Origin of the sequence: Janthinobacterium sp. PLB04, assembly GCF_021165895.1 — a bacterium.
Taxonomy (GTDB): Bacteria; Pseudomonadota; Gammaproteobacteria; order Burkholderiales; family Burkholderiaceae_D; genus Janthinobacterium; species Janthinobacterium lividum.
The window spans coordinates 3,864,638-3,922,125 of record NZ_CP088968.1; the positions used below are offsets into that span (position 1 = coordinate 3,864,638).

A 57,488-nucleotide genomic window follows, 5' to 3' on the forward strand; every position below is an offset into this window, starting at 1 on the left:
GCCGGCTCGATGATTTCATCCGTACCGTCAGCCAACGCACGGCGCTGGCCGACTATCCCCACGCCGCTTCGGTCGATGCGAATATCCTCGTCTACGACTGCGACGCCGTGCGTGCGCTGGCCGCCAGTGCGGCGGCGCTGCGCGCGCTGCAGGCAGAATGGGGCAAGGCGCTGATGGATGGTCCCGGCGTCATCGTGCTCCAACGCGCCGTCGACGACACGGCGACTCTGGAACAGGTCAGCGGCGTGTTTCGCGCGCTGATCGCCGAACAGCATGCCAGTGGCCAGGCGGGCGGCGACCACTTCGCCAAACCGGGCGCGAATGACCGCATCTGGAACGCCCAGCAAAAACTGTGTCTGCGCGCGCCCGAGGCGTTCGCGCGCTACTACGCCAATCCCGTTTTCGCCTGGATATCCGATGCCTGGCTGGGGCCCGCCTACCAGATGACGGCGCAAGTGAATGTCGTCAATCCCGGCGGAGCGGCCCAGGCGCCGCACCGCGACTACCACCTGGGCTTCCAGAGCGCGGCCAGCTGCGCCGCCTATCCCGCGCCCGTGCACCAGATGTCGGCCCTCTTGACCTTGCAGGGCGCCGTCGCCCACTGCGACATGCCGCTCGAATCGGGGCCCACCCTGTACCTGCCCTATTCGCAGCGCTACCCGGCCGGCTTTCTCGCCTGGCAGCAGCAGCCTTTCCGCGATTACTTCGCACAGCATTGCGTGCAGTTGCCGCTGTCGCAAGGCGACGCCGTCTTCTTCAACCCCGCCCTGTTCCATGCGGCAGGCCACAACCGCTCGTCCGATATCCGGCGCATGGCCAACCTGCTGCAGGTATCGTCGCCATTCGGGCGCGCCATGGAAGCGCTGGACCGCCGCGCCATGAGCGCAGCGCTATATCCGGCACTGCAGGCGCTGCGCGCGCAGGGTGCCCTGGATGAGCTTGGCGCCAGCCACGCGATCGCCGCCTGCGCCGAGGGCTATGCCTTCCCCAGCAACCTGGACCGCGACCAGCCCATCGGCGGCATGGCGCCGCCCACGCAGCAGCAGCTCATGCACGAAGCGCTGGCACAACACTGGCCCGCTGCCCGCTTCCTCGATGCCCTGGACAGCCATGCCTGGCGCCAGCAAGCCTGATCCCATCCCCCGTCACCTCAGGAGCAAGCTCATATGCAAGACCTCAACATCGGCCTGATCGGCGCCGGCTACATGGGCAAGGCCCACACCATCGCCTATAAAGCCGTGCGCAGCATTTTTCACACGTCACTGAACCCCGTGTGCGCCTGCATCAGCACCAGCAGCGAAGCAGGCGCTGCCCGCAGCGCACAGGAACTGGGCTGGCAGCGTTCCACGGGCGACTGGCGCGCGCTGGTGGCCGATCCCGCCATCGACGCCATCGTCGTCGCCACGCCGCCGGCCACGCACAAGGAGATCGTGCTGGCGGCGCTGGCCCTGGGCAAACCCGTATTTTGCGAAAAGCCGCTGGGCATGACGGCCGCCGAATCCCTGTTACTGGCGCAGGCGGCGGAAGCAGCGGGCGTGGCCAACATGGTCGGCTATAACTACATCCGCACACCGGCCAGCCAGCTGGCGCGGCAGATCATCGAGTCGGGCGAAATCGGCGAGATCATCCATGTCGCCGCCGAACACGTGGAAGACTACCTGCATGATCCGCGCGCCCCCGCCTCGTGGCGCACGCGCGAAGCTACGGCGACCAGGGCCGGCGCGCTGGCCGACGTGGGCTCGCACCTACTCAACCTGGCCCTGCGCCTGGGCGGCCCCGTCGACTCGCTGGTGGCGGACATGAACACCGTGCACGCGCAACGGCAAGGGCCGGATGGCATGGAGGCGGTGGAAAATGACGACCAGGGGAATGTGATGCTGCGCTTTGCCAGCGGCGCGCTGGGCGCCCTGACCTTCAGCCGCGTGGCGGCCGGGCGCAAGATGGGTTACACCTACCGCATCACGGGGACGAAAGGCGCGATCGCCTTCGACCAGGAAAACCAGAATGAACTATGGCTGTACGACGCCAGCCGCCCCGCGCAGCGCCAGGGTTTCCAGCGCCTGCTGATGGGACCGGCCCACCCCGACTACCTGGCGTTCAGCCAGGGCGCCGGGCACGGCACCGGTTACAACGAGCAGATCGTCATTGAAGCGCGCGATTTTCTGCAGGCGATCGCCGGCGGCCAGCCGGTCTGGCCCACCTTCCGCGACGGCTACGAGGTGGACCGGCTGATCGACGCGGCGCTGCGCTCCGTGCAGGAGCGCAGCTGGATCACGCTGCGCTGACAGCAGGAGCGTGATCAGTACGCCAGGCCGTAACCGAACTTGTACAGCGGATGGGCCGTGTCATACGGCACGTCCGATTTCTGCACCTGCACTTCGGCCATCGACGATGGCAGTTCGAACGGCAGCTTGCCTTGCGGCTTAGCCTTGCCCGTCAGGACGTCGAACAGCGCGCCGTCGCTGACGCCAAAGTTGGCGAGGATGGCGCTGGCCTTGTCCTGCACGTTGCCGAGGATGGCCGGGCGGTCCAGATACACGGTGACCACCGTCTTCGGCGCGTACTTCGCCGCGTTCTTGATCGCCTCGTAGTCGGCATCGCCATCGGCGTAGTTCAGGCGCCCCTCGTGCTGCATGCTGCCGAAGATGTAGTTCGGGTGCAGTATCTCGAATGGCGCGGCCACGCGCAGCAGGGCCACGTCCGCTTCCTGGGGCGTGGCGACCACCGTGTAGCCATACTGCTTCGCCACGGCCGCATCGATGCCGTACAGGTAGACCTTCTTGACGCTGGCCGCCAGCGGCAAGACCTTGTCCTTGTTTTCCAGCAGGACCAGCGAGCGGCGCTGGGCATCCAGGCCCGCCTCGATGAAGTCCGCCTTGCCCACGGTGGTGGCCGCCGCAGCCGCATCGACGAACGGATGCTCGAACAGGCCCTGTTTGAATTTCTGCACCAGGATGCGGCGCGCCGAAGCGTTGATGCGCGCTTCCGTCAACTGGCCCCGCTGCACGGCTTGCGTCAGGTACGGCGCTTCCGTCACGCCGCCAAACTGGTCCATCCCCGCCGTCACGGCCTTGACATAGCGCTCGGCCTTGGTGGCGTCCTCCATGCCCCACGGCGTGCCGAAGCCGATGAAGGACGGCGCCACGCCAGGCACCGTGCCGTTGCGGCAATTGGCGTCGCAGTCGGACGTGATGCCCCAGTCGGACAGGATCACGCCTTCAAAACCGTATTTGCCGCGCAGCAGATCCGTCAGCATGGTCTTGCTGAAACCGGCCGCCACCTGTTCCAGGGTGATGCCGTCGATGGTGATGTTCCCATCAGGCAGAGCGTAGGTCGGCATGACGGAGGCCGCCTTGGCCGTGAAGGCGCCCTCGAAAGGTTTCACGTGGTAGGCGAAGTTGTTGCCCGGGTAGGTCATGTAGCGGCCATAGTAATTGTGGCCGTCGAAGCCCTCTTTCGTGGCGCCGTAGCCGACCCAGTGCTTGACGACGGCCACCACGCTGCCATCGTGCAAGCCCGTGTTCCCATCCTGGAAGCCCTCGATATAGTGCTGCACCATGCGCTTGGCCAGGTCCGCGTCTTCGCCAAAGGTGCCGTTGATGCGCGACCAGCGCGGCTCGGTGGCCAGGTCGGCCTGCGGCGACAGCGCCTGCGTGATGCCAACGGCCAGGTATTCCTGGCGCGCGATATCGCCGAAGCGGCGCACCAGCGCATCGTCGCCGATGGCGGCCAGGCCCAGGGTTTCCGGCCACTGCGAGAACCCCTTGGTGCCGGCGCTGGCGCCCACCGTGTACTGGAAATGGTGGCGCGGATCCGTGCTGATGGAGACGGGAATGCCGTGGCGCGACGTTTCGCTCAGGGCCTGCACCTTGTTGTACTGGGTCGCCATGTTGGCCGCGTCGCCCGCCATGCGCGTGATGAAGGTGTTGACGTACTGCTTGACGATCAGGTCTTGCAGGGCCGTCAAGTCGTACGCGCCGCCCTGGCCGATGCCGGTGGGGTCGGCCACGGTGGGCGCGGTGCCGTGCATCATCAGGCCCGCTTTTTCATCAAGGCTCATGCGCGACAGCAGGTCGTCGGCGCGCGCCTCGGCCGACAGGCGCCAGTCTTCGTATGGGTCGATCTTGCCGTTGCGGTTCATGTCCTTGAAGGCATAGCCATCGACCTTGAGCTGGGCATAGGTGGTGGCGCCGAACACGGGCTGCTTGTATTCCTCGCTGACGGTGTCGTTGCCGCAGGCGGCCAGGGCAAGCGTGGCGACGCAGCCGGCGACCATGCGGGCCATCGGTTTCAAAGTGCAATTCATCATTATCTCCAAGACTGTTTTTGTAGGTATCAAGGCGCGGCAGCAAGGCCGGCCGAAAACAATATAGCGTGAGAATGCGTGAGTTTCTTGACCGCGCAGCACGCGTTTTATACCCGCGAGAACAATTTTTGGTTAGACGGCACGACAACCAACAATCTCCTACAAAGTGCTAATATTTGTGAAAAATTACTACAACAAGCAGGAGACACCCTTGCACAAACCCGATACGCGCACGGTTTCGAACCGGATCGCGCAGCAATGCGCGCGCGCCATGCAGGCCGATGGACACGATCCCGCCGACTTTTTTCAGCAAACGGGCATCACGCCGGCGCAGCTTACGGAACCTGGCGGGCGCATCAACGCCGAGCGGCACCGCCGCATGACGGCCTACGCCCAGCAACTGCCGCAGCACCGGGCCCTTCTCGACCTCGACGTGACGCACTGGTTCGCGCATTACTCCGGCATCGCCCACGTCTGCTTCAACCGCCCCACCCTGCGCAGCGCGCTGCACGAGCTGCTGCACTTGCGGGGCCTGATCGGCGAGTTCGACTTCATGCTGATGAGCGAGAATGGCACGCGCATCGAGATCGAATACCTGTCCGAGTTCTGCCCGGCAGGCGGCGCCATGCAGGCGCTGGCCAATTTCCGCATGCTGTCGCTGGTGGCGCGCGCCTACGACGATGGCGCGCCCACCGCCTTCCATGCCGGCTTCCAGGGCAAGGCGCCGTGGTTCGCGCCGGCCATTTCCGAGTGCTTCGGCGCCACCGCCACCTTCGGCCAGGCACGCAACACGTTGACGTTTGACGCGCCGGCGCTGGACCGGCCTTTCGCCCAGTTCAACGCCATGCTGGCGCCGCACGCGCTGCGGCACGCGCAGGGGCAATTGCAGCAGCTGCATGGCGCGCAGCTGTTTTCGGCCCGCGTGGAACAGGCCATCATCGAGTTGCTGGGCCGGCAAGGCGCAGGCGATGCCGACGGCGCCTCGCTGCTGCCGGCCCTGTGCGACGGCCTGGCGATGAACCGCTGGACCTTGCAGCGCCAGCTGCAGCAGGAGCAGACGTCGTTCCGCGCGCTGGAACTGCGCGCCAAGAGCCGCGAATCGCGCCGGCTGCTGCGCGAAACAAGCCTGAGCGTGGTGGAAATCGGCGAGCGCCTGGGCTTTTCCTCGCAAAGCGCGTTTACCCGCTTCTTCAAGAACCAGTTCGAATTGCCGCCGGCGCGCTACCGGCAGGATGCCGCCGGAGCCTAGAGAAAGAGACAAGTGGCAAGCAACAAGAAACAAGAAATAAGAAATAAGAAATAAGAAACAAGAAAACCTGCAAACCACGAAACGGCCCAAGTCAGGGAGACAGGCTCCCCGGGCCAAGCGGGCCTGAAAAATGTCGAGGGCAAGGCGCAGCGACGCAGACAGTACGCATGTACGGCAAGGAAGCTGCAACGCCGCCATCGGCATTTTCTCAGGCCCGCGTCTCCGGCCCGCTGTTTCAAGCTGGCTGCGCCCCCACCTTTACCTGCGGCCGTATCCGGAACCAGATCGCATACATGGCGGGCAGGAACACCAGGGTCAATACCGTGCCGGCAAACGTACCGCCGATCAGGGTGTAGGCCAAGGTGCCCCAGAAAACCGAATGGGTCAGCGGGATAAACGCCAGGATGGCCGCCAGTGCCGTGAGGATCACGGGACGCGCGCGCTGCACGGTCGCTTCAACCACGGCATCGAACGGCGCCAGGCCGGCCGCCTCGTTCTGGTGGATCTGGCCGATCAGGATCAGGGTATTGCGCATCAAAATGCCCGACAGCGCGATCAGGCCGACCAGCGCATTGATGCCGAACGGCTGCTGGAACAGCAGCAAGGTGGGCACCACGCCGATCAGGCCCAGGGGACTGGTGAGGAGCACCATGACCATCGCCGAGATCGAACGCACCTGCAAGATAATCATCAGCAGGGTCAGCGCCAGCATGATGGGAAACAGCGGCAGCATGGCTTGCATTGCCTTGGCCGATTCCTCGATGGAGCCAGCCTGCTCGATGCGGTAGCCAGCTGGCAACTTGTCGATGACGGCTTGCAGCCGGGTCGAAATGGCGCCCGAAACGTCCGGCGGCTGCAGGCCGTCGGCGATGTCGCCGCGCACGGTGATGGTCGGCTGGCGGTCGCGCCGGCGCATCACGGGTTCTTCCGAGCGCACCTCCACTGTCCCCACCTGCGACAGCGCGATGCGTTCGCCATTCGCGCCGGCCAGGGTCAGGTCGGCGATGCGCGCCGGATCCAGCCGCACGTCGCCGGCCGCGCGCGCCACCACCTGCACCGTGCGGATATCTTCGCGCACGGCGGTGACTGGCATGCCGCTGAGCAAGAACTGCAGTTGCTGTGCCACGGCGCCGGACGTCAGGCCCATCGCCTGCAAGCGCTCCTGCTGCAGGCTGAAATACAGGGTCGGCGTGCGCGTGCCCCAGTCGGTATTGACGGTGCGCATCATGGGACTGGCCTGCATCACGCGCTGCACCTCGCCGGCAATGCCGCGCAACACCGCAGGATCGGGGCCGCTGACCCGATAGGCGACGGGAAATGGCGAATACGGGCCGAACACCAGTTGCGTGACGCGTACCCTGGCCTCGGGTGCCAGCCCGGCGGCCACGGCCACGCGCAGGCGCTGCTTCAGGGCGTCGCGCGCGTGCTGGCTGTCTGTGCGCACGACGATCTTGGCAAACGACGGGTCGGGCAATTCCGGGCCCATCGCCAGGTAAAAGCGCGGCGCGCCCTGGCCGACATAGGCCGTGACGATCTTCGCCTCGGGCTGGCCCGCCAGCCACGCTTCGACCCTGGCCGCCGCGCCGCTGGTCTGCCCGATCGCGCTGCCGTACGGCAGTTGTACTTCGATCAGTACTTCAGGACGGTCCGAGATCGGAAAAAACTGCTTCTTGACGATGGCCATGCCCAGCACGGCCAGCACGAACAGCCCGATCACTGTGCCGAACACCAGCCATTTCCGGGCGATCACGCGCCCCAGCAGCCGGCGAAAGCGGTGGTAGCGCGGCGTGTCATACAGGCCTTCGTGGCCGCCGGCGACCTGTTTGAGCTCGGGCAGCAGCTTCACGCCCAGGTAGGGCGTGAACACCACCGCCACCACCCACGAGGCGATCAGGGCGATGCCGACGATCCAGAACATATTGCTGGTGTATTCACCGGCGCTGGAGCGGGCAAAGCCATTGGGCATGAAGCCCACGGCCGTGACCAGGGTGCCCGCCAGCATGGGCGCGGCCGTGTGGCTCCAGGCGTAGGCGGAGGCGGCAATGCGGCTGTAGCCCTCCTCCATTTTCACGACCATCATTTCGATGGCGATGATGGCGTCGTCCACCAGCAGGCCGAGGCCCAGGATCAGGGAACCGAGGGTGATGCGGTCAAAGTTCTTGCCGGTCGCCGCCATCACGATGAATACCACCGCCAGGGTCAGCGGCACGGCGGCGGCCACCACGATGCCGACCCGCCAGCCCATGCTGATAAAGCACACCAGCATCACCACCAGCAGCGCGGCGAGGAACTTGAGCATGAATTCGTCGACCGCCGCGCCGATATTGACGGCCTGGTCGGTGACCTTGGCCAGGCTCATGCCCAGCGGCATGGCGGCGCCGATGGCCGTCACTTCCCCTTCCAGCGCCTTGCCCAGGTCCAGCCCGTTCCAGCCGTCGCGCATGACCACGCCCAGCAGCAGCGCCGGCTCGCCGCCATTGCGCACCATGAAGCTGGCCGGCTCTTCCTGGCCACGGCGCACGGTGGCGATATCGGACAGGGTCAAGGTGCGCCCCTGCGCCACCACGGGCGTATCGCGGATCTTTTGCAGCGCATCGAGCGCGCCCTCGAGGCGGATGAATACCTGCGGCCCGCGCGTTTCCACCGAGCCGGCCGGGCTCAAGGCATTCTGGCCGTTCAGCGCGGCGAACACGTCTTGTGCCCGCACGCCCAGGGTGGCCAGGCGCTCCTGAGAAAACTCCACGTAGATGCGTTCGGCCTGTTCGCCGATGATATTGACCTTTTTGACGCCAGGCACATGCAGCAGCCGCTGGCGCAAGGTTTCCGCCTCGCGCACCAGCAGGCGCTGCGGCTCGCCTTTGGCTTTCAGTGCATACAGGGCAAAGGTGACGTCGGCGTATTCGTCATTGATCATGGGACCGATCACGCCGGCCGGCAAATTGGAAGCCTCGTCGCCGGCCTTCTTGCGCGCCTGGTAAAACTCGGCCTGCACCTGCTCGGGCGGCGTGCCGTCGAGCAGGGTCAGTGTCGTGAAGGCCAGGCCTGGCGTGGTGTAGGTCTCCGCCCGGTCATACCAGCGCAGCTCCTGCAGGCGCTTTTCGATCTTGTCGGCCACCTGGTCCTGCATTTCGCGCGCGCTGGCACCTGGCCAGGCCGTGACGATGGTCATCACCTTGACCGTGAAGGCCGGATCTTCCGCGCGCCCCAGCTTGAAGAACGACAGCAGGCCGGCCAGCGAAATGAGGCAAATCAGGAACAGGGTGACGGAACGCTCGCGCACGGCCAGCGACGACAGGTTGAAGCCGGCCGCGCTCATGGACGCGCTCCGGCGCCAGCGGCCATTGGCGCCTGCTCGACCCTGACCCGTTCGCCCTGATGCAGCAGATGGGCGCCCAGCGCGACGATGCGCTCGCCCGCCTTCAGGCCACTGACGTCGGCGCCGTCATCGTGCAGCCCCTGCACCTTCACGGGCCGCCAGGTGACTTGGGCCGGCACACCGCCGATGACCCACACGCCCTGCCCCTTGCCCCCATCGTACAGGGCCGCCAGCGGCACTTGCACGGTGCCGCCGGCCGTTTGCGCACCGGGCAGGCGCAAGGTGACGGTGGCGCCCAGCGGCGCGCTTGACAGCGCCGCGTCGAGCACATAGCGCGCCTCGAAGGTCCGCGTTTGCCGGTCCGCCGTCTGCGACAGCTGGCGCAAGGTGGCCGGCACGCTGGCGCCCGGCCGGCCGAACAAGGTAGCCTGGCCGGTGGAGCCGAGCGCGGGGCGCACGGTTTCCGGCAGTTGGATCGCCGCTTCGCGCCGGCCGTCATGGGCCAGGCGCACCACCACCTGCCCGGCCGCCACCACCTGGCCCGGTTCGGCCAGGGTATCCATCACGACGCCGTCGGCGTCGGCCAGCAGCACCGCATAATGCAGCGCATTGCGCGCCACCCCGGCCTGGGCTTCGGACGCCTTGAGCTGGGCGCCGGCCGCGTCAGCCGCCGCCCTCACCTGGTCGTAGTTGGATGCCGAAATGGCGCCGGTACCGCGCAAGTCGCGATAGCGCGCTTCTTCGTCCGCCGCCTGGCGCGCGCGGGCGCGGTCGGCCGTCACGGACTCCTGCCGCGCCTGCGCCAGCAGCTGCAAGTCGTCGGCGTCGAGGCGCATCAACGGCTGGCCGCGGCGCACGGACTGGCCGGCGTCGACCAGCCGTTCGCGCACCTTGCCGGAAACGCGAAAACCGAGATCGCTCTGCACGCGCGGCGCGACCACGCCCGTAAAGCTGCGCGCGCCCGGTTCGGCGCCCTGCACCGCGACAGCGCGCACCAGCGGCGTGGCGGTGCGCGGATCGGCCTGCGCCTTGTCGGCACAGGCGCTCAAAGCCAGGGGCAAGGTGGAGATGACTACAGATGAAGCGAGGCGGCGCCAGCGCATAAGAATCCCATGAACGAGTGATGAGGGTTCTCATTCTGGTACCAGTGACCAAATAAGTCAATGGTCACAATATGACTGGAAGGTTATGGCGACAGGCTGCGCAATACCAGACTGGACAGTTGCACCACCGCCGTTTCGCTGCTGTCGACGCTGTGTTGCAACAGCAAGGGATTGACGTAGGGGCGCATCACCAGATAGATCGCGCTGGCCGTCTCGTCGAGCGGCGTCTTGCGCTCGAAGTCGCCGGTCTGGCGCCCTTGCTGCAAGATATCCTGCAGCAAGGCGCCCATCGCCAGCTCGTAGGCCTGCACGGCTGGCCAGCGCTCGGTGGCGGCCGAGGCGGCGATATCGTACAGCTTGCGGTCCTGGAAAAACAGCCGCAAGCTGGCCTCGACGCTGGCCCTGAACATGCGCCGCAGCTGCTCTGGCGGCCGCTCGGCCGCCGCGACCGCGCTTCTTACCTCGGTTTCGATCTGGCGCAGGCAGCTGGCGCAGATATGCTCGCCGATGGCCTGCTTGGATTCGAAAAACTTATAGATATAGGCCTTGGAAAAGCCGATCGCCCTGGCCAGGTCGGAGACAGTCGTCTTTTCATAGCCGTAGCGGCTGAAGTAGTCAGTGGCGGCGGCAACGATCTGGTCGCGCACGTCGTGGCCGGCGGGGCCGCGCGCAGGGCTTGGTGTATCGGGTGTAGTGGAATTCATGGCGACAGCTTAACGCGCCGCGCCAGAATGCACAATAAGTGACCAATTTGTATTATAGTCACACATTATTCTCTTTTGAACTGGAAGACCCCATGTCATTGCCGCGCCTGCGCCTCCCCTCTCTGCTGTTCGCCGCCAGCCTGGCCGCTGGCTGCACCGCCGGTGCCGATTACCGCCGGCCCGAGCTACCGCAAGCGGCGCAGTATCTGAACCGGGCGGCGCTCGGCGCGCGCGCGGGTGCCGACACTGCCAACGCTGCCGAATTGCGGCAGTGGTGGACGGCCTTCGGCGATCCGCGCCTGACCCATCTGGTGACGGTGGCGCTGGCACAAAACCTCGACCTGGCGCAAGCGCAGGCCAGGGTCAGGCAAGCGCGCGCCGCCACCGGTGCGGCCGACGCAGCGCTGCTGCCGTCGGCCAGCCTTGGCGGCCAGGCGGCGCGCGCCTACCAATCGGTGCAGACGCCGCTGGGCCAGGTCCTGGATGCGACGCCAGGCCATGATCGCGCCGGTAGCGCGCGCGAATTGAACCTGCAGGCGTCGTGGGAGCTCGACCTGTTCGGCGGCCTGCGCCGCGAACGCGAAGCGGCGCGCGCCGATTACGAAGCCAGCGAGGCGGGATGGGCTGCCACGCGGCTGGCCGTGGCGGCGCAAACGGCCGACCTGTACCTGTCCATCCAGGGATTGCAGGCGCGGCTCGACCTGGCGCGCCGGCAGGTCGACACGGAGGCGGCGCTGCTGGAGCTCGCCACGCTGCTATATGACAAGGGATTGGTAAACGAGCCGGCGCTGCGGCAAGCCGAAGCGTCGCTGGCGCAAGCGCGCGCCGTCGTGCCCGGCCTGGACACGGCGCGCGAGGTGGCGCTGCATGCGCTCGATGTGATTCTGGGCGCCGCACCCGGCACCTACGGCGATGAAATGGCCGCGGCAGGGGTAACGGCGCGCGCGCCGCGTATCACGGCCGATGGTGTGCCGGGCGAACTGCTGCGGCGCCGGCCCGACCTGATCGCCGCCGAACGGCGACTGGTCGCGGCCAGCGCACGCACCGGCGCGGCCGTCGCCGAGTATTACCCGAAACTGAGCCTGGGTGCCCTGTTTGGCAGCGCCACGTCCGGCGGCGCCCTGTTCGGCAGCGGCTCCGGTCAGGCCGCAGCCATGCTGGGCCTGCGCTGGCGCCTGTTCGATTTCGGCCGCATCGATGCGCAGATCGAGGCTTCCCGTGGCCGGGAAGCCGAGCTGCTGGCGGCCTACCGGCTCGCTGCGCTGCATGCCGCCGAAGACGTGGAAAACGCCTGCTCGGCACTGCTGCGCCACGAAGAACAGGCCGCACTGCTGGCGCAAAGCGTGCAAGCGTTTGAGCGCGCCCGCGCCGCCGCGCTGGCAGCCTACGAAAAAGGCGTGGTCAGCCGGCTCGATGTGTTGCAAGCCGACACGAGGCTGCTGCGCGCAGCGGACGCGCGCGCGCAGGCGCAAACGGCATCGGCGCGCGCTGCTGTCGCCACTTACCGGGCGCTGGGCGGCGGCTGGCAGGCACCGCAGGCCGCAACAGAAGCGATGGCAGCCAGGTAAATCATCGAGCTGGCTTAATCGTCGGCTGGCAACTGCTTCGCTGCCTTGGCATCAAACGCCAGCCGCGCCGCATCGATGGCGTCGCGGTGGCCATGGGCCCAGGCACCCAGTGCGCTGATGGGGATCAGCAGCGAGCGGCCCAGGTCCGTCAAGGCGTAGTCGACGCGCGGCGGCACGGTGGGGAACACGGTGCGCGTCACCAGGCCGTCGCGCTCGAGCCCGCGCAGGGTCAGCGTCAGCATGCGCTGGGAGATGCCGCCGATCAGGCGGCGCATCTCGTTGAAGCGCTTGGTGCCATTGCCGAGCAATATCACCACCATCACGCTCCATTTGTCGCCCACGCGCGTGAGGATGTCCGTGATCGGGCGGCAGGAAGCAGCCACGCCCGCATGGCCGCCTTCGTCGCGCATGCGCCGTTCCAGCTCCGCCCCTTGCGCGGCGGCGTCGCCAATAGTCACATCCGTGTGCCCCAGTGTGGAAAAAGTGCCTTCTTGTGCGTTCATTTGATAGTCACTATATTTAACTCGGTTACAAAAACATACCACCCGATCATACCACCCAAGAAGGCTCACATGAACATCCTGCATATCGATTCGAGCATCCTCGGCGAGCATTCCATCAGCCGCCAATTGTCCGCCGCCATCGTCGCCCGCCTGCAAGCGGCCGCGCCTGGCGCCACCGCCCAGTACCGCGACCTGGCCGCGCAACCGTTGCCGCAATTTACGGCAGCCCCCAGCGCCGCCGACGGCGCAGTGCTGGCCGGCGCGCTGGAGCAAGTGCTGGCCGCCGACGTCATCGTCATCGGCGCGCCCATGTACAACTTTGCCATCCCCAGCCAGCTCAAGTCGTGGCTCGATGCGCTGGCCGTGCCCGGCAAGACGTTCCAATATGGCGCCAACGGCCCCGAAGGTTTGTTGGGCAGCAAGCGCGTGATCATCGCCTCGACGCGCGGCGGCTATTACGGCGCCGACACGCCGATGGCGGCCCTGGAACACCAGGAAAGCCATCTGCGCGCCTTCCTCGGCTTCCTCGGCGTCACGCAGATCGAGATCGTGCGCGCCGAAGGCGTCAAGGTCAGCGACGCGGCCAGGGCGCAGGCATTGACGGGCGCCTTCGAGCAGATCGGCGCACTGCAAGCGGCCTAAGGAGTGCCAGCTGCACCGCAAGCCGTTGCGGCGCAGCTCCATGGTGGCCGGCCGGCAAGGAGGCGCCAGATGCGCTAAGCTGCTGGAACCCCAACCACAAGGACCACCATGACCCTGATCGTCGTCGCCACCATCGATGCCCAAGCCGACCATATCGACGCCGTGCGCGCCGCCCTGGAAGCCGTCGTGCCGCCCAGCCGCGCGGAAAGCGGCTGCCTGCGCTACGAACTGCACCTCGACAACAAGATTCCCACGCGCTTCATCATGCTGGAAGAATGGGCCGACAAGGCGGCCCTGACGGCGCACTATGCGACACCCCACTTCCTGACCCTGGTGGCCGCCACCGAGGGCAAGGCCGTCAAGATCGACGTGGCGGAATTGAGCAAGCTGAAGTAAGGCCGGCGCGCTGCGCTAGCGCGTGGCCAGATTGAAAAGTTGCCATCTATAATATGGCAACTTTTCTTTATGGCCATCATGACACCATTTACCAAGATACGCGGCGCCGCAGCGGCAGCCGCCTTGACGCTCTGCATCAGCGCATCGGCGCAATCTCCCCTCCCCCTGGCCAAGCTGGTGGGCGAATACAATCTTGCCTCGTCGGCGACCGTGCCGGCCAGCACCTGGGGCTATTCCAAAGGACGCATTTCGGTCAAGCAACTCGATGACCGGCATCTGCTGATCGCCCTGTCCTGCGAATGGAAACGCGAGCCGAAGGCCGTCTGCGGCGACTATTTTTATGCCCAGCAGCGCGACGACGGCCTGTACCTGCAAGACATGAATACCTTCGCCATGCGCCTGTACTTCGACCCGGCCTCGCGCAAGCTCACCATCATTTCGCGCGGCGCCGATGCCAAGCAAAGCGTGCGGCATGACGTCTTCGCCGCCACCACGGCGCCCCTCACGGATCCCGCTTTGGTACGGCGCATGAAACGCGAGCTGTCAAATGCCGACAGCAAGGAAAACCGGCGCGTGTTCGGCCCCTACACCAAGTGGGACTACCAGGAAAACCGCATCGAATTCCAGCGCCAGGACTTGACGGCGCCGTGATGTCGCGCCTGATCCAGCCCCTGCGGCGCCAGCTGCTGCGCCTCGCCGGCGCCCTGCTATGTTCGCCCATGCTCGCGCGCGCAGCCGACGGCGGCGGCCTGCCCCGCGCCGTGCGCCAGCGCATCCTGGCCACCCTCGACGCTCCGCTGCCCAAGGTGCTCAATGTGCACCACCTGGCGTTGATACGGCGTTTCAACATCGGCTGGTCGCCCGTGGAAAGCGGCGCGCCCATGCTCAACCCGGCCTACCCACTGGGCAAAGGAGACACCCTGGAACTGGCCATGCAAGCCATCGCCAGCAAGGATGCGGCGCTGGCCGCGCAGCGCCTGATGGAAGCGGCACTGCTGCTGCCCCACTTCGTGCAGATGGCCAGGCTGAAGCCGGGCAGCTATGCCAACGGCAAGGCGCCGTTCACGTTTACCACCCGGCACCTGCAACTGCTGCGCCAGCAGTCGTGGATGTCGCTGGAAATGCTGGGCATGGCGGCGGAAGATTACCTGGGCGAAGGCTACTGGCCCACCCCGTCCGTCGACGGCAAGCGCCCGTACGGAGACTTCACGAATTACCCGGTGGAAATGGCGCAGGCACTGGGCCTGCCCGTGCACCGCCAGGCCGACGGCAGCCTCGCCATTCGGCCCGCGCTGCAAGCGGAACTGGAAGCGCTGCACCGGCAAACCATGCCGGCGCTGCAAGTGTTCGTGCGGGAAGCGGGCTTGAGGCGCAATACCGTCTAAGGGTGTCCCGGACCAACTTGCCCGGCGCTATAGGGAATCGAGCCTGGCCAGCATCGTGGCGGCCTGCTGCCGGAAAGCGGCGACCGTCGCCTCATCCATCTTCTCCAGCTGGCGATACGCCATGCCGATGCGGGGATTGCGTTCCAATGTATCCGCGTTGCGATGGAAAAAATCCCAGTACAGGGCATTGAATGGGCAGGCGCGCTCGCCGATGCGCGCCTTTTTATCGTAATGGCAGCCTTTGCAATAATCACCCATGCGGTCGATATACGCGGCGCTGGAGACATACGGCTTGGTGGCCAGCAACCCGCCATCGGCGAATTGGCTCATGCCGACGGTGTTGGGCAGTTCCACCCACTCGAAGGCATCGATATAAATTCCCAGGTACCAGCCATGCACCCTGGCCGGATCGAGGCCGGCCAACAGCGCGAAATTGCCGATCACCATCAGGCGCTGGATATGATGCGCATGGGCCTGTTCCAGCGACTGGGTAATCGCCTGCGACAGGCAATGCATCTTTGTCTTGCCATCCCAGAACCAGGACGGCAGCGGGCGCGCATGGCCGAAGAAATTCTTCTCGGCATACCCGGGCATATGGGCCCAGTAGACGCCGCGCACATATTCGCGCCAACCCAGTATCTGGCGGATAAAACCCTCGACTGCGGCCAACGGCGCATGGCCCGCCTGATAAGCCGCTTGCGCCCTGGCGACGACTTCGCGCGGATTGAGCATTTTCACGTTCAGCGCGAACGACAGCAGGGAATGAAACAAGCGCCATGCCTTGACGCTCATCGCATCCTGGAAGTCGCCAAAGTGCGGCAAGGCCCGCTCGATGAAGGCATCGAGCTGCTGCAGCGCCTCACCCCGGTTCAGCGCCCACGCCAGCCGGTCGGCATGCGGCGCACCGAAGCTCTTCACGCCTGCGGCGACGATGCTTTGCCATAGCCGTGAATGGTCATGTACGGTGCGCGCATCCTGCGGCTCGGCGGGCGTGCCGCGCCAGGGTTTACGGTTATCGTGGTCGAAGTTCCACTGGCCGCCGACGGGCTTTTTCGCGTCTTCCATCAGCACCTGATGCTTACTGCGCATCTGGCGGTAGAAAAACTCCATCAGCCATTGCTTGCGTCCGGCGAAAATATCGGCAGCCTCATGGCGGGCCGTATAGAAATGGTCGCTGTCGACCATCAGCCATGGAATGCCCGAGCGGCGTCCTGACTGGTACAGCTGCTGGTCGAGGCGCCACTCGTCGGGTGCCTGGTATTCGAAGGCGCAAGCGTCATAGTGACGAATCAGCGCCTCGATATTCTCCGGTATCGACCGCGTGCTTTCCATGTCGTCGATGGCGATGTAATGCACGGTGTGGCCGAGCTGGCGCAGCTGGCGCGCCATGTCACGCATGGCGGCGAAGATCGCCAGGATTTTCTGCGCATGATGCAGCACATAATCGGTTTCTTGCCGCACTTCCATCAAGACATAGATGGTGGCGCCATCGACTTCGGTGAACCAGCGATGCTGCGCATTGAGCTGGTCACCGAGTATCAGGCGCAGTGTGGGCTTCGCTGAGGTCATGGTTATCTTTTAATGGTTGCATTCGCCATGGACTCGGCGACTATCCTTGCGGCGCCGGCACTGGAGCGGGCTGCGGTGCCGGGGCTGGCGCCGGCTCCTGCACCGCCTTGCCATGCGATTCCTGTCCGCCGTCGCCTTCGGCCGGCATGGCCAGCGGCGCCGGCGGTGCGCCCTCTTGCAGCAAATCGCCGGGTTCTTCCACCGGTTCATCCTCGGGCTCCTCGAGCGGCTCCACATGGCGCAGCGGCGGTGGCGGCTTGCCGCCGGGGAAGATGGCGTCGCGCGACAGCTTGCCCGTGTCGAGCGCCGTCTTGAAGAAGTCGCCCACCACCAGCACGGCGTTGTGGCCGCCCTGGCCCCAGTAATTGCTGCGCATGGTGACCCGCGCGTCATTGAAACCGACCCAGGCACCGCCCACCAGTTCCGGGTGCATCAGGATAAACCAGCCATCCGCATTGTTTTGCGTGGTGCCGCTCTTGCCGGCCACGTCGGAGCGGATACCGAAGCGGCTGCGGATGGCCGTGCCCGTGCCACGGTCGATGACGCCGCGCATCATGTCCGTCAGGATAGACGCCGATGCTGCCTGCATGGCGCGCTTGGGCTTGTCTTCGCCGAAGCGGGCGATGACCTTGCCTTCGCGGTCGGTGATGTGCGTGACGACAAACGGCAGGCGGGCTTCGCCCTGGGCCGCGATGCTGGCGTAGGCGTTGACCATTTCCAGCAAGGTGACGGGACTGGTGCCCAGCGCCAGCGACGGCACTTTTTCCAGCTTGCTGTCGCGGATACCGAGCGCGCGCGCCAATTTGATGATGGGCGGCAAGCCAACGTCCTGCATCACCTGCGCCGTGATGGTGTTTTTCGAGTAGACGAGGCCGTCGCGCATGGTCATGTCGCGCCCCGTGGTGCCGCTCATGTCCGTCGGGCGCCATATCGTGCCGTCGGCCGCCTTGATATCCATCACGGCGTCGCGGTAGACGTGCTCGGGACTCAAGCCCTTTTCCAGCGCGGCGCCATACACGATGAGCTTGAAGGTGGAGCCGGGCTGGCGCGCCGCCTGCGACACATGGTCGAACTGTTCGCGCGCAAAGTCGCGGCTGCCCACCCAGGCACGCACGGCGCCCGTGGCCGGATCCATGGCCGTAAAGCCCGCTTCCAGGCGCGTCTTCGACTTGCGCAGGGCCGCCATGAAGGCGCGGTCGCCTTTCAGTTGCGCCAGCGCGTCGTCCGGCGTGCCGCCGGCGGCCGTCAGCTTGCGGTAGTCGCCCGACTCGCGCACGAAGGCGTCCAGCAGGGCCGGATGCGATTTCCAGAAATAATCGAACGGCACGCTGCCGCCCTGCATGCCCGCGTACATGCCTGTCGAGGTGGACGACGGCACGCCCGGGCGGCTCCATTCCACGTCGGCAATCGCCTGCAAGGCATTCGCCTGGCGTTCGACGGCGCGCTCGGCCGCCTGCTGCAAGTCGTAGTCGAGCGTGGTGTGCACCACGAGGGCATCGAGTTCCAGGTTGTAGTCGTTCTCGTCGGCCCACTGGATCAGCCACTTGCGCACATAGGCCGTGAAATGGCTATCCGATTGCGCCCGTTCGCTCTGGCGCTCGAAATGCAGGCGCAGCGGGCGTTTGATCAACTGTTTGTAGCGCGCCTCGTCGATGACGTCATGCTTGCGCATCTGCCCCAGCACCACGTTGCGGCGTTGCAGCGAGCGTTCGGGATTGCCGACCGGATTGTAGTAATTCGTCCCCTTGAGCATGCCGACCAGGGTGGCGCTTTCCAGGATATCAAGGCGCGAGGCGGGCTTGTCGAAGTAGGTGCGGGCCGCCATCTCGATGCCGTAGGTGTTGTACAGGAAGGGTACGGTGTTCAGGTACGCTTCCAGGATTTCCGTCTTGCTGTAGGTGGCCTCGATCTTGAGGGCCGTGATCAGTTCCTTCAGCTTGCGGTTCAGGTTGCGCGAGCGGCCGATTTCCTCGGGGAACATATTGCGCGCCAGCTGCTGCGTGATGGTGGAACCGCCCTGGGGATTGCCTCCCGCTGTATGCAGGATGGCGCCCGCCGTGCGCGTGAAGTCGATGCCGTGGTGGTCGTAGAAACGGTGATCTTCCGTCGAGATCAGCGCGCTGATCACGTTCGGCGAAATCTGTTTCAAGGTGACGCGTTCCTGCAAGCCCTGGTCGAAGCGGGCCAATTCCTGCCCATCCGCGCTGACCATGGTGCTCGGCGCGGCCGCGCGCGCCTGGCGCAAGTCGTGGATGCTCGGTGTCAGGGGAATCAGCAGCAGCATGTATGCAGTCAGCAGCGCCAGCACGGCCAGGAAAGACCATAAGGCCAGCACCAGCGCGCGCCGCACGGGCGGCAAGGTCATCAAATGCGCGCGGCCGCGCCGGTACAGCGCCACCGCCCTTGCCCACCCCGCACGCGCCACGCGCCATGCCTGCGCGCGCGCCCATATGAATGCCTGCCGTGCTTTTTCCTGAAACTGCTCCATGCCTGATGCCATGCCTGTACCTTGTCTGATGCCGGAAAATCCGTTTCAGCAAGTATATAGGGCGGGCAACAAAGCGGGCCGGAATTTACGGCAGGCAAGCATCCAGGCGGGCCAGGGTGATGCCGACATAGGCGCCAATGCAGCGCGCGTCATGCGTCGTAAACGGGTTTTCCAGCTGCAACAGGCCGCAGTCGCAGATGACGGGATCGACCTGGGTCACGACGCCCAACGCCAGGTAGCGCCAGCCATCGAGGCGCTGCAGGCGTTTTTCTTCACCCGGGTTGGCGCGGAAGATGGCGTCCCAGTCATCCATCTCGCCGGGCATGGGCCACAGTTCGAGCTGGACGTGCGCGCCGGCGGCCATCTGCCCGCCACCGAACTCGTCCATCACGTGCAGGCGCTGGCCGCCCACCTCGATGACGGCTTCCAGGTACTCGCCCTCGGTCGCGATGAAGGTGGCGGCGACGATGCTGGCCGTCACTTCTGCGCCTGCTCCAGCAGGGCCGGCAATTCTTTCAGCATGGCTTCGCGCGTGCGCAAGCCCGCAGACTGCTGGCCTTTCTGCTCGTCCTGCACCAGGCGCGCAAAGACGATGCTGCGCTCGCCCTTGCTGGCCCAGCCCACGAACCAGCCGTAGCCATGTGCTTCGTCGAAGCTGCCGTCTACCTTGCGCGGGAAAGCGGCGCCCGTCTTGCCATGCACTTGCCAGCCGTCCACGTCTGCCAGGCGGGTCAGGCGCTGGGTTGCTTCCATCGCCTGCTTCGTCACGGGCAGTTGATAATTGACCAGCTTGCGCAAGAAACCCAGCTGTTCCAGCGGAGAGATTTTCAGCGAAGAGCTGATCCACGAACGTTCCAGGCTGTTGTCCTTGCCCGGGTCGCCCGAGACGTCTGCGTTGCCATAGCGCAAAGCCTTGGCGTATTTCTGGAAGCGTTCGGCGCCCAGCGCCTGCGTGATCTGCTGCGAATACCAGACGACGGAATACTGCATCCAGCGCGACGGGTCCGTATCCTGGCGCCAGGCTTCTCCGCCCCAGTCCACGTAGCCCTGGCGGTACGGCAAGCTGGGCTTGTGCTCGTCCTTGAGGAAGCCGGCGTCATAGCCCATCAGGCTGAGCGCGATCTTGAACGTGGATGCGGGGGTGACGCGGTCGAGGCAATTACCCTCTTGCAGCAGGACGGCGCCCGTCTTGGCGTCGGCCATGGCGGTGCAAATGGTGGCGGCCTGGGCTTGCGAGGCGGCCGGAATGGCGCCTGCCAGGCCGAGGATGAACGGGAACAATGCGCGATATTTCATGAGCCTCCGGGGTTGGGGGAGAAGGACAAAGCGAAATTGTACCGGGCAGCGCGGCGCGATGCCAGCGATGATGACGTCGCCTTGATTCTAGCTCCCTGCCAGCCCGCCCGGCGGGCGCTCCCGCTTCAGATGTTCTTCCTCCAGCTCGTCCATCCCCAGCTTTTCCTCGTCGATCAGCGCATGCTCGCGCCGCTCGCGTTCCAACTCGTGCTCCAGGCTGTCATCGTTGACTTCCCGCTCGATTTTCTCCGGCATGCTGTCCTCCTTCAGGGTGCTTGACTAAAAAAACTCAGGCGATGCTGCCAGCCTGCGCCACGGCATCGTGCGGATGCAGGCTTTCCATATGCCGCACGCTAACGCTGGCCTGAGCATACCTGAGCGCCAGCGCCGCCTGCACGCGGCGGGCCGCGTCTTCCACATACATCAGATTAGCACCATTCAGGCGCGCGAACGCCTGTTCGTCCGCCCGTTTCACGGCTGTCTGCAGCGGCGTCGCCAGCGCCGCTTCCACCAGGTCGATCAGGGGGAACAGGTCCAGCTCCGCCTGCTGCGTCAATGGCACGGTGACTGTTGCCGTGCTGCGCTGGCTGTGCGGCGTGGCCAGGCTGGCGTGCTCCTGCAGCCAGGCGCGGGCGGCCGCGCCGTCGATGCCGCCCGCGCCGAACTGCGCCGCAAAGGCGTCGGCCAGCAATTGCCGCGACAGCGCCGCCGAACACGGACAGGTCGACGAGTAGCCGATCTCCACCGTCAGGGATAGCGCAAAGCCCTGTGGCGAGCAGCTGGCCTGCAGGCGCACGGGATACGATTTCCAGCCTGACAGTCCCGCCGTCAGCAGCGCCGGCTGGCGCCGTAGCAAGGGAAAGGCCAGTGCCATGCGCGCCTGCGTGCTGCCGCAATCGGCGTGACTGTCCACCATGCGCCGCAGCACGGCGGCCAGGCCCCCGGCATCGAGCGGCTGCGCTGCGGCAAACGCATCGAGCAGCAGGTACAGGCGCGACATGTGGATACCCTTCACGCGCGGGTCGGGTAAATCCACGTGCACGTCGGCCCAGGCATGCACTTGCTGCGCCTGCCCGCCCTCCTCCAGCCACAGCGGCAAGGCGATGCCCTGCATGCCGACCCACTCCAGCGGCAAGGGACTGCCCAGATGGAGGCCGGCCGCCACGTCGGGCAGGGGCGAGGAAATCGGATCGCGCTTCATGTTGGTGGCTCCATATGCAAACAAGTTGCATATCATGGAGAAAAACAATCACATTTGCAAGCAACTTGCATTAATAGGGCAAATGGGCAGATCAGCTAGCCTTGCGAAACGTCAAATTGATGCGCTGCGGACCCAGTACCGCGTGTTCGCCCTCCTTCAGGGGCGCCACGCCGTGGAAGCGCAGGCGGTCGGTGCCGCCCCACACCACCACGTCGCCATGCAGCAAGCCGATGCGCGCAGCCTTGTCGGCCCGCTCCGCCCCGCCGAACAGGAAGGTGGCGGGCAAGCCCAGTGAGACGGAGACGATGGGCGCGGTGAAATCGCATTCATCGCGGTCTTGGTGCAGGGCCATGCGCGCACCGGGCGCATAACGGTTGACCAGGCAGGCGTCGGGAGCAAAGCCAGGATAGCCGGCCGCCAGCGCCGCCTGCCGCGCCAGGCGCAGGAACACGGGCGGCATCGGCGGCCAAGGCAGGCCGCTGGCCGGATCGAGCCGCGCATACCGGTAGCCGCGTCCATCCGTGACCCAGCCGAGAGGGCCGCAATTGCTCATGGCAACGGACATGCGCAAGCCGCCCGGCGTGGCCATGTGGCGCGGGGGCGCCGCCAGCACGATGGCGTCCAGCGCCGGCAGCACCTCGTCCAGATACGGCAGCGCAAAACCGCGCAGCAGCACCGAGGCGGAAGAGCCAGGCACCAGCGGCGCCGGCCCGGCCGGGGCCTGGTCTTCATCGGCAAACAGGGACAGGTTCATGCGGCCTATTTTAGCCGCGCCACGGAAAAAGCGCGCGCGGCTGCCCCGTGGTGCGCTACAGTAGCGCTTCCAGCCACTACTACCCGCCTCCACGATGGATCATTACGCCGATTTGCTGCAAACCCTGGCGCAACAGGAAGAATCCCTGCAATTCGAACGCTTCGACAACGACGCCGCGCTGGCCGTGGGCCTGTGGATCGTCGAGGAAGTGCGCAAGCGGGGCAAGGCCGTCACCGTCAACATCATGCGCAACGGTCAAATCCTGTTCCACCACGCCATGACGGGCGCCACGGCGGACCAGGCGGACTGGATACGCCGCAAGAACAATACGGTACAGCGCTTTTGCCGCAGCTCCTACTACATGGGCATCTCGTATAAAAGCCGCGGCAGCACCTTCGAAGACGTGAAATACCTCGATGACATCGAGTACGCGGGCCACGGCGGCGCCTTCCCCCTGCTGATACGCGGCGTGGGTCTGGTGGGCACGGTGACCGTTTCCGGCCTGGCGCAAGCCGACGACCACGCGCTGGTGGTGGCCGCGCTGCAGGCGCAGCTGGAACGCTAGGTTTCCAGCGCCCGGCGCAAGGCGGCGCGCGCCAGCAAGCGCGTGGAATCGAGCGTCGGCAGCGGCGAATTGGCGTCGCTGATGATCAGCGGGATTTCCGTGCAGCCGAGGATGACGGCGTCGCAGCCCTGCTCCCGCAAGCTGGCAATGACGGCCTGGAAGCGCGCCACGCTGTCCCCCTTGACCACGCCCGGCACCAGTTCTTCCATGATGATGCGGTTGATCTCGCTGCGCTCGTCCTCGCCGGGCCGCACGCAGGCGATGCCGCGCGCGGCCAGCCTGTCCGGATACACGGCGCTGTCGACCAGCCAGCGCGTTCCCGTCAGGCCCACCCGCCGGACACCGCGCGCCGCCGCTTCGCTGGCCACGACGTCCGCGATATGCAGCCATGGCAGCGGCGAACGGGGCGCCATCAGCTCGAATGCCTGGTGGATGGTGTTGTCGGGGCAGATCAGGAAATCGGCGCCGGCGGCGGCCAGCTTGCGCGCCGATGCCAGCATCAGTTCAGCCACGCCTGCCAGGTCGCCCCCGTTCAGGCAATCCACGTAACGCGCCAGCGACGGCGTGTGCATCGATACTTCCGGGTGTTCATATGCCCCCAGCGCATGCGCGCCCTCTTCGCAAATCGTGCGGTAGCACAAGGCTGCGCCTTCGGCCGAGCAGCCGACGATGCCGATATGCTGTGTCATGCGATCTTCCTTTTCAATTAAATACGCTGGCCGCCGTCGATGGGAATTTCCGCACCCGTGATGTATGAGGCGCGCTCGCTGCACAGGAACTCCACCAGGTCGGCCACTTCGGCCGTCGTGCCCAGGCGACGCAGGGGAATCTGCGTGTCGACGATGTGCGAGGTGCCGGGCGACAGGATGGCCGTATCGATCTCGCCGGGCGCGATGGCATTGACGCGCACGTTCAGCGGCGCCATGTCGTTGGCCATTTCGCGCGTCAGCGACGCCAGCGCCGCCTTCGAACTGGCATAGGCCGAGCCGGCAAACGGGTGTACGCGGTAGCCGGCGATCGAGCACAGGTTCACGACGGCGCCATGCGCATTCGATAATTCCTGCGCGAAGCCGCGCGTCAGGGCCAGCGGCGCAAAGAAATTCGTGTTGTACATTTCCTGCCACGTCTGCATGTCGGTGGTCAGCGAATTGACGCGCGAGCCGCCCGGCCCCTTCGGCGACACGCCCGCATTGTTGACCAGCGCGTGCAATTTGGCGTCGCCCAGCATGGGGCGCAGCGTCTCGACCATCTGCCCGATTTGGCTCAGATCCGACAAATCCATGCACACATGCGTGTTGTGCTCCTGGCTGCGCGGGCAGCCGCCGGGAATCGGGCTGCGCGAGACGGTGATGACCCTCCACCCCAGGCTGCGGAAGCGCTCCGCGACGGCGTGGCCGATGCCGCGGCTGGCGCCCGTGACGATGGCGGTTTTCTGTTCCATTTTCTGTTCAATCGTGTGCTGGATGTTCGTCATGCTCTTCCTCGTCCTGTTCTTGTCCGGTTGCGCCGGCGTGGATGCGTTCCTGGCGCATGACATAGGCCAGCATCTGCGTCCCGCCGTCGAGAATGTCCTGTTCGATGGCGCGCCGCGCGGCCGCGCTGTCGCGCTGGCGCAGCGCGCTGATGATGGCGTGGTGGTGGCCCACCCGCATGTCGGGCGAAAAACTGGCGTAGCCGGCGGCGATCAGGGGCGCCGTCTGCATCCACAGGTGGTCGACGAAGCGTTTTAAGGTCGGCATGCCGGCCGCCTGCGCCAGGCCCAGGTGAAACGCCTGGTTGCATTGCAGGGCCGCCGCCAGGTCGTGCCGCGCAATGGCCTCTTCATTCGCCTGCAGCAGGCGTTCCAGGTCGGCCAGGGTGGCGTCGTCGATACGCTGCGCCGCCTCGGCCGCGCCCAAGCCTTCCAGTTCCAGGCGCAGCGCGCGGATTTCCAGGTAGCGCGCCACGCTCAGCACGGGCACGCGGAAGTCGCGCGGCGAGCGCAGCACCAGCGCCTCTTCCTGCACCAGCTGCAGCATGGCGTCGCGCACGGGCGTGACGCTGGTGCCCAGCTGCAGCGCCAGCTCCCGGATGCGCAGCCGGTCATTCGGCTGGAAGCGCCCGGCCGCCAGCGCTTCGCGCAGCATGGCGTACACGGACTTGCCCAGGTTGACGTGCACCAGACTGTCCAATGGATGGTTCATGCGTTTTTTGATCTTTGAAAAATTATGATGCATCATACATCAATGTGAAAAACAGTGTTTTTCCATGCGTGCGCCAGAGACAGGAAGCGCCGCCAGACCGTACAATCAGCCGCCACCGTATCGAAAGGAATGCACTTGAACTGGGATTATCCGCACGCCCATACCCTGCCCGTCACGCCCGAACCGGGTGACATCGACGGTTTGCAGCACACGAATAACGCCGTCTACGTGCGCTGGTGCGAGCATATCGCCTGGCACCACTCGGCCACCCTGGGACTGGACCTGGACGATTACCGGCGCCTGGACCGGGCCATGGCGATACGCCGCGGCGAATATGACTACCTGCTGCCGACGCGGGCCGGCGAAGCACTGACGCTGGCTACCTGGCTGTGCGCCAGCGATGGCCGCTCCAGCATGGAACGGCGCTTCCAGCTGATCCGCGACAGCGACGGCGCCACCGTCGTGCGCGGACGCTGGGAATTGATCTGCATCGAATTGAGCAGCGGCCGCGCGCGCCGCCTGCCGCCCGAGTTCCTGGCCACGTACGAACCGGCCATCGTCGCGGCCGGCGCATGAACGCGGACGCCTGGAGCGCCGTTTTGCGCGCCGTTCAGCGAAGATGCGGGGCTTTTCTTGCGCCTCCGCAGTGCAACATGCATTTCGCTCCTGATTTGCCCGTTCATGCTTTAGAATCAGCGACCTCAGCCCCGTAAAAACAGGATAAAACATATGACGGCAGTCGGGATTACCGAACCACAAGAGCTCAAGCGCGGCCTGAAAAGCCGCCACATCCAGCTCATCGCTCTGGGCGGCGCCATCGGCACCGGCCTGTTTCTGGGCATCGCGCAAACCATCAAGATGGCCGGCCCTTCAGTGTTGCTGGGTTATGGCATCGCCGGCGTCATCGCCTTCCTGATCATGCGCCAGCTGGGCGAGATGGTGGTCGACGAACCCGTCGCCGGCTCCTTCAGCTATTTTGCCGACAAATACTGCGGCCACCTGCCCGGCTTTTTGTCGGGCTGGAATTACTGGGTGCTGTATGTGCTCGTCAGCATGGCCGAACTGACGGCCGTCGGCATCTACGTGCAGTACTGGTGGCCGGGCGTGCCCACCTGGGTCTCGGCGCTCGTCTTCTTTTGCGTCATCAACGCCATCAGTCTGTTGAACGTCAAGGCGTTTGGCGAGATGGAATTCTGGTTCGCCCTCGTCAAGGTGGTCGCCATCATCGGCATGATCGTCTTCGGCGCGTACCTGCTCGCCTCCGGCGATGCGGGCCCGCAGGCGTCGGTGGCCAACCTGTGGCAGCACGGCGGCTTCTTCCCGAATGGCTGGCAAGGCCTGGTGATGGCCATGGCCGTCATCATGTTTTCGTTCGGCGGCCTGGAACTGGTGGGCATCACGGCGGCCGAGGCGGACGATCCGAGCACGACGATTCCACGCGCCACCAACCAGGCCATCTACCGCATCCTGATTTTCTACATCGGCGCGCTGGGCATTTTGCTGTCGCTGTACCCGTGGCAAAACGTCGTCACCGGCGGCAGCCCGTTCGTGCTGATCTTCCATGCGCTCGACAGCAACCTGGTGGCCACGGCCCTGAACGTGGTGGTGCTGACGGCCGCCCTGTCCGTGTATAACAGCGGCGTGTACTGCAACACGCGCATGCTGTTCGGCCTGGCCAAGCAAGGCAATGCGCCGCGCGCGCTGCTGCACCTGAACCGCCGCGGCGTGCCGCTCGTCGCGCTGGGCGTATCGGCCCTGGCGACGGGCGCCTGCGTGGTGGTGAATTACTTCATGCCGGGCGAAGCGTTTGAAGTGCTGATGGGACTCGTGGTGTCGGCGCTGATCATCAATTGGGCCATGATCAGCTGGATCCATCTGCGCTTCCGCGCGCAGAAAAAAATCGAAGGCAAGACGACCTTGTTCCAGAGCCTGGGCTACCCGTTCACCAACTACCTGTGCTTGGTCTTCCTGGCCGGCATCCTGGTGATCATGTATCTGACGCCGGGCCTGCGCATCTCCGTCTACCTGATACCCGTGTGGCTCGCCGCGCTGGGCGTCGGTTACTGGATCAAGCAAAGCAAGGCCAAGGCATAGGCTGCTTGCGCCGTATCAAGCTGAAGCAAAAAAGCCCGTCTTCGCAGGAAGACGGGCTTTTTGCTTCAGCTTGGGTTTAAAACTGGCCGCGCAGGGTCAGTTGCCAGTTGCGCGGCGTGCCATAGTAGTTGGCATTCGTCACTGAGCCGACGCGCTCGTAATACACGCGGTCGAACAGATTGTTGACATTCAAGCTCAAGGTCCAGCGCGGATCGATCCGGTATTGCGCCATGAGGCCAACGACGGCATAGCCGCCCTGCGTGAAATCGTAGGCCTTGCCGTCGACCTTGCCCGCCACGTAGGTACTGCTCTGGATGATGGCATTGCCGCCCACCTTCCATTGCGACAGCGCGCCCGGCAAGGCATAGGCGCTAGTGACCTTCAACATATGCCTGGGCGTGATGCTGCTGTAATCGGTGTGCGTGCTCTCGTCCTTCGTCTGGTTGTAGGTGTAGCCAGCCGTGCCTTGCCAGCCCGTGCCGAGCTCGCCGCCCAGCTCCATGTCGACGCCCCGGCTGGTGACTTTGCCTTGCGCCAGGTAGCAGCAGTTGCCCGCGAACGGATACTCGGTGTACGGGTAGCGCATGTCCTGCACCCCGGTGCCCTTGCGCTGCACGTCGAAGACACTGAGGGTCGCGTTCAGCAGGCCATCCATCAATTCGCCCTTGAGGCCAGCCTCGATGCTCTTGCCGCGGATCGGCGGCAGGGAAGTGCCAGGCAGAGGCGCCGCTTTCAGCAAGGCTTGCGGTTTGAAGATGGAGGAATAGCTGAGGTAGGCAGACCACTTGTCGCTCACATCGACAATCGCGCCGCCATACGGCGTGAGCTTGGTCGGTTCGCTGAAGGGCGTGTCCGTATCGAGTTGCAATACCCCTTGTTCATCGGCCAGATACGTCACCTGGCCAAAGCTGTAGCGGCTGGCCCGCGCGCCGGCGATCAGATGCAAGCGGTCAGTGGGATGCAAGCGCAGCATGCCGTACACGGCCTTCTGTTCCTGCGTCCATGGCTCGAACACATAGCTGAGCGGTACGTCCAGGTCAGGATTCCAGGCATTGCGGTGGAACACATCGGCTGGCACGGCCCAGTTATCCACGGGCTTGCCCGTGCCCCAGCGCGCCTTCACCCGCTGCCAGTCGACACCAGCCAGGAATTCATGGGTGCGGCCCAGCACGGCAAATGTGCCACTGAGGCTGATATCGGCCACGTCCTGCCGGTTCTTCACCTCGTAGCGCCCGCCTCCCCACAAGGGGCCCTGACCAGTCTTCGGATCGACGGCGCCGTTGGCAAACGCCGTATCCGAGATAATATCCATATTGCTGTGGGTCAAATTGACCTTGAGTTTCCAGCGGTTGCCGAACTGGTGTTCGAACTGTCCGAACACCTCGCTGGCCGTGCGGTCATTGAAAGCCCACGGCTGGGTCAAGCTGGCACTGCGCGGCAAGCCGATATTGCGGCCGTCGCTATAGCGCGGCAAGCCGCTGCCGTAGCCATTGTCATTTTGCCGTCCATAGCTGGCGCCCACGGTCAGCAGGCTGCTGCGCCCCAGATCCGCTTCCAGTACGCCGTAGAGCTGCGGCTTTTCCACGCTGCGGTCATCGAGGTGATAGTCGCGCTGCTCATATACGGCCACGGCGCGGCCCCGCAATCGCCCCTCGGCGGCCAGCGGACCCGTCATGTCCACGGTGGCGCGGCGGTTATTCCAGCGGCCCAGCGATGCTTCGGTAATGATCTGGCGCTCGGCCAGGGGCTTCTTGCGCGCCAGATTGATGATGCCGCCCGGATCGCCTATGCCGCCCAACAATCCCGATGCGCCGCGCATCACTTCCATGCGGTCATAGAAGGCCATGTCTTGCTGCGCATCGTAGGAAAACGCGCCCAGCGCCAGCGGCGAACCGCCATCGATCTGCATGCTGGTGATCTGGAAGCCGCGCGAATAGAAATTGTAGGCATTGAAGCTGGCGCGGTTGGCAACGATGCCCGGCGTGAGCTTCAGGGTATCGCTGATATCCACCAGGCGCTGGTCATCCATTTGCTGGCGCGTTACCACCGAAACGGACTGGGGAATTTCGCGGAACGACTGGTCGCTCTTCGAGGCGATGCTCGTCACGCGGCTGGTATAGGAGCCGCTACCTTCCGTGGTGCCATCGTGTGCGCGCCGCTCCATGACCTTGACGGCAGGCAAGACCTGCGGTGCCGCGCCAGCTTCGGCACCCGCTTTCCTCAGCAGATAGCCACCGGTGGCGCCGGGAATGGCGTGCAGGCCCGACCCGGCCAGCAAGGCGGCCAGGCCATCCTGGAGCGCATACCTGCCCTGCAAGCCAGGCGATAGGAGGCCTTCCGCCAGGGCCGGCGCGAACGACAGGGTGATGCCGGCCTCGCTGGCGAACTGGTACAGCGCCTGGTTCAGGGGCCCGGCGGCAATGGCGTAGCTGTGCTTGGCGTCGGCCGCCTTGGCCGCTTCGGCCGCCTGTGCGCCAGCCATGCCCACGCCGGCAAGACCTGCCGACAACAGCGCACCGCGCAGGGCGGCGGCCAGCAGATGGAGCCGGAAGCGGTGCGCTGGCTGGCTGGGGGTGCGTGGAGGGTGAAACTCGATTACTGTTTGCTGCATAACAATCCCTTGGATAAAGTCAGTCGAAAAGCTGCTCTCTCTGACTTGCCGGACGGGATGTAAAAAGGGGCCAGTTTTTTTTGAATTCCTGCTACAACAATGGCATCAGCTGGGCGGCGCCGCCACCACGGTGAGCCAGTACGGCGTGCGCGACAGGATAGCGACGGGCAAGGTTTGCTGCAGTACATCGAGTGCCTGGTCGATATTGTCGGTTCGAAAGATGCCCGAAATGCGCAAGCCGGCCACGGCTGGATCGCAGCGCAGGATGCCTCGGCGATAGCGGGCCAGTTCCGGCAAAAAATCATCGAGGCGCATTTTGTCTGCCAGCAGCAGGCCACGCTGCCAGGCCGTTTGCGCCGCCCCCGAGCGTTGTGCCGCCCCGATGGCCTGTGCGCTAAAACTGGCATGAAAGCCGGCCGGCACGACCACGGGCCGCGCCACGGCACTGGCGCGTACTTCCACCGCATGGGCCAGCACGGCGAGTTCCGTGCGTCCCGCGTACTGGCGCACGGCGAAACGCGTTCCCAGCGTACGCAGGCTGCCTTGCGCCGTGCGCACCCGGAACGGCCGCGCGCGGGCATCGCTCGCCGTCTCGATCAGCATCTCGCCTTCACGCAAGATCACCAGCCGCTGCTGCCCGTCAAACACGACATCGGCTGCCGACGCCGTATTGAGCGTCAGCACGCTGCCATCGTCCAGGATAAAACTGGCTTGCTCGCCCGTTGCGGTGCGATAAGCGGCACGCTGGCTGTAGTGCCATGCCAGCGGTGAAACCAGTGCCACGGCGGCCAATGCCTTCAAGGCCGCGCGCCGGTCGCGCTGCCGCCCCAGAGTGGCTTGCCCGATATCGGTCGGCACGGCGCCGAAGGTGCGCGCCAGTTCATTGGCCGCCTGCCACGCGCGCTCGTGCTCCGGACTCTGCGCGCACCATTGTGCCAGCCGGACATGCTCGCGCGCCGTCATCTCGTCGCCATGCAGCTTGACCAGCCAGGCGGCGGCATCGTGCACGATGCGACGATCGACGGGCACCGTACTCACAGCATCAGGCTCAGGCACTGTGCGAAGCCTTGCTGCATATACCGCTTCACCGAGCGCAAGGGAATACCCAACCGCTCGACGATCTGCGGATAGGTCAAGCCTTCCAGCTGCGACAGCAAGAACACGCTGCGCACCTTGGCCGGCATGGCATCGAGCATGGCATCGAGCCGTTGCAAGGCTTCCAGCACCAGCAGGCGCTCTTCGGGGGAAATGGCGACGGCATCGGGCTGACCGGCCAGCGCAGCCAGCCAGGCTTGCTCCAGCGAGCGGCGGCGAAACAGGTCGATCATCAGTCCATTGGCGACCGTGCGCAAGTAAGCACGCGGTTCGCGCATGGGCACTGCCGCGCCCTGCTTGCCGGTGCGGTAGCCGGTGACGATGCGCACAAACGTATCGTGCGCCAGGTCGGCCGCATCGAAGGAACAGCCGAGCTTGCGCTGCAGCCATGTCCTGAGCCAGCCATGGTGTTCGCTATACAGCACCGTGATGGTCGAGCCATGGGGGTCGGCAGAAACAGGCGCGGCAATCATGCGGGCACTTTCAGGAGAGCATCAATAATAAATGAGAATCATTATTAATTGTAGCCATATGCGCGTGCCCGCGCAAGTTTCCCCGAGCAATGATGCCGGTTTGCTCCCTAGACCGCGCCCGCAGTCTTGTCGGCCTCCGCGGGCAGCACATCGGCTTGCCACAGGCTGATGGTACGGCCCGCATACGATTGCAACAGCACGTCATCGCTCAAGGTCAGCAACGCCTGCTTGCGCTGCTCCAGGCGCGCCTCGGGCGTCATCTCCTTCTCGCCCGACCTGTACGGCCCCAGCACGGGCAGCAAGTCGCGCAGCACGGAATAATTACCCGGCGTGGTCTTGTCCGATTCCAGCTTGCCCAGGAAATACTTCATGACGCGCTCGGACTGGCTACCCTCCTGCCGCAAGCTCGCCTTCACCATCTTGCCGTCCTTGTAAGCCACCTGCGCGTCGCTGCTGGCCGTATCCTCGATCTGGTGGTAGGTATAGTTCTGCGATTCCGTGCTGGTCGTCAGCCGCAGCGGCACGCCGGGCACCAGCGACTGATGGAAGCTGGCGCTCAGCTTCGATTGCTGCTGCTGCCTGACAGAGCGTTCGTCCTGGCTGGCGCCGGCCTGCAGCGTCTTTTGCGATACTTCATAGTTGAAGCCATCCTTTTCCATGCTGCGCATGGGATTGCTGAAATTCACGGCTTGCGACACGGAGGCGCTGAAATCCGCCAGCCCCGTCAGGATGGACTTGTCCTCGGCCGCCAGGCGCCACTTGCCCGTTTCGGGCGTGTCCGTGGCCGCTTGCGGCGCGGAGGTATTGCCGTGCAGGGCCGTAAAGCCATCCTTGAGCATGGCCACCAGGCCCGCGTCGCCATGGCCGCGCGACGCCGCCTGGTCGAACTGCTTCATATAACTGTCCACCGCCTTGGCTTGCCGTTCGCGGCTGCCCAGAGTATTGAGCTGACTGGCGTCGACCTTCAGGTCCAGGCTGCCGGCCACGCCGCTGAAGCTGACTTTGCGCTGCGCGCCATCGGCCTGGAAATCCAGGGTCTGCGCACTTTCCGGCTCGCCCCGCACCTTGACTTCCGCATGCAGCTTCACCGATTCGAGCACTTGCTGGTCGAATTGCATCAGGCCTGCCAGCTTGAGTTTCGGCGTGCCCTCTCCCATGCCGTCGATGGCCTCCTGGAAACCTTTCGCCAGTTCGCCCAGCGCGCTCGCTTCAGCGTCGCTGAGCTCGCCGCTCGCCGTCATGTTCACGGCCAAACCGTCGCCCTGGCTGTCGAGCGACAGCTTGACTTCCACGCCGCTTTTGGTGGTGATGCTGAGGGCAACCCGGTCTTCGCCATTGCCATGCAGGTCGCCCGGCGCGATGGCCGATGCCCCATAGACATTGGGCGTCGTACTCGGCGGCGGCTGCCGCATCGCCTGCGAAAAATTATAGTTGCCCAGCTTGGCCTGTCCCAGCATGGCCGCGCCCAGGCCGCTGAAACGGCCGCCAAACGCATACGACGAGAAACTCTTCGTCATCGCGTCGCTCACCTTGTCGCGCGTCGCGCTTTCCCACACCATCGGCGGTTTCACCAACGCCGCAGGATTGCTTCCGTTCACGCTCTCCGGGCTGAGGGCGACGATGGAAGACGGCGTGGAGGCGGACGGCGCCGGCGCCTCCGTGCGGTTTGGCGTGGCGGCGGAAGCCCGTGACGGGGCGCTGTTCCAGCTTGACAGTGGAGAAATGGAGGTCATGGGGCTGTAACCTTACTAGTAGCGAGAAGAGGCATCATAATATATCGATATGTTTAGTTTTTTTGCAATTTCCTGACGCCAGGCAAACCTTGCGTCACGTTTCTAGCATGATGGCAAGTACTGCATGGCAATACTGCATTAACGGCAAGAAACGGCAAAGCATGAGCGTCGGGGAAATGAAACATTTTCATGCCGCTGGCCTCGTTGGCTCCCAACAAGTTCAATCACAGCAGGGAATGTCCATTAAAATGCCACTATGGAACACAAGATTCTGCGCGCGCCGCTGGCCAGCTTTACCGACTTGTTGCTCGATGCCGTGTGCATGGTCGACGTGGAGGGGCGCTTTGTCTTCGTCAGCACAGCCTGCGAACGCATCTTCGGCTACACACAGCAGGAAATGATCGGCAAGCGCATGCTCGACATGGTCGCTCCCGCCGACCGCGCCCGCACCCTCGCCGCCGCGCAAGCCATCATGGATGGCCATGCGCAGACGCACTTTGAAAACCGCTACCTGCGCAAGGATGGCAGCCTGGCGCACATCATGTGGTCCGCCCGCTGGTCCGCCGCCGACCAGTTGCGCGTGGCGGTGGCGCGCGACATCACCTTGCTGAAACAGGCCCAGGCAAAGCAGGCGGCGCTGTACGCCATCTCCGAAGCCATGCACGCGACGCAAGACTTGCCCGCCCTGCTGCACCGCATCCAGCTCATCATCGGCGAACACTTGCCCGCGCGCAGCCTGACCTTGCTGCTGCATGACGAACACGGCATACAGCCTCCCATGACTTCCCATGCCGAGGACAGCGCGCCCCAGCCAACGTCGTCCCTGGCCAGCCTGCTGTGCGACGAAGTCCTGCGCAGCGGCCGTCCCCTGCGTCTGCAGGCGGGACAACTGGCTGGCCTGCCGGCGGCGCTGCAAACGGCAGCCTGCGCCCTGTCCTCATGCTGGCTTGCCGTGCCGCTATATTCCTCCATGGGCAGCATCGGGGCGCTAGCCTTGCAGGGCGGCCAGGATGCCGTCATCGGCACGGAGCAAGACCAGGATTTGCTGCAATTTGTCGCCAAGCAACTTGCCACCGCCATCGAGCGCCGGCAGTTGCAGACGCAAATGCAGTTCATGGCCATGCACGACGAGCTGACCCGCCTGCCGAACCGCCGCCTGTTCCACGACCGCCTGCACACGGCGTTCGCGCGCGCGCACCGCCAGGAAGGCCGGCTGTCGCTGCTGTTCCTGGACCTCGACAACTTCAAGCGCGTCAATGACGACCACGGCCATGCCTGTGGCGACCTGCTGCTGCAAACGGTGGCGAGCCGCCTGCGCGATTGCATGCGCGAAACCGACACCCTGGCCAGGATGGGCGGCGATGAATTCGTCGTGCTTCTGGAAAGCAATACCGCGCCGGTGGATGTCAGCCTGATCGAGCAAAAGATCCATGCGGCCCTGGCCACGCCGCTGCACTTGGGCAACGGACAGCAATTGCAGATCGCCGTCAGCATCGGCGTGGCCCACTATCCGGAAGATGGCGATACCATGCAACTGCTGCTGCGCCACGCGGACCGGGCCATGTATGCCTCGAAGGTGCTGGCGGCCGCCTCGCGCTAGCGGCCGCCAGCTCCTGGCGATAGTGCCCCTATGCTATACTTTTCGGCGATGCTAAGACTCTTCAAAACATGGCTGATCCTGCTGCTGATCACGACGGTGCCGCTGCAAGCGGCCGCCGCGGGCGCCATGCTGCTATGTGCGCCGCTCGCTGACGAGCCTGCCACCGCGATGACAGCGGCCTGCCAGCATCATGCTGTGCAGTCATCCGCCATGCCGGACAGCGCCAGCACCCCGGAAGACAACGAGACCCCTGCCCAGCACCCCGCGTGCGGCGCCTGCGCCGGCTTTTGCCTGGGCGCGCTGATGCCGCCTTCCCTCGCCCTGCCTGCCGCCGCCTGCAGCGGCGCGCAACAAGTCACCATCGCCACGGCCACCTTGCTGGCGGGCTTCATTCCCGACGGCCCGCGCCGACCGCCGCGACCGCTTTCCGCATAAATTCCAAGCTCGTCCCAAGCAGGCCACCAAGGTGGCCACGATAGCCCTATTACGTCTGAAAGCAACACATGATCAAACATTTCTTGGTGCGCGGCGCCTTCGCCGCCATGCTGGGTCTGCCCACGTTCGCCCTGGCAGCCCTGCCCGTCATTGAAGTCTACAAGAGCGCCTCCTGCGGCTGCTGTTCCGCATGGATCAAGCACCTGGAAGCGAACGGTTTTACGGTACGCGCGAAGAATGTCGAGATGCCGGCGCAATACCGCAAGCTGGCCGGCATTCCCGACGCGCTCGGTTCCTGCCACACGGGCCTCGTCAACGGCTACGCCATCGAAGGCCATGTGCCGGCCAGCGAGATCAAGCAGTTGCTGCGCGAGAAACCCAAGGCGAAAGGCCTGGCCGTGCCGGCAATGCCGATGGGTTCGCCAGGCATGGAAGGACCGCGCAAGGATGCGTATGATGTCTTGCTGGTCAAGAGCAATGGCAACACCGAGGTCTACAAGCACTACCAATAACCCTGAGGGGGAATGAAAAACGCCGCCGGAATCGCTTCCGGCGGCGTTTTTTATCAGGCAGTAGTCAAGAACTGACTGCCTTCATGATTGCATCAGATGCTGTCCAGCACGGCATTCAGGCTGGCGCTAGGGCGCATGACCGCTTCCGTCTTCGCCGGATCTGGCAGGTAGTAGCCGCCGATATCCGTTTCCTTGCCTTGTACTGCTTTCAGCTCGGCAACGATCTTTTCTTCGTTGTCCGCCAGGGCTTTGGCTACCGGCGCAAAATGCGCTGCCAGTTCCGCATCGTCCTTCTGCGCTGCCAGGGCTTGCGCCCAGTACATGGCCAGGTAGAAATGGCTGCCGCGGTTGTCCAGCTCGCCGGTACGTGGCGATGGCGACTTGTTGTTGTCCAGCAGCTTGCCGGTGGCTTCGTCCAGGGTTTTCGCGAGGATTTTGGCCTTCGCATTGCCCGTCTTGATGCCCATGTCTTCCAGCGACACGGCCAGGGCTAGGAACTCGCCCAGCGAATCCCAACGCAGATGGTTTTCTTCCACCAGTTGCTTGACGTGTTTCGGTGCCGAACCGCCGGCGCCCGTTTCGTACATGCCGCCACCGGCCATCAGCGGCACGATCGACAGCATTTTGGCGGAGGTGCCCAGTTCCAGGATCGGGAACAGGTCGGTCAGGTAGTCGCGCAGGATGTTGCCGGTCACCGAGATGGTGTCCAGGCCGCGGAAGGCGCGTTCCAGCGTGTAGCGCATGGCGCGCGTCTGCGACATGATCTGGATGTCCAGGCCCTTGGTGTCGTGATCCTTCAGGTAAACCTGTACCTTCTTGATGACTTCGTTCTCGTGCGGACGGTAGGAATCGAGCCAGAACACGGCAGGCATGCCCGAGTTGCGCGCGCGCGTGACAGCCAGCTTGACCCAGTCGCGGATCGGCGCGTCCTTGACCTGGCACATGCGCCAGATATCGCCCTCTTCCACCGTTTGCGTCAGCAGCACTTCGCCCGTTTCCAGGTCGGTGATGTTGGCGATGCCGCCTTCCGGCACTTCAAAGGTCTTGTCGTGCGAACCGTATTCTTCCGCTTGCTGCGCCATCAGGCCCACGTTCGGCACGGTGCCCATGGTCTTCGGATCGAAGTTGCCATGCCATTTGCAGAAGCCGATCATTTCCTGGTAGATGCGCGCGAAAGTCGATTCCGGCATGACTGCCTTGACGTCTTTCGGACGGCCATCGGCACCCCACATCTTGCCGCCGATACGGATCATGGCTGGCATCGACGCGTCGACGATGATGTCGTTCGGCGAATGGAAGTTGGTGATGCCCTTGGCCGAATCGACCATGGCCAGTTCCGGACGGTTGGCGTGGCAGGCGTGCAAATCTTTCAGCACTTCATCTTTTTGCGACGCTGGCAGGGTTTCGATCTTGTCGTACAGGTTGCTCATGCCATTGTTGACATTCACGCCCAGCTTGTCGAACAGGGCGGCGTGCTTGGCGAACGCGTCCTTGTAGAAGATGCGCACGCAGTGGCCGAAAACGATCGGGTGCGAGACCTTCATCATGGTGGCCTTGACGTGCAGCGAGAACATCACACCCGTCTTGAAGGCGTCGTCGATTTCTTTCTCGTAGAACTCCAGCAGCGCTTTCTTGCTCATGAACATGCTGTCGATGATTTCGCCTGCTTGCAGGGAAACCTTCGGTTTCAGCACGATGGTCTTGCCCGAGGCCGTGACCAGTTCCATCTTGACATCGCGGGCCTTTTCCAGGGTCAGCGATTTTTCGCCATGGTAGAAATCGCCATGGTGCATGTGCGAAACGTGCGTTTGCGACGATTGGCTCCACTCGCCCATCGAATGCGGGTGCTTGCGCGCATACTCTTTGACGGCCTTCGGTGCGCGGCGGTCGGAATTGCCTTCGCGCAGGACCGGGTTGACCGAGCTGCCGATGCACTTGCCGTAGCGGGCTTTCAGGGCCTTGTCTTCGTCCGTCTTCGCATCTTCCGGATAGTCCGGCAGCTTGTAGCCGCGGCCTTGCAATTCGCGCACGCAGGCGATCAGCTGGCCTTGCGAGGCGCTGATGTTCGGCAGTTTGATGATGTTGGTGTCCGGATTCTGGGTCAATTTGCCCAGTTCAGCCAGGGTGTTCGGGACTTTTTGCGCGTCCGTCAGGAATTCTGGAAATTCAGCCAGTACACGTGCCGCCACCGAAATATCGCTGGAAACGACGTCCACGCCAGCCGGCGCGGTGAATTTTTTGATAATTGGCAGCAGGGAATACGTCGCGAGCAGCGGCGCCTCGTCAGTCAGCGTGTAGATGATTTTGGATTTTTGTGTTGCCATGTTCATTCCCTTGTATGCGGTGATGCCTGGTGGTTAACTTTCTTCATTCCAAACACAGGACGGTTAGCCTTGCTTTGGACGGCTAGTGTGCCGGCGGTGACGCCGTGCTTGCCCACCACGTATTTTAGACTGTCCTGCCGCTGTTTGTGTATCCGATGGCGACGAATCTTATATAAGACAGCAAATATCCGGATCTGAAGGCCCAGGATGGCCATTTTCCGTGCGGAAATGCCCTCCAGGCACGCGCGCGGCATGGTCATGAGCGTGGCAGCAATGACTATTCTAATCATTATAAATCGTAATGATTCTCATTTATAATGTCGTGCATGCAATTCCTCCCTACTAACTTCATACACTTGCCCTCGATGCCCATTCCACAGCCCCCACCCACCTATCCCCACCTCACCACCCGGCTGATCCTCGCCGGCCTGCTCGTTGCCAGCGTGACGCCGCAGGCGATCGCCCAGGCGGCGGCCGATGCATCCGCCCCGCTCGCCACCGTGCTGGTGAATGGCCAGGCCGAAGCGGATGCCGGCGGACAGATCGCCAAAAGCGCGCGCGCCGGCCTGCTGGGAGAAAAAGACTTGCTCGATACGCCGTTCAGCGTCAACAGCTACACCAGCCAGCGCATGCTCGACCAGCAGGCGCTGACCCTGGCAGAGGTGCTGGGCGGCGACCCGTCCACCCGCTTCACGGGCCAGATCGGCGGCGTCACGGATTCCTTCTTCATCCGCGGCTTTCCCCTCAACGAGGGTAATCTGAGCGAAGTGGCGTTTGACGGCGTGTATGGCGTGTCGCCCAATTACCACCTGTTTACGGAATACCTGCAGAGCGTGGAAGTGCTCAAGGGACCGGCCGCCCTACTGTACGGCATGTCGCCAAACGGCGGCGTGGGCGGCGTCGTCAATGCCGTGCCGAAACGCTCGCTGCCGCGCGACCTGACGCGCCTGACCGTCGATTACGGCTCGGGTTCGCAGGCTGGCGCGGCCATCGACGTCAGCCGCCGCTTCGGCGAGGAGCGGCGTTTCGGCATCCGATTCAATGGCTTGCACCGCCAGGGCCACACGCCGCTCGACCACCAGACGTCGCGCGCGGAAGTGGCCGCTGTCGCCCTCGATTACCAGGGACAACGGCTGCGCGCCTCGCTTGACCTGATCGAGCAATACCAGTGGATCGACGCGCCCACGCGCCCCTTCCTCGTGGCCGCGCGCCTGCCCGTGCCGGAAGCGCCCGATGGCCGCCGCAATATCGCCCAGTCCTGGGGCTGGTGGAAGTCCAACGACCTGGCCACCCTGGGCAAGCTCGAATACGACCTGAACGACAAGGTCACCGTCTTTGCCGATGTGGGCGGCACGCGCTCCGATGTATCGCGCTATTCGGACCAGACGCCGACCATCACCAGCACGGCCGGCGACATGACGGTCACGCCCATGAACTGGAAATTCCGCGTGCGGCGCGCCAGCGGCGACACGGGTGTGCGCACGCGCTTTCGCACGGGCGGCATCGAACATGCGCTGGTCGTGATGGGCAATGTCTACCGCGACGAATTTGGCAGCGTGAGCAATTCCGGCAAGCTCATCACTTCGAACATCTACCATCCCGTGGCCGTGCCCGACCCCGGCATTCCCGCGCCGGCACGCGCGCCGAAGCTGTCCGCCTCCACCCTGTCCAGCCTGGCCGTGGCCGACACCCTGGACATGCTGGACCAGCGCGTGCAGCTGACGCTGGGCGTGCGCCGCCAGCTGGTCGAATCGAAAAACTACCATGCGACGACGGGCGCGCTGACCACGCAGTACAAGCAGGGCGCCCTGACGCCGCTGGCCGGCATCGTCGTCAAGCCATTGCGCCACGTGTCGCTGTACGCGAACTACATCGAGGGCTTGAGCAAGGGCGATATCGCGCCGAACATCGCCGACAACGCGGGCCAGGTCTTCGCTCCCTACAAGAGCAAGCAGTACGAGGTGGGCACGAAGGCCGATTTCGGCGCGGTGCTGGCGACCCTGGCCGTGTTCCAGGTAAGCAAACCCAGCGGCCAGTTGTATGGCCAGGTGTACCGCATGGACAGCGAGCAGCGCAACCGGGGTCTGGAACTGAACCTGTCCGGCGCCGCCAGCAAGGCCGTGCGCTTGCTCGCCGGCATCACCTTGCTCGACGGGCGCCTGGTGAAAACCAACAGCGCCGCCACCATGGGCAAGCGCCCCGTCGGCGTACCCATGTCCATGGCCAACCTGGGCGGCGAATGGGATGTGCCGTACTGGCCCGGCTTGACTGCCACGGGCGCCGTCAGCTACACGGGCAAGCAGTTTGTCGACCAGACGAATCTGCAGTCGGTGCCGTCATGGACCAAGGTAGACCTGGGCTTGCGCTACCGCACGGCCATCGCCGGCAAGGCGACGACCTTGCGCGGCGGCCTGATGAACGCGTTTGACCGCCATTACTGGGCCGGCGTGGCCTCGTATGGCACCGTTTCGCAATCGGCGCCCCGTACCGTGCAACTGTCGGCTGCCGTGGATTTTTGACGCGACCGGCAGCAAAGTAAGAAACAAAACAGCAAAAAGTAGACCAACCCACCGCCGATGGCGGCAGGACCCATTGCTGGTCCTGCCGCCATCGGCAAACGGCGGAACTCCCGGCACGACTGCGATCTAACGGATCAGGGCAGCGGCCGGAGCACCCGCACCGCACCGCATTCCAGTCCGCCCTGCCACCGCCCGGCACACGGCCGCCGCCATCGCGCATGCAGCGCTGCGTGAACACAATCGCAACACCGAACGACAACTACATTGATATTTATCAAATTGAGTGCCCGATGCCTGGGCTACTGTCGGTGCCATCTTTGATTTGAAACAGAAACTCTGCTGCCAAGAATCGACCGTACCAGACACAACGCCAGTTCTCGCCAGGCTTTTCACTCCCCAGCCGATAACGCTCGCCAAGTGCGGTAACACCCTGCGTTCCCCCTCCCTTGCCTACACGTGCTGGGGAAACTTTTGCTAGCGATTTTGCGGCTTTTTGATTAATGAACGTTAAAAAGGAATTTCGTATGAGCACGTATTCTGACATTTGCATCGTTGGCGCCGGCATAGGAGGCTTGACTTGCGCCAACAACCTGATCGACGCCGCCGCCAGCAGGAACCTGCGCATCCGCGTATTCGACCTGAATGCCACCGTAGGCGGCCGCATCCAGTCGCGGAAAATAGATGGCGAGGAAATCGCCGAACTCGGCGCCGCACGCTACTCGCCGCAGCTGCATCCGCATTTCCAGCAACTCATGCAGGGCAGCGGCTTGCCGCATGCGGTCTACCCGTTCACCGAGGTCATCTCCCACGATAGCGTGCTGGAAGAGCTGAAGGCAACGCTGGATGAGCTGAGCCCGATGCTGAAAAGGCATCCGAACGACTCCTTCCTCGAGTTCGTCAGCCATTACCTGGGCGCCGCCAAGGCCAGCCACATCATCAAGGCGACCGGCTATGACGCCCTGCTGCTGCCGATGGTGTCGGCGGCCATGGCCTACGACATCATCAAGAAGCACCCGGAAACGCAGCACTTTACGGAAAACGCCGCCAACCAGTGGCACTATGCCACCGACGGCTACCACGAATTGCTGTGCCAGTTGCAGCACCAGGCCCAGGTCGCCGGGGTGGAATTCAGGCTCGAACACCGCTTGCTGTCCGTTGAAAAATCGGGCGCCGACCATGTGCTCGCCTTCAGCCACCATGGCGACACGCAGATGCACCGCACGCGCCATCTGGTGATGGCCATTCCGCCGTCCGCCATGCCGCGCCTGAACCTGGATTTCCCGAACGCCTGGAGTCCGTTCCAGTACGACTCGCTGCCCCTGTTCAAGGGATTCTTCACGTTCGACACAGCCTGGTGGGATGCGCTGGGGCTGACCGACAAGGTGCTGATGGCAGCAAATCCACTGCGCAAGATCTACTTCAAGAGCGACAAATACGTGCTGTTCTACACCGACAGCAAAAGCGCCACCTACTGGCGGGACAGCCTGGAGCTTGGTGAAGACGTATACCTGGAGCGTGTCCGCAGCCACCTGGAAGAAGTCCTGCCGCTCGATGGCCAGCCGCTGCCGCAGATCAAGGCCCACTTCCACAAGTTCTGGCCGCATGGCGTCGAATTTTGCGTGGAGCCGGAAGCCGACCACCCGGCCATCCTGCTGCACCGGGACGGCATCATTTCCTGCTCGGATGCCTATACCGCGCATTGCGGCTGGATGGAAGGCAGCCTGATCAGCGCCCAGCACGCCAGCGGCCTGTTGCTGCAGCGGCTCGATCAACGGACGGAAGAAGAAGCTGCCAACGATACCTTCATCACTTCCTCGACCGAGCGCGCATGAGCCTACTTGACTTCCCCCGCCTGCATTTTCGGGGTTTTGCCCGCGCCAATGTGCCGACGGGGAATCGTAATACGCACGGCAACATCGATATCGCCACGAATGCGGTATCGATGGCGGGCGAGGCTGTCGACCTGAGCCGGCCGCCAGCCGAATTCCATACGCACCTGAAACAGCTCGCCCCCCGCTTCAACGCACAGGGCAAGCCCGATCCGGACGGCATCTTCAGCCAGGCGGCAGGCTATAATTTTTGCGGAAACAACCATTTCTCGTGGGAAAACGCGCGGATCACGGGCGTCCAGCTGCGCGATGGCGAGGTCGATACCCAGGACGCGCTGGTGGGTGCCAAGCTGGGCCTGTGGGGCCACTACAACGAGTACCTGCGCACGACGTTCAACCGCGCCAGGTGGATCGACAATAACCCGGCGCAGCCCGACACCACGCTGATCTACGCGGGCCAGTTCACCTTGAGCGACAAGCTGGCCACGCCCAATACGCCCACGCTGTTCACGGCCGACATCGCGCAGGCGCACTCGGTGCGCTGGCTCGGCAGCGGCCACATCACGGAACGCAGCGGGCATTTCCTGGACGAGGAATTCGGCCGCGCCAGGCTGTTCCAGTTTTCCGTGGCCAAGCAGGACCCGCATTTCCTGTTCAATCCGGACCTGCCGCTGCCGGCCAGTATGCATGCCTTGCAGCAAGCCCTGGCCGACGACGAGGTGCTGGGCCTGACGGTGCAGTACTGTCTGTTCAATATGTCGACGCCGCAAAAACCCGATTCGCCCGTGTTCTACGACCTGGCCGGCAGCATCGGCCTGTGGCGGCGCGATGAGCTGGCCACCTATCCGGCCGGCCGCTTGCTGCAGCCGCGCCAGGGCAGCCTGGGGCCGGTAATGGTGAAAGTGCATGCGGACCGCGTCTCGTTCAACATGCCGACCGCCATTCCCTTCACCACGCGCGACATAGGCGCCGTCTCGGAACAGCATCCCACGCATGCCCTGGGCGGCAAGCAAGCGCTGGGCGACCTGCTGCTGCATGACGGCGCCGGCACCGTTCTGGCGCGGATTCCCGAGCAGCTGTACCGCGACTACTGGCGCCATCACGGCGTCTTCGACGTGCCGCTGCAGCACGCTGGCGCGGCGCCAGGCTCGCTCAGCCTGGGCAGCGCGCAGGCGCAGTGGGACGAAGCCGACTGGGTGCTGCAATCGGACAGCAACCAGCTGTACCTGGAAGCGCCGAACCGGAACAAGCACGAGCAATTTCCGCAGACCATCACCGTACAAAGCCGCTTCCGCGGCGAGCTGGCGGCGCCTCCGTCCTTGGCGGAGGCGGAAGACGGCGCGCTGCTGGCAGTGGAGCAGCAACCGTCGCCGCTCGGGCACGGCTACACGGCGCTGACGCTGACGGGGCGCAAGCCGGGCGCGACCCGCATCATGCTGGGCACAGGCAAGGCCAAGCAATACCTCGGCGTGCGCGTGCTGCCCGACGACTGGGACCTCGACGACGTGCCGGCCGAACAGGTCGACTACGCCTTCCTCTACCGGCATGTGATGAGCTACTACGAGCTCGTGTATCCCTTCATGTCGGACAAGGTCTTCAGCCTGGCGGACCAGTGCAAGTGCGAAACGTATTCGCGCCTGATGTGGCAGATGTGCGATCCGCAGAACCGCGAGAAGAGCTACTACATGCCCAGCACCCGCGAACTGTCGCTGCCAAAGTCGCGCCTGTTCCTGAAATACCTGACGCAGGTCGAGGCGGCAGCCGCGGCCAAGGCGGCGGCACCGGAACCGGCCGCGCCGCATGCCATCGGCTGCAAGGCGGAACTGATCGACGAGCTGAAAAAAGCCATCGATCTGGAACTGTCGCTGATGCTGCAATACCTGTATGCCGCGTATTCGATTCCCAATTATGCGCAGGGGGCGGCGCTGGTGCAGTCCGGCAGCTGGCTGCCGGCCGAGCTGGAGCTGGCCTGCGGCGCCGAAGACCGGCGCCGCAACAGCGGCACGCGCGGCGCGCTGCTGGAAATCGCCCATGAAGAAATGATTCACTACTTATTGGTGAACAATGTATTGATGGCGCTTGGCGAACCGTTTTACAGCGGTACCCCGCTGCTGGGCCAGCAGGCGCGCCAGCGTTTCGGCCTAGACACGGAATTTGCGTTCGAACCATTTTCCGAACACGTGCTGGCCCGCTTCGTGCGTTTCGAATGGCCCGACTACATTCCCACGCCGGGCAAATCCATCGCTACGTTCTATATCGCGATCCGTCAGGCCCTGGCCGATCTGCCCGGCCTGTTCGGAAGCGGCGGCGGCAAGCGCGGCGGCGAGCACCACCTTTTCCTGAAAGAACTGACCAACCGCGCCTATCCCGGCTACCAGCTGGAAGTATCCGACCGCGACAGCGCGCTGTTCGCCATCGATTTCGTCACGGAACAGGGCGAAGGCGTGGCCGTCGATTCGCCGCATTTCGCCTCCTCGCACTTCCAGCGGCTGCGCACCATCGCCGGCAGGTTTTCGGCCTGCGACAAGCCGTTCGAACCGGCGCTGCCGGCGCTGAAGAATCCCGTGCTGGAAGCGCGCGCGGACTGCAGCGTGGTGACCGATCAGAAGGCGCGCGCGCTGATGCAGCTGTATCAGGGCTGCTATGAACTGACCTTCCTGATGATGGCGCACCATTTTGCGCAGCAGCCGCTGGGCAGCCTGCGCCGCTCGCGCCTGATGAACGCCTCCATCGACATCATGACCGGCCTGTTGCGCCCCCTGTCGGCGGCCCTGATGAACATGCCGTCCGGCCTGCCTGGCCGCCATGCGGGACCGCCCGTGCCCGAGCCAGTCAGCAGCCGGGTCAGCGGCGACTACAGCCTGGGCTGCGACATGCTGGCGCAGAAATGCCTGGCGCTGGCGCAGTACGCGCGCAGCCTGGAGAGCGATGCCATCGGCATGGCGCCGATAGAAATGTTGGAGTTTTTTAATCAGCAACTTACCGATTTATCTCGGGGAAAGATGTCAAGAGAGGCTTGAAATGCATAAAATCATTATCGTCGGCGGAGGCCTGGCAGGCAGCCTCAGCGCCATTTATCTGGCGCAACGGGGGCACGATGTCCACGTTGTCGAAAAGCGCGGCGATCCGCTGCTGGAGAATGCCGCCAACGCCGACCCCGTCAACTCGCGCGCCATCGGCGTGAGCATGACGGTACGCGGCATCAAGGCCGTCCTGGCCGCCGGCATCAGCAAGCAGGAGCTCGACCAGTGCGGCGAACCCATCGTCGGCATGGCATTCAGCGTGGGCGGCCGGCACCGGATACGCGAGCTGACCCCGCTCGAAGGCCTGTTCCCCCTGTCGCTGGACCGCACCGCCTTCCAGCGCCTGCTGAACCGGCATGCCGCCCTGCACGAGGTGAAGTATTACTTTGAGCATAAATGCCTGGATGTCGACCTGGAAAGAAAGATTGTGCTGATCCAGGGCCCGGACGGTGCCTTGCAGAAGCTGCATGGCGACCTGGTCATTGGCGCCGACGGCGCCCACTCTGCCGTGCGGCGCGCCATGCAAAGCGGCATGCGCCGTTTCGAGTTCAGGCAGAGTTACTTCCGCCACGGCTACAAGACGCTGGTGTTGCCGAACGCGGCGGATCTGGGTTTCAGGAAGGATTTGCTGTACTTCTTCGGCATGGATTCCAAGGGCCTGTTTGCCGGCCGCGCGGCCACCATCCCGGACGGCAGCATCAGCTTTGCCCTGTGCCTGCCCTACACCGGCACACCCAGCCTGGGCACGCTCAACCGCGAAGCCATGGCCGATTTCTTCAGCCGCTACTTCGGCACCCTGCCGCCGGACCGTCGCAAGGAGATGCTGGACCAGTTCATGGCGCTGCCCAGCAACGACCTCATCAATGTCCGTTCCAGCACCTTCCACTACAAGGCCAATATCCTGCTGATCGGCGATGCGGCGCATGCCACCGCCCCGTTCCTCGGACAAGGCATGAACATGGCGCTGGAAGACGTCCACGTCTTCGTTTCCCTGTTGGAAAAGCACGGCAATGCCCTGGGCCCTGCCCTGTCCGAATTCACGCAGCAGCGCAAGGTGCAGGCGGACGCCATGCAGGACATGGCGATCGCCAACTATGAGGCGCTGAGCAATCCGAATCTGATTTTCTTCCTGCAGACGCGCTACACGCGCTACATGCACAAGAAATTCCCCCGTGTTTATCCGCCAGACATGGCGGAGAAACTGTACTTCACATCGGTTCCTTACGATGAATTGCAGCAAATCCAGAAGAAACAAAACGTTTGGTACAAACTTGGAAGGGTAAATTAATGAAAATTCTCGTCATCGGCGCAGGCCCAGCAGGACTGCTCTTTGCCAGTCAAATGAAACAGGCCCAGCCCGGCTGGGATATCAGCATTACGGAAAAAAACACCCCGGAAGAAGTGCTGGGCTGGGGCGTGGTGCTGCCGGGGCGGCCACCGCGCCACCCCGCCAATCCCCTCTCCTACCTGGAGCAGCCGGAACGGCTCAATCCGCAGTTCCTGGAAGAATTCAAGCTCGTGCATCACGACCAGCCCAACCTGATGAGCACCGGCGTTACCCTGTGCGGCGTCGGACGCCAGGCCCTGGTGCAGGCACTGCGCGCCAAGTGCGTGGCGGCCGGCATCGCCATCCGTTACGAAACGCCGCCGGCGGACAAGGCGCAGCTGGAAGCCGAGTACGACCTGGTTGTGGTATCGAATGGCGTCAATTACAAATCGCTGGAATTGCCGCCAGCACTGGCGCCGCACATCGATTTCGGCCGCAACAAATACATCTGGTACGGCACCACCCAGCTGTTCGACCAGATGAACCTGGTGTTCCGCAGCAATGAGCACGGCATATTCATCGGCCATGCCTACAAATACTCGGACACGATGAGCACCTTTATCGTCGAATGCAGCGAAGAGACGTACGCCAAGGCCGGGCTGGAGGCGCTGTCCGAGCGCGATGCCGCCGCGTACATCGCCAAAACGTTCAAGGCCGAACTCGGCGAGCATGGACTGCAGAGCCAACCGGGCCAGGGCTGGCGCAACTTCATGACCCTCAGCCACGACCAGGCCTGCGACGGCAAGTTCGTCCTGCTCGGCGATGCGCTGCAATCGGGGCATTTTTCCATCGGCCATGGCACCACCATGGCGGTGGTGGTCGCCTTGCTGCTGGTCAAAATCCTCAATACCGAAGACGGCAAGGCCGCCGCACTGAACAGCTTCAATGCCCGTGCCGTGCCCCTGGTGCAATTGTTCAAGGAGCACGCCAACAGCAGCCGCCTGTGGTTTGAAAGCGTGGGCGAACGTATCGAACTGAGCAATGAAGAGCTGACCGCCAGCTTCGACGCCCGCCGCAAGGACTTGCCGTCGCTACAAGAAGCGCTGATGGCCAGTCTTGGCTACGCGCTGGGCCGCTAAGGGAGATACCATGCCGACACACGTCTCCCCGCCGCTGCTGCCGATGCAATGGAGCAGCGCCTATGTCTCCTACTGGACGCCGATGCAGGCGGATGACCAGGTCACGTCCGGCTATTGCTGGTTCGACTATGCGCGCAATATCTGCCGCATCGACGGCCTGTTCAACCCCTGGTCGGAAAAGGAACATGGACACCTGCTGTGGATGTCGGAAATCGGCGACGCCAGGCGCGAGCAAAGCCGCAAGCAGAAAGTGGCCTACGCAAGGCAAGCGGAGGCGGCTGGCGAGCAGCTGCAGGGCACGGCGCTGGCCGATGAGGTGACCCCGTTCCATGAGCTGTTCCTGCCGCAGGCGGTGCTGCTGGACGGCGGTGCCCGTCACGATGGCCGCCACACCGTGCTGGGCCGGGAGGCGGACGCCTGGGTAGTCGAGCGGGCGGGCAAGTCTCCATCAGTCTTTTACCTGGAGGCCGGTGGCAACCGCCTGCTGCGCATGGTCACCGGCAACGACCCGCAGCACCAGTCGGTACGCGACTTTCCCAACCTGTTTGTCGGCGACATTCCGGACAGCGTCTTTACGTCTTGCAACACCTGACCAGGCCGTGGCGTGCGCGAGGGCCGCATGCGGCCGGAGCGCGCGCCACGCCTGGCAAGTGTTTTTGTTATTACTCTCGAAGGATATTGATATGCCGCTGGTTGTTTACATTTTGGGGTTGACGATCTTTTCGTTAACGACATCCGAATTCATGGTGGCGGGCATGATGCCGTCGCTGGCCCTGGCCATGGACGAACCGGTGACACGGATCGGCTATCTGATCTCGCTCTACGCCATGGGCATGGTCATCGGCGGACCGCTGAGCACCATTGTCCTGCTCAAGCTGCGCGTACCGAACAAGAAAGGACTGCTGTGGCTGCTGGGCTTTTATGTCCTTGCCCAATCCGTTGCCGCGTCCGCCACCAGCTATGACATCCTGGCCATCGCGCGGGTGGTCACGGGCGTGGCCGCCGCCACCTGCTTTGGCCTGTCCCTGGCGATCTGTGCCGAAATCGTCGCTCCCAACGCGCGCGGACGCGCCGCCGCCGTCGTGATCGGCGGCCTCATGCTCGCTTCGGTGGTGGGCGTGCCGGTCGCCACGCTCATCGACCAGCACCTGGGGTGGCGCGCCAGCTTCTGGCTGGTGGTGCTGCTGGCGCTATTGTGCCTGGTGCTCATCACCATGCTGGTGCCGCGCGCCAAGCCATCCGAAGTCGTCAGCCTCGGCAATGAACTGGGAGAGTTCCGCAACCGCCACCTGTGGGCAGCGTACGCCAGCAGCGGCCTCATCATCGGCGCGATTTTCGCGGCGTTCAGCTATTTCGCGACCATCCTGACGGAAATTACCGGTTTTCCAGCATCTTCAATCCCCTGGCTGCTGGGCATCTACGGCGTCGCCAACGTGGTGGGCAATGGCGTGGTCGGCCGTTATGCGGACCGCTACACCACCGTCATCATGGTGTGGGGCATGGTCATCCTGAGCATCAGCCTGGCGCTGTTCGCCGTCTTTGCGCACGACAAGACCATCAGTGTCGCCTTGCTGGTGGTCACGGGCCTGGTCGGCATGTCGATGAATCCCGCCATCATCGCCCGCGTGATGAAAACGGCCCATCCGGGGCCGCTGGTCAACACGGTGCACACGTCCGTCATCAACATCGGCCTGGGCGCCGGTTCCTGGCTCGGCGGCCTCGGCATCGCCGCCGGCTACGGCTTGCGCTCCCCCCTGTGGGTCGGTGTCGCGCTGGCCGTGCTTGGCCTCATCAGCTTGCTGCCCTACCTCGGGCACAGGTCGCGCGATTCGGTATTGTCGCATTAGCGGCTGAAGGGCGGCTGGCATTGCCAACCGCCCTTCAGTCCAGCCCCGATGCGTAACGCCTTGTTTCCATCGCGGGATGCTGCTGCGTCATCGTTTTGTTCCTGAGCGGACGGCAACCTGTCTTGACGGCCACGCCCAATCCCGGCAAGATCATGCCGCTGGCGGACAAGCTGCCGGCAACAGCTATCCTCTAGGACTGGAGCGACCACCATTGGGCCAGGAATATTCCACGGCGATGCGCGACCTGCTTGCCGCGCGTGACATCAGGCATGCCCGCACGCCCCCCGTCAGCGGGCTGACGCGGCAGCATTTCAGCGTCGCCAGCGAGCACAAGGAACTGCAGTTGCTGGCCTGGCGCGATTATCTGGGTCGGTTTCTTGACTTGCAGGTACGGCGCCAGCAGTTGGACCATGGATTTCACGCAGAACTCGACACTTACCTGCTGCCGGACATGGCGTATCTGGATAGCCGCACGGATGCGGTGACCCAGCTACGCAGCAATCAGCGCATCTCTACCGACAGCATGCGCGATTTCGTCTTTCACATCGCCGTGCAGGGCATTATCGAGACCAGCACGGCACGCCCCAGCGCTAAGGCGCAGCAATACACGCCAGGCATACTGGCCCTGGACATGAACCAGCCCATGAGCATGGCGCGGCCGACGCGCGCGCATGTACTGGCCTTCTTCCTGCCCCGTGCCGCGGTCAGCGCGCACCTGCCCGATGCCGAAGCCATCCACGGCCGCATCGTCGGCTACACCACGCCGCTGACGCGCATGCTGCCGGGTTACCTGAAGATCCTGTGCCAGCGCCTGCCAGCGCTGCCGGCAGACGAGCAAGAGCAGACGATACGCACCTGCGCCCGCCTGATCATTGCCGCATTTGCCAAGCAGCAGCGCCTGGAAGAGCATGGGCGCGCTGCCGCCCGCGCCGCGCTGCAGGGACAGATCGAACACTATATCCAGACGAACCTGCACGAGGAACACCTGACGCCGGACGGCGTGATGCGGGCATTCCCCGTCGCCCGCTCGACCATCTACCGCCTGTTTGAATCCCAGGGGGGCCTGGCCGCCTACATCCGCCATTGCCGCCTGCGCGACGCGGCACATGAACTGACCAGCATGCGTCATCTTGCCGTGACGCAGATCGGACTGGGACTGGGATTCAACAGCGCCTCCGATTTCTCACGCGCATTCAGCCGCGCGTATGGCATGTCGCCGCGCGACTACCGTGAACAGTTCGGAATGATATTTCCTCAAAATAATATTTTAAAAAAGTGAAACAGGGTGTCAAGTCGGCGTGAACCAGGGAGGGAGAATCAAGCTCCCTACACGCCCGCGACAGTTGCGGGGCCGGTTCCTACTCTCGACGGAGTTCAGCGCCCATGCTTAACGACAACAACGATGCCAGCGACGCCACCCTCGCTCTGGCGCCATACAATGAAAAGGCGAACGCCGCCATCGTCAAGGCGGTACGCGCCAGTGACTGGACAAGGACGGCGGTGCGCTACGGTGAAATTTGCTTGACTTTAGGCAAGCCGGAGGAGTTCACCGAAGTCTGGAGCCAGCTGGACCTGAGCAAGTTCCCCCCCGATCTGAATAACATGCCGTGGATAGGCCTTTACCAGTTCACGGGCAGCGGGCAGCGCGATGCGAATTGCCTCCCTGTCGGCGATATCGCAGTGTCCACCAGACTGGCTCCGCCGTATCAGCCGCCCCGGGCGTCTCCCATGTTTTACCTGTCACCGTGCCCGGAAGCAACGCCTTCCGCCCTCGGTCCCGCATTGGCGCATCCGACGGGATTCCGTTTTCTGGTCAATGACAGAGGCTCCAAAAACCCCAGGGACATCTGCTACTGGCAACCCATTGCGCCGGATGGCTATTACGCGCTGGGCATCTGCTTTAACCCCAGGGAGCCGGACATAAGCAAGTATTGGTGCGTAAGAAAAGACCTGTGTATTTCCGTCGACAAGATCCGGGTGTGGCAAGAACACGGATGGCAAGGCAGCGGCAGCGTGGAAGCGCCGAAGGCACGGCAGGACAAATGGAAGGATGTTCAGGATGGATACGTCCTGTTGTCGCCGCTGGCGTATACCTATGGCAGCTTACCGGCATTTTACCTGCGCCTGCCCATGGCCTGCCTCGACGTGGAACCATTTGATTTTCCCGCCCCGCAAAAGCCGGAGCTGGACCCGGCAATTGTGGTCAACCACAAGCTGAAGGCCGGCTTGAGCCCTGTCGTGATCGTGCCGTTTACCGCCATCCCCGGTGACGCCAGCAACGTACCCGACCAGCCTTACACGTCGCCCTTCTACTTCATCGCCGCCCAGCCTTACTATTTTTGCTACAACGTTTTATCGCCGACCGGGGGCGGCACCACGACGACAAGCTACCGCGTGGGCGTGACGAAAGAAGAATCCACGACCTTCGAGCGGTCGACGTCGATCACCACGAATGTCGAGGTCGGTGCCGTGTTCGAAGGTCCCAGCGCCTCGGCATCCCTCTCCATGACCAACACGTTTTCATTGACGCAACTGAGCGGCCGCACGGAAGAGACCAGCGTCGAATACTCGGAACAGCTGATCTTCAAGGAAACAGCGCGTGTATGGCAATGGCAATTGCTGACCGACCTGGTGGTGACGCGCTCGGATGGGACACAGATCAGGCCGATCGCCTACCGGAATCAGGACCGGACCAACATTCCCCCACCGGACAAGGCGAGCCCGCCGGAAGCCATGAAAAATTGAATCGCCTTTCTTTCCCAGCAGTACAACAGTGTGTTTGACATTTCTCATCCAACCAGGAGGTTCATATGAAACTGCAACGTCTGTTTTGCCTTGTCGCCTTGATTTCGGCCGTATCGATGGCGGGTGCCGCCAAGCAGGACAAGGAAACACCCAAGGAAAATGCGGCGGCCGGCCCAGCCACCGCCAAGGCAGAGAAGGATGCCGCCGCGGACCAGGTAGGCCACGCCCCTTGCTGGTCCGCGCGGCAATGCAGCGGCAAATCCAGGCCCAATTTCACGATTGAAGCATGCAGGCGGGGCAGCTTCGGCAAGTCGTGGGGACTCGCTCCCGGTCCGGGCTGCAGGACTTTCTGACGACGATGCCTGAGCCTGCCCTGCCTGGCGGGCAAACTGGCCGCGTGTATTGCGCCGTTTTAGTTGCTGACTGGACTGATGCGTCGTGCCCGCGTCGCCAGCCAGCACAAGATGGCGCCGCCGCATACCATCGCCGAGCCTTGCCAGAAGGCCAGTGACAGCGGCGTGCGCAGCAGGAGCGACGACAGCGCGGCGGACAGCACGGGGATGAAATACGAGGCGCCGGCCAGGATCGTGACGTTGCCGTGCAAAATGCCCACGTTCCAGGCGCCGTAGCCAAAGCCCATGGCGCCGGCGGCCAGCAGCAGGTAGATGACGGCCTCGGAAGTAAACGCCATGGGGCCGCCACCTTGCAGCAGGTATTTGATCCACAAGCTGATGGAAACGAGGATAAAGAACAGGGTCACGCCATTCTTGCCCTGCGCGATGCGCGCCGTCACGGTGCAATATGCGGCCCAGATCAGCGCGCCGGCAAAGGCCAGGCCATAGCTGAGCGGGTTGCCGCGCACGTTGGCCACGGTGCCGGCCAGGTCGAAGCCCTGTTCGCCGCCCAGTACCCAGCAGATGCCGGCGACGGACAGCAGGAAACCCGGCACGATGAGGAAATTGCTCTTCTGTCCATTGAACAGGATGGCCGCGACGATGGTGAAGGTTGGCCACAAATAGTTCACCATGCCCACCTCGATGGCCTGGCGCGCCGTGCCGGCATAACCTATCGACAGCGCCAGGCACAGTTCATAGGTGACGAACAGCAGGCTGCCCCAGACCAGATAGCGGCGTGGAAATTCGCCCGGCCGCGTATAGCCCACGGACAGCAGCAGAAACACCGAGGCCACGCTGTACATCATCGCCGCCCCGCCCGTGGGTCCCAGCAGGTCGGTGACGCTGCGGATCAGCCCGATAATCGAGCTCCACAGCAGAATGGCGCCCAACCCGGTCAGGGTGGCCTTGTTGGTATTTTTCATGTTCATGTCATTCAGATGATGCAATCAAACGCCCGGTGTCGTTCGCGAGGGCAATCCGCGGTGACAATTGTTGAGATTCCATCAATTATTTGCGGATACTATGTCTTTCAATAACTAAACTCAAACAGGTGCATTCATGTCCGTTCCCAAGTTAGTGTCCGCCAGCCTCGCCGTGTTGTTCTGCGCCACCGCAGCCGCCGGCACGCCAGCCTACCAGCCCTTCCCCAAGGGCTATGGCTATCTGGAACCGGCGGAAACCCGCGCGCTGCAGACGGCCGTAAAGACTGGCGACAACGCCGTCGTGCGCGCGCACGGCTGGCGTTTGTGGGCGGGCATCATGCAACCGGCCGCTGGCCTGGACTGGCCAGTCTGGTACACCTGGCCCAACGGCACTGACGCGTTTGCCGACACCGCGGCATTGACCGCCACTGCGGCAACCGACACGGCGGGCGCGAAGCCATCCAAGCGCCACATGGGCCGCCTGGGCGCAAGCACCTTGACTCCCGTCAACCTGAAAAACACGCCAAGCTACCCGATTCCGGAACAGGTCATCAAGGCCTATCCGCGCGCCATCACGTACGCAAAGGATGGCAAAGTCAGCGGCATCCTCGATGGCATTCACTTCGCGTTCAACGGCGATATCATGATCGCGACGGAATCGCTGAGCAAAGAGGCGCTCGATTTCATCCGCGATCCCAAACAGCCCGTCTACAAGAAAAGCACCCTGGACGCACTGTACAGCAAGGACGACCCTGCCAAGCGCGTGCATAACCTGAATGCGCCAGCCAGCTATGTCGTGACCAAACACATGTATTGGCCAGTGAAAGCCAAGGGTCTGACCGCCTTGCCCGTGTGGCACGACGACTTCAGCGCCAAATATACCGGTTATGCGGGCTACGAACAGTGGCATACCGCCGTTGCCATCGACCCGGACGGCAAGCAGGTCGGCCAGATGGCGAAGGTCAGCTACCTGCATGGCGTGTACAAGCACGGCGGCACCACGCCATGGCCAAGCATCACCAAACTGGCCAAGGTGTACGGCTTGCAGGACTTCTACCACCACAAGGTAAGCGACGCCGACTGGGCCAGTTTCGACGATGCCGACAAGGCCATCATCAACGCCGCCAGCTACTGGCTGAACGGCCAGCCATTCGACGCAGGAGACTACCTGGTCACCGTCGCCATGCACATCAATACCAAGGAAATTCCCAGCTGGGGCCTGCAAAGCGTGTGGTGGTCGGACCGCCCCGACAGCATGCCATACGCCGCCAACCGCCCGGCCGACATCCAGGCTACGGGGCCATGGAAACACTATCTGCTGACGGAAGCCTACGGCATTCCGGAAAAAGGCAATCCGGCACTGCTCCCCGTCGCCACCAACCCGTACATCGAACTGGTGACGCACCCCGTCGGCACCAGCTGCTACACCTGCCACGCCAACGCGGGCTGGCCCAGCAGCTTTAAAGCCATGACACCGGGCGTGGCCAGCTATCAAAATCCACAATGCCCGAACCTGCGCGCCTCGCTCAACCCCAGGAGCTCCTGCCTGGCACCGTTCACCCTCACGGATTTCCAATGGATCATCCCGGATCGGGCGGTGGGGAACTAAGTAGGTCGTGGGAAATTATTGTGAAGTTATGACGAACAGAACCGGATGCTCTGCAAGGCGCCCGCTGCGACGCAGTGCAAGCACTGCTAGCAGCGGGCAACACCGCAGAGCGCCGGTTATGGAAGTCAGAAATGACAATAATTTATTACGCCCTACTTAGCATACGCAAGAAATTGCAGCAGTGTGAATTGATGCCGGGAGGCGCATCCTGACGATGCAGGCCGCCCCCTGAACAGTCATCTTTTCCCATACGCCATCATCCCGCCGAGTTCCTGGCTGCCCTGCTCAACAGCCAGCCCATGGTTTTTCATAGCCGCTACTCTCTGGTGCAAGATGGCGCGCCGGCATGACGTCGAGATAAGGTCCGTCGATGTCTGTACGAGCGGATGGGAAGCATGCCTGGAGCCGATGGCGGACGGCAGACTGGCGGTACGCCTTGGTTTGAATAATATCAACGGGATGGTGAAAGAGGCGGCCTGGCGCATCGAGGAAGCCCGCGCTGCAGCCTCCTTCAAAAACACGCGCGATGCGGGGGACATGAAGGCCCTGGCGTCGGCCAATGCCCTGGTAACGCTGACGGGCAACCGGCGCATGGCCATGTGGGATGCCGCGGCGAGCGTGCCGGAGCGGGATTGGATGCGCGCGACGACCATTGCCGAACCCGTGCTGGAGCTGGCGCCGCCCACGGAAGCCGATGACATCGTGGCGGACTACCGGCATGTCGGCCTGACACTGGGCCGGCATCCGCTTGCTCTCTTGCGCGAGCGCCTCAATAAAATGCGCTTTGTGCCGTCGGATATCCTGAACACCTTCAGCGATGGCCAGCTGGCCAGGGGCTGCGGCATAGTCACGGCAAGACAGCGGCCGGAGACAGCCAAGGGGGTGATATTCCTCACCCTGGAAGATGAATTCGGCACCATCAACATCATTGTCTGGCCCACGCTGGTGGAAAAGCAGCGGGCCGGGCTGATGAATGCCTCACTCCTGGGGGTGTACGGTATTTGGCAATCGAAGAGTGGCGTGCGCAACCTGATTGCCAAGCGACTAATGGATTGCTCGCATATGCTTGGACAGCTCGACATCTTCTTTCGCATCAATTCCACTCTGCAACGATGCATTTAAGTTAACGTGTTGCGTTGATCGATTGAATCTGCAGTTGCGGAGCAGACATTCGGCTATGCGGCCGCGTTCTTCAATGCGATTTTCATTTTGAGCCGCTCCCGACTCCTTCCAACCGCACCTGTATCAATTCCAGTAAAGCCCGAACCCGCGCAGTCACGGAATGACGATGGCTGTACACGCCAAGCAATTGCAGCGGCGCAGGGCACAGGTCCAGCGGCACTTCCTGCAATCGGCCCGCGGCAAGATCTTCCTGGCATGGATAGGCCGCCACTATCGCAAAGCCGATGCCTTGCCGCGCGCCCGCCAATGCCAGTTCTCCGCTGTTAACGCGATAGCGGCTACGCACGGATACCTTCACGATTTCGCCTGTGGCGTCGAGAAACTGCCAGGGCTGGCCCTTTAACGCACTCAAGGTGGTAATGCAAGGCAATGACCTAAGTTCACGCACGTGGCGCGGTATCCCAGTTTTGGCTAGCAGGGCGGGCGCCGCGACCACGATGCTGGGCAGCGTAGCGAGTTCGCGGGTGATGAAGGTACTGTCGTCCTGGCGCCCACGATGGAAGACGATGGACAGGTCCATGTCTTCCCTGAGAGCTTCGAGACCGGTCAGGCGCGTATCGCATTCCAGCTCGACGCCGGGATGGAGGCTGCAGAATTCGGCCAGGATAGGAGCTAGCAGCCTTGGCGCTTCGCCTGGCATGCACATCCTTAGGGTGCCGCGCAGTTCACGCTGCACTGCGCCAAGCTCTTCCTCGGTGGAGAGTAAGGCGTCGAGCAAGGGTTTTGCGCGTTCGTAGAGTAGCCTGCCAGCTTCCGTCATGCGCAGATGGCGGGTGCTGCGTTCCAGCAGGCGGACGCCCAGCATGCCTTCCAGCGAGGCGACGTGGCGGCTGACGTTAGAAGATGGCAGGGTCAGCAGGCGTGCCGCGCCGGCAAAGCTTTGTTCATCGACGACCGCCACGTAG

General features: G+C 63.8%; 48 protein-coding genes (2 of these 48 running past the window's edge). 26 read left to right on the plus strand and 22 right to left on the minus strand.

Annotated elements, in window-relative coordinates; all coding sequences use genetic code 11:
- Together LSO07_RS17175 and LSO07_RS17180 are read left to right on the plus strand one after the other, a co-directional pair.
- Positions 1–1,133, plus strand: the 3' portion of a protein-coding gene (locus LSO07_RS17175; RefSeq protein WP_151095801.1) for a phytanoyl-CoA dioxygenase family protein. 61 nt of this gene lie to the left of the window's left edge; only the last 1,133 of its 1,194 coding nucleotides appear in the window; its start codon lies beyond the left edge, outside the window; its stop codon occupies positions 1,131–1,133.
- 33 nt (positions 1,134–1,166) lie between these two features.
- Entirely contained in the window at positions 1,167–2,285 is a 1,119-nt protein-coding gene (locus tag LSO07_RS17180) for a Gfo/Idh/MocA family protein (protein ID WP_151095804.1), read from the plus strand.
- 14 nt (positions 2,286–2,299) lie between these two features.
- Here the strand turns inward: LSO07_RS17180 and LSO07_RS17185 are convergent, their stop codons facing one another.
- Positions 2,300–4,309 carry a glycoside hydrolase family 3 protein gene (locus LSO07_RS17185; protein ID WP_151095807.1) on the minus strand — a complete coding sequence of 670 codons (2,010 nt, stop codon included), beginning with the start codon at positions 4,307–4,309 and terminating at the stop codon, positions 2,300–2,302.
- 208 nt (positions 4,310–4,517) lie between these two features.
- On the opposite strand from LSO07_RS17185, the gene LSO07_RS17190 reads away from it, so the two are divergent.
- Positions 4,518–5,555 (plus strand): helix-turn-helix transcriptional regulator, encoded by a 1,038-nt coding sequence (locus LSO07_RS17190; RefSeq protein WP_151095810.1) that lies wholly within the window; start codon positions 4,518–4,520, stop codon positions 5,553–5,555.
- A gap of 235 nt (positions 5,556–5,790) precedes the next feature.
- On the opposite strand, the gene LSO07_RS17195 is transcribed toward LSO07_RS17190, so the two are convergent.
- The 3 genes from LSO07_RS17195 to LSO07_RS17205 all read right to left on the minus strand — a co-directional run bounded on the left by LSO07_RS17195 (position 5,791) and on the right by LSO07_RS17205 (position 10,678).
- Positions 5,791–8,871, minus strand: coding sequence for an efflux RND transporter permease subunit (locus tag LSO07_RS17195; protein ID WP_151095813.1), 3,081 nt, complete (start codon positions 8,869–8,871; stop codon positions 5,791–5,793).
- Positions 8,868–9,974: an efflux RND transporter periplasmic adaptor subunit gene (locus LSO07_RS17200; protein ID WP_151095816.1), complete on the minus strand. Its 1,107-nt coding sequence runs from the start codon at positions 9,972–9,974 to the stop codon at positions 8,868–8,870. The genes LSO07_RS17195 and LSO07_RS17200 overlap by 4 nt, the downstream gene beginning before the upstream one ends.
- Positions 9,975–10,057: 83 nt before the next feature.
- Complete coding sequence (locus LSO07_RS17205) at positions 10,058–10,678, minus strand: TetR/AcrR family transcriptional regulator (RefSeq protein WP_070256955.1); 621 nt, start codon at positions 10,676–10,678, stop codon at positions 10,058–10,060.
- Between the two features lie 92 nt (positions 10,679–10,770).
- Here LSO07_RS17205 and LSO07_RS17210 point away from each other — a divergent pair, with 92 nt between their 5' ends.
- Complete coding sequence (locus tag LSO07_RS17210; protein WP_151095819.1) at positions 10,771–12,246, plus strand: efflux transporter outer membrane subunit; 1,476 nt, start codon at positions 10,771–10,773, stop codon at positions 12,244–12,246.
- Between the two features lie 14 nt (positions 12,247–12,260).
- Here LSO07_RS17210 and LSO07_RS17215 read toward each other — a convergent pair whose 3' ends face one another.
- Positions 12,261–12,656: a winged helix-turn-helix transcriptional regulator gene (locus LSO07_RS17215; RefSeq protein ID WP_070280625.1), complete on the minus strand. Its 396-nt coding sequence runs from the start codon at positions 12,654–12,656 to the stop codon at positions 12,261–12,263.
- A 162-nt stretch (positions 12,657–12,818) separates the two neighbouring features.
- Here LSO07_RS17215 and LSO07_RS17220 point away from each other — a divergent pair, with 162 nt between their 5' ends.
- From LSO07_RS17220 to LSO07_RS17235, 4 genes are all read left to right on the plus strand, one after another.
- Complete coding sequence (locus tag LSO07_RS17220) at positions 12,819–13,391, plus strand: FMN-dependent NADH-azoreductase (RefSeq protein WP_070256953.1); 573 nt, start codon at positions 12,819–12,821, stop codon at positions 13,389–13,391.
- Positions 13,392–13,499: 108 nt separating this feature from the next.
- Positions 13,500–13,787 (plus strand): putative quinol monooxygenase, encoded by a 288-nt coding sequence (locus LSO07_RS17225; protein WP_070256952.1) that lies wholly within the window; start codon positions 13,500–13,502, stop codon positions 13,785–13,787.
- A 78-nt stretch (positions 13,788–13,865) separates the two neighbouring features.
- Positions 13,866–14,438: a hypothetical protein gene (locus LSO07_RS17230; RefSeq protein ID WP_151095822.1), complete on the plus strand. Its 573-nt coding sequence runs from the start codon at positions 13,866–13,868 to the stop codon at positions 14,436–14,438.
- Positions 14,438–15,172: a hypothetical protein gene (locus LSO07_RS17235; RefSeq protein ID WP_151095825.1), complete on the plus strand. Its 735-nt coding sequence runs from the start codon at positions 14,438–14,440 to the stop codon at positions 15,170–15,172. Before LSO07_RS17230 ends, LSO07_RS17235 begins: the two co-directional genes overlap by 1 nt.
- A 27-nt stretch (positions 15,173–15,199) precedes the next feature.
- Here the strand turns inward: LSO07_RS17235 and LSO07_RS17240 are convergent, their stop codons facing one another.
- The 7 genes from LSO07_RS17240 to alkB all read right to left on the minus strand — a co-directional run bounded on the left by LSO07_RS17240 (position 15,200) and on the right by alkB (position 22,480).
- Positions 15,200–16,741 (minus strand): cryptochrome/photolyase family protein, encoded by a 1,542-nt coding sequence (locus tag LSO07_RS17240; protein ID WP_151095828.1) that lies wholly within the window; start codon positions 16,739–16,741, stop codon positions 15,200–15,202.
- Positions 16,742–16,781: 40 nt separating this feature from the next.
- Complete coding sequence (locus LSO07_RS17245) at positions 16,782–19,241, minus strand: penicillin-binding protein 1A (RefSeq protein ID WP_151095831.1); 2,460 nt, start codon at positions 19,239–19,241, stop codon at positions 16,782–16,784.
- A gap of 73 nt (positions 19,242–19,314) precedes the next feature.
- Positions 19,315–19,710: a hypothetical protein gene (locus LSO07_RS17250; protein WP_151095834.1), complete on the minus strand. Its 396-nt coding sequence runs from the start codon at positions 19,708–19,710 to the stop codon at positions 19,315–19,317.
- Complete coding sequence (gene blaOXA / locus LSO07_RS17255; RefSeq protein ID WP_151095837.1) at positions 19,707–20,525, minus strand: class D beta-lactamase; 819 nt, start codon at positions 20,523–20,525, stop codon at positions 19,707–19,709. Before blaOXA ends, LSO07_RS17250 begins: the two co-directional genes overlap by 4 nt.
- Before the next feature lie 87 nt (positions 20,526–20,612).
- The gene (locus LSO07_RS17260) at positions 20,613–20,780 is read right to left on the minus strand and encodes a hypothetical protein (RefSeq protein ID WP_191909701.1); all 168 of its coding nucleotides are present in this window, start codon (positions 20,778–20,780) and stop codon (positions 20,613–20,615) included.
- A 34-nt stretch (positions 20,781–20,814) separates the two neighbouring features.
- A complete protein-coding gene (folE2, locus tag LSO07_RS17265) occupies positions 20,815–21,726 on the minus strand; it encodes a GTP cyclohydrolase FolE2 (protein ID WP_208672408.1) in 912 nt (303 codons plus the stop codon).
- 91 nt (positions 21,727–21,817) lie between these two features.
- Positions 21,818–22,480, minus strand: a complete 663-nt coding sequence (gene alkB / locus LSO07_RS17270) for a DNA oxidative demethylase AlkB (RefSeq protein WP_151095840.1) — start codon at positions 22,478–22,480, stop codon at positions 21,818–21,820.
- A gap of 94 nt (positions 22,481–22,574) precedes the next feature.
- Here alkB and LSO07_RS17275 point away from each other — a divergent pair, with 94 nt between their 5' ends.
- Positions 22,575–23,045 (plus strand): heme-degrading domain-containing protein, encoded by a 471-nt coding sequence (locus LSO07_RS17275; RefSeq protein WP_151095843.1) that lies wholly within the window; start codon positions 22,575–22,577, stop codon positions 23,043–23,045.
- Here LSO07_RS17275 and LSO07_RS17280 read toward each other — a convergent pair.
- The 3 genes from LSO07_RS17280 to LSO07_RS17290 are packed head-to-tail and all read right to left on the minus strand — an operon-like array spanning position 23,042 to position 25,228.
- Positions 23,042–23,734 (minus strand): aspartate/glutamate racemase family protein, encoded by a 693-nt coding sequence (locus LSO07_RS17280; RefSeq protein WP_070256934.1) that lies wholly within the window; start codon positions 23,732–23,734, stop codon positions 23,042–23,044. The genes LSO07_RS17275 and LSO07_RS17280 overlap by 4 nt on opposite strands.
- A 17-nt stretch (positions 23,735–23,751) precedes the next feature.
- The gene (locus LSO07_RS17285; RefSeq protein ID WP_225317336.1) at positions 23,752–24,519 is read right to left on the minus strand and encodes an SDR family NAD(P)-dependent oxidoreductase; all 768 of its coding nucleotides are present in this window, start codon (positions 24,517–24,519) and stop codon (positions 23,752–23,754) included.
- Complete coding sequence (locus LSO07_RS17290; protein ID WP_151095846.1) at positions 24,494–25,228, minus strand: GntR family transcriptional regulator; 735 nt, start codon at positions 25,226–25,228, stop codon at positions 24,494–24,496. The genes LSO07_RS17285 and LSO07_RS17290 overlap by 26 nt, the downstream gene beginning before the upstream one ends.
- Before the next feature lie 135 nt (positions 25,229–25,363).
- On the opposite strand from LSO07_RS17290, the gene LSO07_RS17295 reads away from it, so the two are divergent.
- Both LSO07_RS17295 and LSO07_RS17300 read left to right on the plus strand, forming a co-directional pair.
- Entirely contained in the window at positions 25,364–25,804 is a 441-nt protein-coding gene (locus LSO07_RS17295; protein ID WP_205412592.1) for an acyl-CoA thioesterase, read from the plus strand.
- A 153-nt stretch (positions 25,805–25,957) separates the two neighbouring features.
- Positions 25,958–27,322, plus strand: coding sequence for an amino acid permease (locus LSO07_RS17300; protein WP_034786435.1), 1,365 nt, complete (start codon positions 25,958–25,960; stop codon positions 27,320–27,322).
- A gap of 76 nt (positions 27,323–27,398) precedes the next feature.
- Here LSO07_RS17300 and LSO07_RS17305 read toward each other — a convergent pair whose 3' ends face one another.
- From LSO07_RS17305 to LSO07_RS17320, 4 genes are all read right to left on the minus strand, one after another.
- Positions 27,399–29,933, minus strand: a complete 2,535-nt coding sequence (locus tag LSO07_RS17305; RefSeq protein ID WP_208672409.1) for a TonB-dependent siderophore receptor — start codon at positions 29,931–29,933, stop codon at positions 27,399–27,401.
- A gap of 105 nt (positions 29,934–30,038) precedes the next feature.
- Positions 30,039–30,962, minus strand: coding sequence for a FecR domain-containing protein (locus tag LSO07_RS17310; RefSeq protein WP_208672410.1), 924 nt, complete (start codon positions 30,960–30,962; stop codon positions 30,039–30,041).
- 5 nt (positions 30,963–30,967) lie between these two features.
- Positions 30,968–31,501: a sigma-70 family RNA polymerase sigma factor gene (locus tag LSO07_RS17315; RefSeq protein WP_151095849.1), complete on the minus strand. Its 534-nt coding sequence runs from the start codon at positions 31,499–31,501 to the stop codon at positions 30,968–30,970.
- A gap of 107 nt (positions 31,502–31,608) precedes the next feature.
- Positions 31,609–33,234: a hypothetical protein gene (locus tag LSO07_RS17320; RefSeq protein ID WP_151095852.1), complete on the minus strand. Its 1,626-nt coding sequence runs from the start codon at positions 33,232–33,234 to the stop codon at positions 31,609–31,611.
- Positions 33,235–33,490: 256 nt separating this feature from the next.
- On the opposite strand from LSO07_RS17320, the gene LSO07_RS17325 reads away from it, so the two are divergent.
- The 3 genes from LSO07_RS17325 (at position 33,491) to LSO07_RS17335 (ending at position 35,781) form a co-directional block, all read left to right on the plus strand.
- Positions 33,491–34,834: a sensor domain-containing protein gene (locus tag LSO07_RS17325; protein WP_151095855.1), complete on the plus strand. Its 1,344-nt coding sequence runs from the start codon at positions 33,491–33,493 to the stop codon at positions 34,832–34,834.
- Between the two features lie 48 nt (positions 34,835–34,882).
- On the plus strand, positions 34,883–35,269 hold the full coding sequence (locus LSO07_RS17330; RefSeq protein ID WP_151095858.1) for a hypothetical protein: 387 nt from the start codon (positions 34,883–34,885) through the stop codon (positions 35,267–35,269).
- Positions 35,270–35,337: 68 nt separating this feature from the next.
- Positions 35,338–35,781 (plus strand): DUF411 domain-containing protein, encoded by a 444-nt coding sequence (locus tag LSO07_RS17335; protein ID WP_151095861.1) that lies wholly within the window; start codon positions 35,338–35,340, stop codon positions 35,779–35,781.
- Between the two features lie 92 nt (positions 35,782–35,873).
- On the opposite strand, the gene LSO07_RS17340 is transcribed toward LSO07_RS17335, so the two are convergent.
- Positions 35,874–38,105, minus strand: coding sequence for an NADP-dependent isocitrate dehydrogenase (locus LSO07_RS17340; protein ID WP_034786464.1), 2,232 nt, complete (start codon positions 38,103–38,105; stop codon positions 35,874–35,876).
- 365 nt (positions 38,106–38,470) lie between these two features.
- Here LSO07_RS17340 and LSO07_RS17345 point away from each other — a divergent pair, with 365 nt between their 5' ends.
- The 10 genes from LSO07_RS17345 to LSO07_RS17390 all read left to right on the plus strand — a co-directional run bounded on the left by LSO07_RS17345 (position 38,471) and on the right by LSO07_RS17390 (position 52,827).
- Complete coding sequence (locus tag LSO07_RS17345; protein ID WP_225317337.1) at positions 38,471–40,624, plus strand: TonB-dependent receptor; 2,154 nt, start codon at positions 38,471–38,473, stop codon at positions 40,622–40,624.
- Positions 40,625–41,148: 524 nt separating this feature from the next.
- Complete coding sequence (locus tag LSO07_RS17350) at positions 41,149–42,456, plus strand: FAD-dependent oxidoreductase (RefSeq protein WP_151095867.1); 1,308 nt, start codon at positions 41,149–41,151, stop codon at positions 42,454–42,456.
- Entirely contained in the window at positions 42,453–45,473 is a 3,021-nt protein-coding gene (gene vioB / locus LSO07_RS17355; RefSeq protein WP_151095870.1) for an iminophenyl-pyruvate dimer synthase VioB, read from the plus strand. The genes LSO07_RS17350 and vioB overlap by 4 nt, the downstream gene beginning before the upstream one ends.
- A 1-nt stretch (position 45,474) precedes the next feature.
- Positions 45,475–46,764 carry an FAD-dependent oxidoreductase gene (locus LSO07_RS17360; protein WP_070256920.1) on the plus strand — a complete coding sequence of 430 codons (1,290 nt, stop codon included), beginning with the start codon at positions 45,475–45,477 and terminating at the stop codon, positions 46,762–46,764.
- On the plus strand, positions 46,764–47,882 hold the full coding sequence (locus LSO07_RS17365; protein WP_099393870.1) for a tryptophan hydroxylase: 1,119 nt from the start codon (positions 46,764–46,766) through the stop codon (positions 47,880–47,882). Before LSO07_RS17360 ends, LSO07_RS17365 begins: the two co-directional genes overlap by 1 nt.
- 10 nt (positions 47,883–47,892) lie before the next feature.
- A complete protein-coding gene (vioE, locus tag LSO07_RS17370) occupies positions 47,893–48,474 on the plus strand; it encodes a violacein biosynthesis enzyme VioE (RefSeq protein WP_151095873.1) in 582 nt (193 codons plus the stop codon).
- Positions 48,475–48,565: 91 nt separating this feature from the next.
- Positions 48,566–49,729, plus strand: coding sequence for an MFS transporter (locus LSO07_RS17375; RefSeq protein ID WP_151095876.1), 1,164 nt, complete (start codon positions 48,566–48,568; stop codon positions 49,727–49,729).
- A 235-nt stretch (positions 49,730–49,964) separates the two neighbouring features.
- Positions 49,965–51,008, plus strand: coding sequence for a helix-turn-helix domain-containing protein (locus tag LSO07_RS17380; RefSeq protein ID WP_151095879.1), 1,044 nt, complete (start codon positions 49,965–49,967; stop codon positions 51,006–51,008).
- A gap of 104 nt (positions 51,009–51,112) precedes the next feature.
- A complete protein-coding gene (locus LSO07_RS17385) occupies positions 51,113–52,474 on the plus strand; it encodes a Vps62-related protein (RefSeq protein ID WP_151095882.1) in 1,362 nt (453 codons plus the stop codon).
- Positions 52,475–52,539: 65 nt separating this feature from the next.
- Entirely contained in the window at positions 52,540–52,827 is a 288-nt protein-coding gene (locus LSO07_RS17390; RefSeq protein ID WP_034784460.1) for a hypothetical protein, read from the plus strand.
- A 59-nt stretch (positions 52,828–52,886) separates the two neighbouring features.
- Here the strand turns inward: LSO07_RS17390 and yddG are convergent, their stop codons facing one another.
- A complete protein-coding gene (gene yddG, locus LSO07_RS17395; protein WP_151095885.1) occupies positions 52,887–53,792 on the minus strand; it encodes an aromatic amino acid DMT transporter YddG in 906 nt (301 codons plus the stop codon).
- A 136-nt stretch (positions 53,793–53,928) separates the two neighbouring features.
- On the opposite strand from yddG, the gene LSO07_RS17400 reads away from it, so the two are divergent.
- Together LSO07_RS17400 and LSO07_RS17405 are read left to right on the plus strand one after the other, a co-directional pair.
- Entirely contained in the window at positions 53,929–55,401 is a 1,473-nt protein-coding gene (locus LSO07_RS17400) for a hypothetical protein (protein WP_151095888.1), read from the plus strand.
- 408 nt (positions 55,402–55,809) lie between these two features.
- Positions 55,810–56,523, plus strand: a complete 714-nt coding sequence (locus LSO07_RS17405) for an OB-fold nucleic acid binding domain-containing protein (protein WP_231772987.1) — start codon at positions 55,810–55,812, stop codon at positions 56,521–56,523.
- 82 nt (positions 56,524–56,605) lie between these two features.
- Here LSO07_RS17405 and LSO07_RS17410 read toward each other — a convergent pair whose 3' ends face one another.
- A protein-coding gene (locus LSO07_RS17410; protein ID WP_151095891.1) for a LysR family transcriptional regulator crosses the window boundary here: on the minus strand, positions 56,606–57,488 show its 3' portion. 35 nt of this gene lie beyond the right edge of the window; only the last 883 of its 918 coding nucleotides appear in the window; the start codon falls outside the window, past its right edge; the stop codon is at positions 56,606–56,608.

Coding starts and splice junctions, on each gene's coding strand:
- LSO07_RS17380 (WP_151095879.1), top strand. CDS start 49,965: ATGCGCGACCTGCTTGCCGCGCGTGACATCAGGCATGCCCGCACGCCC.
- LSO07_RS17290 (WP_151095846.1), bottom strand. CDS start 25,228: ATGAACCATCCATTGGACAGTCTGGTGCACGTCAACCTGGGCAAGTCC.
- LSO07_RS17180 (WP_151095804.1), top strand. CDS start 1,167: ATGCAAGACCTCAACATCGGCCTGATCGGCGCCGGCTACATGGGCAAG.
- LSO07_RS17385 (WP_151095882.1), top strand. CDS start 51,113: ATGCTTAACGACAACAACGATGCCAGCGACGCCACCCTCGCTCTGGCG.
- LSO07_RS17400 (WP_151095888.1), top strand. CDS start 53,929: ATGTCCGTTCCCAAGTTAGTGTCCGCCAGCCTCGCCGTGTTGTTCTGC.
- LSO07_RS17245 (WP_151095831.1), bottom strand. CDS start 19,241: ATGGCATCAGGCATGGAGCAGTTTCAGGAAAAAGCACGGCAGGCATTC.
- LSO07_RS17185 (WP_151095807.1), bottom strand. CDS start 4,309: ATGATGAATTGCACTTTGAAACCGATGGCCCGCATGGTCGCCGGCTGC.
- LSO07_RS17390 (WP_034784460.1), top strand. CDS start 52,540: ATGAAACTGCAACGTCTGTTTTGCCTTGTCGCCTTGATTTCGGCCGTA.
- LSO07_RS17235 (WP_151095825.1), top strand. CDS start 14,438: ATGTCGCGCCTGATCCAGCCCCTGCGGCGCCAGCTGCTGCGCCTCGCC.
- LSO07_RS17305 (WP_208672409.1), bottom strand. CDS start 29,933: ATGCAGCAAACAGTAATCGAGTTTCACCCTCCACGCACCCCCAGCCAG.
- LSO07_RS17260 (WP_191909701.1), bottom strand. CDS start 20,780: ATGCCGGAGAAAATCGAGCGGGAAGTCAACGATGACAGCCTGGAGCAC.
- LSO07_RS17275 (WP_151095843.1), top strand. CDS start 22,575: ATGGATCATTACGCCGATTTGCTGCAAACCCTGGCGCAACAGGAAGAA.
- LSO07_RS17340 (WP_034786464.1), bottom strand. CDS start 38,105: ATGGCAACACAAAAATCCAAAATCATCTACACGCTGACTGACGAGGCG.
- LSO07_RS17280 (WP_070256934.1), bottom strand. CDS start 23,734: ATGACACAGCATATCGGCATCGTCGGCTGCTCGGCCGAAGGCGCAGCC.
- LSO07_RS17230 (WP_151095822.1), top strand. CDS start 13,866: ATGACACCATTTACCAAGATACGCGGCGCCGCAGCGGCAGCCGCCTTG.
- LSO07_RS17240 (WP_151095828.1), bottom strand. CDS start 16,741: ATGACCTCAGCGAAGCCCACACTGCGCCTGATACTCGGTGACCAGCTC.
- LSO07_RS17350 (WP_151095867.1), top strand. CDS start 41,149: ATGAGCACGTATTCTGACATTTGCATCGTTGGCGCCGGCATAGGAGGC.
- LSO07_RS17345 (WP_225317337.1), top strand. CDS start 38,471: ATGCCCATTCCACAGCCCCCACCCACCTATCCCCACCTCACCACCCGG.
- LSO07_RS17210 (WP_151095819.1), top strand. CDS start 10,771: ATGTCATTGCCGCGCCTGCGCCTCCCCTCTCTGCTGTTCGCCGCCAGC.
- LSO07_RS17320 (WP_151095852.1), bottom strand. CDS start 33,234: ATGACCTCCATTTCTCCACTGTCAAGCTGGAACAGCGCCCCGTCACGG.
- LSO07_RS17195 (WP_151095813.1), bottom strand. CDS start 8,871: ATGAGCGCGGCCGGCTTCAACCTGTCGTCGCTGGCCGTGCGCGAGCGT.
- LSO07_RS17375 (WP_151095876.1), top strand. CDS start 48,566: ATGCCGCTGGTTGTTTACATTTTGGGGTTGACGATCTTTTCGTTAACG.
- vioB (WP_151095870.1), top strand. CDS start 42,453: ATGAGCCTACTTGACTTCCCCCGCCTGCATTTTCGGGGTTTTGCCCGC.
- LSO07_RS17215 (WP_070280625.1), bottom strand. CDS start 12,656: ATGCGCGACGAAGGCGGCCATGCGGGCGTGGCTGCTTCCTGCCGCCCG.
- LSO07_RS17325 (WP_151095855.1), top strand. CDS start 33,491: ATGGAACACAAGATTCTGCGCGCGCCGCTGGCCAGCTTTACCGACTTG.
- yddG (WP_151095885.1), bottom strand. CDS start 53,792: ATGAAAAATACCAACAAGGCCACCCTGACCGGGTTGGGCGCCATTCTG.
- LSO07_RS17365 (WP_099393870.1), top strand. CDS start 46,764: ATGAAAATTCTCGTCATCGGCGCAGGCCCAGCAGGACTGCTCTTTGCC.
- vioE (WP_151095873.1), top strand. CDS start 47,893: ATGCCGACACACGTCTCCCCGCCGCTGCTGCCGATGCAATGGAGCAGC.
- alkB (WP_151095840.1), bottom strand. CDS start 22,480: ATGAACCTGTCCCTGTTTGCCGATGAAGACCAGGCCCCGGCCGGGCCG.
- LSO07_RS17405 (WP_231772987.1), top strand. CDS start 55,810: ATGGCGGACGGCAGACTGGCGGTACGCCTTGGTTTGAATAATATCAAC.
- LSO07_RS17330 (WP_151095858.1), top strand. CDS start 34,883: ATGCTAAGACTCTTCAAAACATGGCTGATCCTGCTGCTGATCACGACG.
- LSO07_RS17285 (WP_225317336.1), bottom strand. CDS start 24,519: ATGACGAACATCCAGCACACGATTGAACAGAAAATGGAACAGAAAACC.
- LSO07_RS17220 (WP_070256953.1), top strand. CDS start 12,819: ATGAACATCCTGCATATCGATTCGAGCATCCTCGGCGAGCATTCCATC.
- folE2 (WP_208672408.1), bottom strand. CDS start 21,726: ATGAAGCGCGATCCGATTTCCTCGCCCCTGCCCGACGTGGCGGCCGGC.
- LSO07_RS17200 (WP_151095816.1), bottom strand. CDS start 9,974: ATGCGCTGGCGCCGCCTCGCTTCATCTGTAGTCATCTCCACCTTGCCC.
- LSO07_RS17315 (WP_151095849.1), bottom strand. CDS start 31,501: ATGATTGCCGCGCCTGTTTCTGCCGACCCCCATGGCTCGACCATCACG.
- blaOXA (WP_151095837.1), bottom strand. CDS start 20,525: ATGAAATATCGCGCATTGTTCCCGTTCATCCTCGGCCTGGCAGGCGCC.
- LSO07_RS17225 (WP_070256952.1), top strand. CDS start 13,500: ATGACCCTGATCGTCGTCGCCACCATCGATGCCCAAGCCGACCATATC.
- LSO07_RS17335 (WP_151095861.1), top strand. CDS start 35,338: ATGATCAAACATTTCTTGGTGCGCGGCGCCTTCGCCGCCATGCTGGGT.
- LSO07_RS17205 (WP_070256955.1), bottom strand. CDS start 10,678: ATGAATTCCACTACACCCGATACACCAAGCCCTGCGCGCGGCCCCGCC.
- LSO07_RS17300 (WP_034786435.1), top strand. CDS start 25,958: ATGACGGCAGTCGGGATTACCGAACCACAAGAGCTCAAGCGCGGCCTG.
- LSO07_RS17360 (WP_070256920.1), top strand. CDS start 45,475: ATGCATAAAATCATTATCGTCGGCGGAGGCCTGGCAGGCAGCCTCAGC.